Source organism: Delftia sp. PE138, from assembly GCF_018320755.1.
Lineage (GTDB): Bacteria > Pseudomonadota > Gammaproteobacteria > Burkholderiales > Burkholderiaceae_C > Comamonas > Comamonas tsuruhatensis.
Genome location: NZ_JABEPN010000004.1, coordinates 110783 through 164722, shown reverse-complemented (window position 1 = coordinate 164722; position 53940 = coordinate 110783). Strand labels below are relative to the sequence as shown.

The 53940-nt window shown below is 63.5% G+C and carries 60 protein-coding genes, 1 pseudogene and 1 riboswitch (2 of these 62 only partly in view); of the genes and pseudogenes, 16 read left to right on the top strand and 45 right to left on the bottom strand.

Annotation, left to right across the window (positions count from 1 at the left end):
- Positions 1-61, bottom strand: the 5' portion of a protein-coding gene (locus HFGMBDPB_RS15775; RefSeq protein ID WP_212645753.1) for an asparaginase. Its footprint begins 929 nt before the window's first position; only the first 61 of its 990 coding nucleotides appear in the window; its start codon is at positions 59-61; the stop codon falls past the left edge of the window.
- A gap of 98 nt (positions 62-159) precedes the next feature.
- Between HFGMBDPB_RS15775 and lexA the strand changes: the two genes are divergently transcribed.
- On the top strand, positions 160-834 hold the full coding sequence (gene lexA / locus HFGMBDPB_RS15770) for a transcriptional repressor LexA (RefSeq protein WP_016445896.1): 675 nt from the start codon (positions 160-162) through the stop codon (positions 832-834).
- A 162-nt stretch (positions 835-996) separates the two neighbouring features.
- A complete protein-coding gene (locus HFGMBDPB_RS15765) occupies positions 997-1404 on the top strand; it encodes a hypothetical protein (protein ID WP_016445895.1) in 408 nt (135 codons plus the stop codon).
- An 83-nt stretch (positions 1405-1487) separates the two neighbouring features.
- On the opposite strand, the gene HFGMBDPB_RS15760 is transcribed toward HFGMBDPB_RS15765, so the two are convergent.
- Positions 1488-2669 carry an MFS transporter gene (locus HFGMBDPB_RS15760; protein ID WP_016453522.1) on the bottom strand — a complete coding sequence of 394 codons (1182 nt, stop codon included), beginning with the start codon at positions 2667-2669 and terminating at the stop codon, positions 1488-1490.
- A gap of 141 nt (positions 2670-2810) precedes the next feature.
- On the opposite strand from HFGMBDPB_RS15760, the gene HFGMBDPB_RS15755 reads away from it, so the two are divergent.
- The 3 genes from HFGMBDPB_RS15755 (at position 2811) to HFGMBDPB_RS15745 (ending at position 5308) form a co-directional block, all read left to right on the top strand.
- A complete protein-coding gene (locus tag HFGMBDPB_RS15755) occupies positions 2811-3692 on the top strand; it encodes an AraC family transcriptional regulator (protein ID WP_203399448.1) in 882 nt (293 codons plus the stop codon).
- A gap of 157 nt (positions 3693-3849) precedes the next feature.
- The gene (locus HFGMBDPB_RS15750; RefSeq protein WP_203399449.1) at positions 3850-4326 is read left to right on the top strand and encodes a sigma-70 family RNA polymerase sigma factor; all 477 of its coding nucleotides are present in this window, start codon (positions 3850-3852) and stop codon (positions 4324-4326) included.
- A 4-nt stretch (positions 4327-4330) separates the two neighbouring features.
- Complete coding sequence (locus HFGMBDPB_RS15745; RefSeq protein ID WP_034363887.1) at positions 4331-5308, top strand: FecR domain-containing protein; 978 nt, start codon at positions 4331-4333, stop codon at positions 5306-5308.
- Between the two features lie 57 nt (positions 5309-5365).
- Here HFGMBDPB_RS15745 and HFGMBDPB_RS15740 read toward each other — a convergent pair whose 3' ends face one another.
- Positions 5366-5917, bottom strand: a complete 552-nt coding sequence (locus tag HFGMBDPB_RS15740) for a P-loop nucleotide/nucleoside kinase family protein (protein WP_203399450.1) — start codon at positions 5915-5917, stop codon at positions 5366-5368.
- A gap of 178 nt (positions 5918-6095) precedes the next feature.
- Positions 6096-6482 carry a fluoride efflux transporter CrcB gene (crcB, locus tag HFGMBDPB_RS15735; protein ID WP_016445889.1) on the bottom strand — a complete coding sequence of 129 codons (387 nt, stop codon included), beginning with the start codon at positions 6480-6482 and terminating at the stop codon, positions 6096-6098.
- An 81-nt stretch (positions 6483-6563) separates the two neighbouring features.
- Positions 6564-6627, bottom strand: a riboswitch (Fluoride riboswitch).
- A gap of 167 nt (positions 6628-6794) precedes the next feature.
- On the opposite strand from crcB, the gene HFGMBDPB_RS15730 reads away from it, so the two are divergent.
- On the top strand, positions 6795-7439 hold the full coding sequence (locus tag HFGMBDPB_RS15730; RefSeq protein WP_046985144.1) for a DUF4124 domain-containing protein: 645 nt from the start codon (positions 6795-6797) through the stop codon (positions 7437-7439).
- 547 nt (positions 7440-7986) lie between these two features.
- On the opposite strand, the gene HFGMBDPB_RS15725 is transcribed toward HFGMBDPB_RS15730, so the two are convergent.
- Together HFGMBDPB_RS15725 and HFGMBDPB_RS30045 are read right to left on the bottom strand one after the other, a co-directional pair.
- The gene (locus HFGMBDPB_RS15725; RefSeq protein ID WP_212645752.1) at positions 7987-8472 is read right to left on the bottom strand and encodes an SOS response-associated peptidase family protein; all 486 of its coding nucleotides are present in this window, start codon (positions 8470-8472) and stop codon (positions 7987-7989) included.
- A gap of 217 nt (positions 8473-8689) precedes the next feature.
- Positions 8690-8896 (bottom strand): annotated as a pseudogene (locus HFGMBDPB_RS30045) (DUF159 family protein); the annotation flags it as partial.
- 53 nt (positions 8897-8949) lie between these two features.
- Here HFGMBDPB_RS30045 and HFGMBDPB_RS15715 point away from each other — a divergent pair.
- From HFGMBDPB_RS15715 to HFGMBDPB_RS15695, 5 genes are all read left to right on the top strand, one after another.
- Entirely contained in the window at positions 8950-9228 is a 279-nt protein-coding gene (locus HFGMBDPB_RS15715; RefSeq protein ID WP_212645751.1) for a hypothetical protein, read from the top strand.
- A 20-nt stretch (positions 9229-9248) separates the two neighbouring features.
- Positions 9249-9458 (top strand): hypothetical protein, encoded by a 210-nt coding sequence (locus HFGMBDPB_RS15710; protein WP_017406858.1) that lies wholly within the window; start codon positions 9249-9251, stop codon positions 9456-9458.
- A 9-nt stretch (positions 9459-9467) separates the two neighbouring features.
- The gene (locus HFGMBDPB_RS15705) at positions 9468-9710 is read left to right on the top strand and encodes a hypothetical protein (RefSeq protein ID WP_212645750.1); all 243 of its coding nucleotides are present in this window, start codon (positions 9468-9470) and stop codon (positions 9708-9710) included.
- Positions 9711-9715: 5 nt separating this feature from the next.
- Positions 9716-9922 carry a hypothetical protein gene (locus HFGMBDPB_RS15700; protein ID WP_212645749.1) on the top strand — a complete coding sequence of 69 codons (207 nt, stop codon included), beginning with the start codon at positions 9716-9718 and terminating at the stop codon, positions 9920-9922.
- A 247-nt stretch (positions 9923-10169) separates the two neighbouring features.
- Positions 10170-10451, top strand: coding sequence for a hypothetical protein (locus tag HFGMBDPB_RS15695; RefSeq protein WP_212645748.1), 282 nt, complete (start codon positions 10170-10172; stop codon positions 10449-10451).
- On the opposite strand, the gene HFGMBDPB_RS29725 is transcribed toward HFGMBDPB_RS15695, so the two are convergent.
- From HFGMBDPB_RS29725 to HFGMBDPB_RS15610, 17 genes are all read right to left on the bottom strand, one after another.
- The gene (locus tag HFGMBDPB_RS29725) at positions 10448-10540 is read right to left on the bottom strand and encodes a Gp49 family protein (RefSeq protein ID WP_349305379.1); all 93 of its coding nucleotides are present in this window, start codon (positions 10538-10540) and stop codon (positions 10448-10450) included. The two genes, HFGMBDPB_RS15695 and HFGMBDPB_RS29725, sit on opposite strands and share 4 nt — an antisense overlap.
- 120 nt (positions 10541-10660) lie before the next feature.
- Entirely contained in the window at positions 10661-11161 is a 501-nt protein-coding gene (locus HFGMBDPB_RS29720) for a crAss001_48 related protein (RefSeq protein ID WP_249343456.1), read from the bottom strand.
- Positions 11158-11670 carry a hypothetical protein gene (locus HFGMBDPB_RS15680; protein ID WP_349305374.1) on the bottom strand — a complete coding sequence of 171 codons (513 nt, stop codon included), beginning with the start codon at positions 11668-11670 and terminating at the stop codon, positions 11158-11160. Before HFGMBDPB_RS15680 ends, HFGMBDPB_RS29720 begins: the two co-directional genes overlap by 4 nt.
- Positions 11671-11672: 2 nt before the next feature.
- Positions 11673-12254, bottom strand: a complete 582-nt coding sequence (locus HFGMBDPB_RS15675) for a glycoside hydrolase family protein (protein ID WP_212645746.1) — start codon at positions 12252-12254, stop codon at positions 11673-11675.
- Positions 12251-12562, bottom strand: a complete 312-nt coding sequence (locus HFGMBDPB_RS15670) for a phage holin family protein (protein WP_212645745.1) — start codon at positions 12560-12562, stop codon at positions 12251-12253. The genes HFGMBDPB_RS15675 and HFGMBDPB_RS15670 overlap by 4 nt, the downstream gene beginning before the upstream one ends.
- A 51-nt stretch (positions 12563-12613) precedes the next feature.
- A complete protein-coding gene (locus HFGMBDPB_RS15665) occupies positions 12614-13054 on the bottom strand; it encodes a hypothetical protein (protein ID WP_244160564.1) in 441 nt (146 codons plus the stop codon).
- A 956-nt stretch (positions 13055-14010) separates the two neighbouring features.
- A complete protein-coding gene (locus HFGMBDPB_RS15660) occupies positions 14011-14517 on the bottom strand; it encodes a hypothetical protein (RefSeq protein WP_074923685.1) in 507 nt (168 codons plus the stop codon).
- Positions 14518-14530: 13 nt separating this feature from the next.
- Positions 14531-15061 (bottom strand): hypothetical protein, encoded by a 531-nt coding sequence (locus HFGMBDPB_RS15655; RefSeq protein ID WP_212645744.1) that lies wholly within the window; start codon positions 15059-15061, stop codon positions 14531-14533.
- Positions 15058-15495, bottom strand: coding sequence for a hypothetical protein (locus tag HFGMBDPB_RS15650; RefSeq protein ID WP_212645743.1), 438 nt, complete (start codon positions 15493-15495; stop codon positions 15058-15060). The genes HFGMBDPB_RS15655 and HFGMBDPB_RS15650 overlap by 4 nt, the downstream gene beginning before the upstream one ends.
- A gap of 55 nt (positions 15496-15550) precedes the next feature.
- Positions 15551-17449, bottom strand: a complete 1899-nt coding sequence (locus HFGMBDPB_RS15645) for a hypothetical protein (RefSeq protein ID WP_212645742.1) — start codon at positions 17447-17449, stop codon at positions 15551-15553.
- A 2-nt stretch (positions 17450-17451) separates the two neighbouring features.
- A complete protein-coding gene (locus HFGMBDPB_RS15640) occupies positions 17452-19116 on the bottom strand; it encodes a hypothetical protein (protein ID WP_212645741.1) in 1665 nt (554 codons plus the stop codon).
- Between the two features lie 8 nt (positions 19117-19124).
- Positions 19125-21050, bottom strand: a complete 1926-nt coding sequence (locus HFGMBDPB_RS15635) for a hypothetical protein (protein WP_212645740.1) — start codon at positions 21048-21050, stop codon at positions 19125-19127.
- Positions 21051-21068: 18 nt separating this feature from the next.
- Entirely contained in the window at positions 21069-21530 is a 462-nt protein-coding gene (locus tag HFGMBDPB_RS15630) for a hypothetical protein (protein WP_052155296.1), read from the bottom strand.
- Entirely contained in the window at positions 21527-22708 is a 1182-nt protein-coding gene (locus tag HFGMBDPB_RS15625) for a hypothetical protein (RefSeq protein ID WP_212645739.1), read from the bottom strand. Before HFGMBDPB_RS15625 ends, HFGMBDPB_RS15630 begins: the two co-directional genes overlap by 4 nt.
- Positions 22709-22766: 58 nt before the next feature.
- Entirely contained in the window at positions 22767-24152 is a 1386-nt protein-coding gene (locus HFGMBDPB_RS15620) for a hypothetical protein (protein WP_212645738.1), read from the bottom strand.
- A 380-nt stretch (positions 24153-24532) separates the two neighbouring features.
- Positions 24533-31891, bottom strand: coding sequence for a PLxRFG domain-containing protein (locus tag HFGMBDPB_RS15615; RefSeq protein WP_212645737.1), 7359 nt, complete (start codon positions 31889-31891; stop codon positions 24533-24535).
- Positions 31892-31977: 86 nt separating this feature from the next.
- On the bottom strand, positions 31978-32265 hold the full coding sequence (locus HFGMBDPB_RS15610; protein WP_212645736.1) for an H-NS histone family protein: 288 nt from the start codon (positions 32263-32265) through the stop codon (positions 31978-31980).
- Between the two features lie 121 nt (positions 32266-32386).
- Here HFGMBDPB_RS15610 and HFGMBDPB_RS15605 point away from each other — a divergent pair, with 121 nt between their 5' ends.
- Positions 32387-32629 (top strand): putative hemolysin, encoded by a 243-nt coding sequence (locus HFGMBDPB_RS15605; protein ID WP_212645735.1) that lies wholly within the window; start codon positions 32387-32389, stop codon positions 32627-32629.
- Between the two features lie 727 nt (positions 32630-33356).
- Here the strand turns inward: HFGMBDPB_RS15605 and HFGMBDPB_RS15600 are convergent.
- Positions 33357-33629, bottom strand: coding sequence for an H-NS histone family protein (locus tag HFGMBDPB_RS15600; protein ID WP_212645734.1), 273 nt, complete (start codon positions 33627-33629; stop codon positions 33357-33359).
- 88 nt (positions 33630-33717) lie between these two features.
- Between HFGMBDPB_RS15600 and HFGMBDPB_RS30040 the strand changes: the two genes are divergently transcribed.
- Entirely contained in the window at positions 33718-34032 is a 315-nt protein-coding gene (locus HFGMBDPB_RS30040) for a KTSC domain-containing protein (RefSeq protein WP_502757469.1), read from the top strand.
- A 459-nt stretch (positions 34033-34491) separates the two neighbouring features.
- On the opposite strand, the gene HFGMBDPB_RS15590 is transcribed toward HFGMBDPB_RS30040, so the two are convergent.
- Together HFGMBDPB_RS15590 and HFGMBDPB_RS15585 are read right to left on the bottom strand one after the other, a co-directional pair.
- Complete coding sequence (locus HFGMBDPB_RS15590; RefSeq protein ID WP_212645732.1) at positions 34492-35769, bottom strand: hypothetical protein; 1278 nt, start codon at positions 35767-35769, stop codon at positions 34492-34494.
- Positions 35770-35771: 2 nt separating this feature from the next.
- Positions 35772-36902, bottom strand: a complete 1131-nt coding sequence (locus HFGMBDPB_RS15585) for a nucleoid-associated protein (RefSeq protein ID WP_212645731.1) — start codon at positions 36900-36902, stop codon at positions 35772-35774.
- 438 nt (positions 36903-37340) lie between these two features.
- Here HFGMBDPB_RS15585 and HFGMBDPB_RS15580 point away from each other — a divergent pair, with 438 nt between their 5' ends.
- Genes HFGMBDPB_RS15580 through HFGMBDPB_RS15570 form a run of 3 tightly spaced genes read left to right on the top strand, consistent with a single transcriptional unit; the run spans position 37341 to position 38414 of the window.
- Entirely contained in the window at positions 37341-37523 is a 183-nt protein-coding gene (locus HFGMBDPB_RS15580) for a hypothetical protein (RefSeq protein WP_212645730.1), read from the top strand.
- A gap of 52 nt (positions 37524-37575) precedes the next feature.
- Positions 37576-37782, top strand: a complete 207-nt coding sequence (locus HFGMBDPB_RS15575) for a hypothetical protein (protein ID WP_212645729.1) — start codon at positions 37576-37578, stop codon at positions 37780-37782.
- On the top strand, positions 37779-38414 hold the full coding sequence (locus tag HFGMBDPB_RS15570; protein ID WP_212645728.1) for a P-loop NTPase family protein: 636 nt from the start codon (positions 37779-37781) through the stop codon (positions 38412-38414). Before HFGMBDPB_RS15575 ends, HFGMBDPB_RS15570 begins: the two co-directional genes overlap by 4 nt.
- A 3-nt stretch (positions 38415-38417) precedes the next feature.
- Here the strand turns inward: HFGMBDPB_RS15570 and HFGMBDPB_RS15565 are convergent, their stop codons facing one another.
- The 19 genes from HFGMBDPB_RS15565 to HFGMBDPB_RS15475 form a co-directional block, all read right to left on the bottom strand.
- Positions 38418-39968: a hypothetical protein gene (locus tag HFGMBDPB_RS15565; RefSeq protein WP_212645727.1), complete on the bottom strand. Its 1551-nt coding sequence runs from the start codon at positions 39966-39968 to the stop codon at positions 38418-38420.
- 10 nt (positions 39969-39978) lie between these two features.
- Entirely contained in the window at positions 39979-40650 is a 672-nt protein-coding gene (locus HFGMBDPB_RS15560) for a phage adaptor protein (RefSeq protein ID WP_212645726.1), read from the bottom strand.
- A 1-nt stretch (position 40651) separates the two neighbouring features.
- Positions 40652-41110, bottom strand: a complete 459-nt coding sequence (locus tag HFGMBDPB_RS15555; RefSeq protein WP_212645725.1) for a hypothetical protein — start codon at positions 41108-41110, stop codon at positions 40652-40654.
- Positions 41111-41186: 76 nt separating this feature from the next.
- Positions 41187-41663, bottom strand: a complete 477-nt coding sequence (locus tag HFGMBDPB_RS15550) for a hypothetical protein (protein WP_212645724.1) — start codon at positions 41661-41663, stop codon at positions 41187-41189.
- 73 nt (positions 41664-41736) lie between these two features.
- A complete protein-coding gene (locus HFGMBDPB_RS15545) occupies positions 41737-43029 on the bottom strand; it encodes a phage capsid family protein (RefSeq protein WP_212645723.1) in 1293 nt (430 codons plus the stop codon).
- A 71-nt stretch (positions 43030-43100) separates the two neighbouring features.
- Entirely contained in the window at positions 43101-44201 is a 1101-nt protein-coding gene (locus HFGMBDPB_RS15540) for a hypothetical protein (protein ID WP_212645722.1), read from the bottom strand.
- Between the two features lie 220 nt (positions 44202-44421).
- On the bottom strand, positions 44422-46683 hold the full coding sequence (locus tag HFGMBDPB_RS15535; RefSeq protein WP_212645721.1) for a portal protein: 2262 nt from the start codon (positions 46681-46683) through the stop codon (positions 44422-44424).
- Positions 46684-46692: 9 nt separating this feature from the next.
- The gene (locus HFGMBDPB_RS15530) at positions 46693-48303 is read right to left on the bottom strand and encodes a terminase (RefSeq protein ID WP_212645720.1); all 1611 of its coding nucleotides are present in this window, start codon (positions 48301-48303) and stop codon (positions 46693-46695) included.
- A gap of 4 nt (positions 48304-48307) precedes the next feature.
- Complete coding sequence (locus HFGMBDPB_RS15525) at positions 48308-49279, bottom strand: terminase small subunit (RefSeq protein WP_212645719.1); 972 nt, start codon at positions 49277-49279, stop codon at positions 48308-48310.
- Between the two features lie 119 nt (positions 49280-49398).
- On the bottom strand, positions 49399-50037 hold the full coding sequence (locus tag HFGMBDPB_RS15520; RefSeq protein ID WP_212645718.1) for a C40 family peptidase: 639 nt from the start codon (positions 50035-50037) through the stop codon (positions 49399-49401).
- Positions 50038-50127: 90 nt separating this feature from the next.
- Complete coding sequence (locus tag HFGMBDPB_RS15515) at positions 50128-50676, bottom strand: hypothetical protein (protein WP_212645717.1); 549 nt, start codon at positions 50674-50676, stop codon at positions 50128-50130.
- On the bottom strand, positions 50673-51197 hold the full coding sequence (locus HFGMBDPB_RS15510; protein ID WP_212645716.1) for a hypothetical protein: 525 nt from the start codon (positions 51195-51197) through the stop codon (positions 50673-50675). The genes HFGMBDPB_RS15515 and HFGMBDPB_RS15510 overlap by 4 nt, the downstream gene beginning before the upstream one ends.
- Positions 51194-51451 carry a hypothetical protein gene (locus HFGMBDPB_RS15505; protein ID WP_212645715.1) on the bottom strand — a complete coding sequence of 86 codons (258 nt, stop codon included), beginning with the start codon at positions 51449-51451 and terminating at the stop codon, positions 51194-51196. The genes HFGMBDPB_RS15510 and HFGMBDPB_RS15505 overlap by 4 nt, the downstream gene beginning before the upstream one ends.
- Positions 51444-51764 carry a DUF4406 domain-containing protein gene (locus HFGMBDPB_RS15500; protein ID WP_212645714.1) on the bottom strand — a complete coding sequence of 107 codons (321 nt, stop codon included), beginning with the start codon at positions 51762-51764 and terminating at the stop codon, positions 51444-51446. Before HFGMBDPB_RS15500 ends, HFGMBDPB_RS15505 begins: the two co-directional genes overlap by 8 nt.
- A complete protein-coding gene (locus HFGMBDPB_RS15495) occupies positions 51761-52228 on the bottom strand; it encodes a hypothetical protein (protein ID WP_349305373.1) in 468 nt (155 codons plus the stop codon). Before HFGMBDPB_RS15495 ends, HFGMBDPB_RS15500 begins: the two co-directional genes overlap by 4 nt.
- Positions 52225-52389: a hypothetical protein gene (locus HFGMBDPB_RS15490; protein ID WP_249343454.1), complete on the bottom strand. Its 165-nt coding sequence runs from the start codon at positions 52387-52389 to the stop codon at positions 52225-52227. The genes HFGMBDPB_RS15495 and HFGMBDPB_RS15490 overlap by 4 nt, the downstream gene beginning before the upstream one ends.
- 43 nt (positions 52390-52432) lie before the next feature.
- Positions 52433-52942, bottom strand: coding sequence for a hypothetical protein (locus tag HFGMBDPB_RS15485; protein ID WP_212645712.1), 510 nt, complete (start codon positions 52940-52942; stop codon positions 52433-52435).
- Positions 52939-53721, bottom strand: coding sequence for a hypothetical protein (locus HFGMBDPB_RS15480; protein ID WP_212645711.1), 783 nt, complete (start codon positions 53719-53721; stop codon positions 52939-52941). The genes HFGMBDPB_RS15485 and HFGMBDPB_RS15480 overlap by 4 nt, the downstream gene beginning before the upstream one ends.
- Positions 53714-53940, bottom strand: partial view of a helix-turn-helix domain-containing protein gene (locus tag HFGMBDPB_RS15475; RefSeq protein WP_212645710.1) — the final stretch only. It continues 730 nt past the right edge of the window; the window shows 227 of its 957 coding nt (coding positions 731-957); its start codon lies beyond the right edge, outside the window; its stop codon occupies positions 53714-53716. The genes HFGMBDPB_RS15480 and HFGMBDPB_RS15475 overlap by 8 nt, the downstream gene beginning before the upstream one ends.

The window sequence follows — 53940 nt, the reverse complement described above, 5'->3', positions numbered from 1 at the left end:
AATCCGCCCGGCCGGCGATGGTGCCGCCCGTGCCAAGAATCACCAACTTTGACTGCCCCACTTGCACCTCTTGGAAAACTGGTTAAAAATACAGATACTGTATAAATCATCAGATGACTTCTCTGCCTGCCATCTGAATTCAAGGACCGGACGCACGCCATGCTCGACCATCCCAAGCTCACCGCCCGCCAGCAACAGATCCTGGACCTGATCCAGGCCGCCATCTCCCGCACGGGCGCTCCCCCCACCCGCGCGGAAATCGCCAACACGCTGGGCTTCAAGTCCGCCAACGCAGCAGAGGAACACCTGCAGGCCCTGGCCCGCAAAGGCGTGATCGAACTGGTCAGCGGCACCTCCCGCGGCATTCGCCTGCGTACCGACACCGTGCGCAACATCAATGCCGCACGCGGCACCAGCTTCGGGCTGCCGCTGTCGGCCCTGGCGCCGCTGATGCTGCCGCTGGTGGGCCGCGTCGCGGCGGGCTCGCCCATTCTCGCCCAGGAACATATCGACCAGACCTATTCCGTCGAACCCAGCCTGTTCCAGGTCCGCCCGGACTATCTGCTGCGCGTGCGCGGCATGTCCATGCGCGACGCGGGCATCATGGACGGCGATCTGCTGGCCGTGCAGTCCGCGCATGAAGCCCGCAACGGGCAGATCGTCGTGGCACGCCTGGGAGATGAAGTCACCGTCAAGCGCCTGCGCCGCACCACGCAGGGCGTGGAGCTCCTGCCGGAAAACCCCGATTACCCGGTGATCCGCGTCGCTCCCGAAGAGGCCTTTGCCATTGAAGGCCTGGCCGTGGGGCTGATCCGCAACAGCATGTCCATGTAAACCGGACAGGCAGCCCTGCACGGGTTGCCACCCCCTACTTCATGCACCGCCCAGGTGGTAGGCGCGAAGCCTTGCAGCTTCGCCCTGGGCGGAGCTTTGCCCGCAAACCGCAATCCTGCCTGTGTCCATGCCTCTTTGAAATACGCCAACAGGAGTCGTCACATGGGATTCGCTCTGCCAACACTGTCTTCTCTGTCCTTCCTGCGCCTGGCACAGGGCATTCGCCTGCCCGCCGCCGCCATGGAGCCCGCCATGCGCACCATCCAGCCCGAATCGCCTGTGCAATCCGAGCAGGCGACCATCCTGTCCTTCAGCAAGGCACGCCGCCGCAGCCAGCAGCGGCGCAGCAAGTCAGCACGGCTGCCAGAACACAGGGATGCGCAGCTGCTGCTGCCCCTGCAACCCGAACTGCCCTCACTTCCGGCAGATCAGGCCCTGCCTTCGGGTCTGCGCATCATCCAGCGCTCGCCGCAGGAGCAGCCCGAATGCCTGTTCATCTCGGGCCGCATGGCCGATGTCTGTGCCGCCCTGGAACGCATGGAAGCGCACGGCGCGCAGACACCGGCCTGAGGTCGCCCTGAGACCAACCCGTCCACCCGGTCTGCGAGAGCCCGGGCCTGTCTCTTGCTTTGCCCAGCGGCAGGGGCTGCGCATCAGGCCCTGACAGCCGCCGGTGCAGCACTCCCCTCGCTGCGCCGATTGCGCATGCACCACGCCTGCGCCGCGGCAACGCACAGAATGCACAGCACGACGCTCAACGAAAAACGCAGTCCGCGCGCATCGGACAGCATGCCGAACAACGGCGCCACCATGCCGCCTATCGACATGGCCAGCCCCAGGGTCAGCCCGCTGGCCGTGGCCTGGTTGCGCGGCAGATAGTCCTGGGCCAGCGTGACCTGGGCGGCAAACGGAAGAAACATGCACACGCCCAGGGCCATGGTGCAGGCCAGCGCCATCCATGGCGTGGAGGCCAGGGCCAGGGCCGCCAGAGCAGGCAATGCCAACAGGTAGCCGGCGCGGATGGCCTGCATGCGCCCCCGGCGATCTGCAAGCGTGCCCCCCAGCAAAGTGCCCACCGCCGCAGCGGCTGTGAATGAGGTCAGCGTGGCCGCTCCCATGAAGTCCGAGCCGCCCAGCTCGCGCGTCACGAACATGGGCAGGGTGGACAGCACCGTCACATAGGGAATCGACCAGCAGACGATGACCCCGCACAGCAGGAAGAAGGCGCGCCAGTGGTTGGCGGGCAATTCGCCCTGAGCCACGGCCAGGCGCCGGGTGGCGCAATGGTCCTTGGCTCCATCCCGCCAAGTACAGGCATACCAGAGCACCAGCATGGCCGCTGCAGGCAGGGCCAGCATCCAGCTGCGGTGCAAGGCGCCTGCGCCCACCACGGCCGCAGCCAGCATGGGAGCGAACGATGCCCCCGCCGTTCCGCCAACCGAAAACACGCTCATCGCCTTCTGCGAGCCGCCGCCCGCCATGCGGGCCGCCACCGTTGCGGACGGATGGTAGGCCGCGATCCCCAGGCCGCACAGCACGGCAGCCAACCAGCTGACCCAGTAGTCCGGGCTCATGCCCACCAGGGCCAGGCCCAGGGCGGCCACCACAAAGCCGGCCGGCACCATCCAGGGCCGTGGCGACCGGTCGGCATACAGGCCGAACAGCGGCTGGACCATGCTCGACAGGCCCGTGGCCGCCAGCATCAGGCCGCTGGCTTCCGTATAGCTGTAGCCGCGCTCCAGCACCATGAAGGGCAACAGCGCAGGAACCAGTCCCTGGTAGAGGTCGTTGATGGCATGCGTGCCCGTAAGCAGCCCCAGACGTGCGCGGTTCATGCCCTGCCTCCTGTCACGTCCGTCATTCTCGAAAGGGAAATCATCTCCATACCTGCCACTTTCCTGCGGATTGAAAGTGGGTCATCGTAGAAAGTGCATGATCTGCATTCCTGCTACGAAGCAACAACAATCGTCGAGAAAATGACAACCCGGCAAAGTGGCCCACTTTCCCATGCCCGCACACGCGCTTGCCTGGATGACGTGCCTGCGGCCGCTCCATTGCCCCCGCACGGCGAGCACACGGCCCGCCCGGTCGTGGCCTTTGCCACAGACATGGCGGCCGGCGCTGCCATCGCACCGCATGCCCACCGCCGCGGCCAGCTGCTGCATGCCACCGAGGGAGTGATGCTGATCCGCGCGGATTCGGGCAGTTGGGTCGTCCCCCCGGGATGCGCCGTCTGGGTTCCACCACAGTCCCTGCACGCCATCCACATGGCCGCCGGCCCCGTGGCCATGCGCACCGTGTTCGTGGAGCCGGGGCTGCGGCCCGGCCTGTGGCATGACTGCCGAGTGATGCAGGTCACGCCCCTGCTGCGCGAACTCGTGCTGGAGGCCATCGAGCTGCCCATGGACTACCCGCTGGGCGGCAGGGAGGAGCGTGTCATGCAGTTGATCCTCGACGAAATGGAGCGCGCCCGCGCCCTGTCCTTGCACGTGCCCATGCCCCGGCATGGCGCCCTGGCCGCCTGCTGCCGCAGCTTTGTGGACGACCCATCGCAGGACGCCGGCCTGGCCAGTTGGGCACAGCGGCTGCACATGCATCCCCGCACGCTGGCACGCCTGTTCCTGCGCGAGACCGGCATGAACTTCGGCGCATGGTGCCGCCAGGCCCGTCTTCTGCTCAGCCTGCCCCGGCTGGCCGCTGGCGCCTCGGTCCTGGAAGTGGCGCTCTCCCATGGATACGACAGTCCCAGCGCCTTCACCGCCGTCTTCCGGCGCAGCTTTGGCGCTCCGCCCAGCGCCTACCAGCGCAATCGCCCGGCGCAGGGCCGGCGTGGAAGTTCCGCCAGCATCTCCCTGTAGCGCACATGCAACAGAAAGATACCCAGTCCTCAGGAGTAAAGCCCGCGTGAAAGATAATTGATAAGCATTCTTATTATCTTTTGCAACCGAAACCGACACGTTGCCCATCTCGGCTTCTACGCCCGGCCTCCCCGCTTCTTTCGCACAAGCCCTCTCCGTGCACAGCCTCTACCAGAATCACCATCCCTGGCTGGAAAGCCTGCTGCGCAAGCGCCTGGGCAACCGTGACGATGCGGCCGACCTGGCCCAGGACACCTTCGTGCGCCTGCTGCGCTCGCCAGTGCCGCAGCAGGACATCCGCGAGCCCAGGCGCTACCTGGCCACCATCGCCCGCGGCCTGGTCACCGACCTGTTTCGCCGCCGCACGCTGGAGCAGTCCTATCTGGACTATCTTGCCCAGCTGCCGCAGTCGCTGGCGCCTTCGCCCGAGGAGCAGGCCATCGTCCAGCAGACCCTGCTCGACGTGGACCGCATGCTCCAGGGCCTTGCACCCAAGGTGCGCGAAGCCTTCGTCCTGTCCCATTTCGAGGAACTGAGCTACCCCGAGATCGCCGAGCGCCTGGGCGTGTCGCGGCGCACCGTCAGCAACTACCTGACCCGGGCGATGGAGCATTGCTGCCTGGTCCTGGCATAGCCACATGGGCGAGGGATCTTTGGAAAGCAACGACCGACGGGCCTTGCATGAGGCCGCTGCCTGGCATGTGAAACTGCGCGGCACCGCGGTGACGCCAAGCCTGCAGCAGGCATGGACGGACTGGCACGAGGCCGACCCCGCCCACCAGCGCGCCTGGCTGCGCGTGCAATCCGTCACCGCACAGCTGTCGCATCTGCCCGCACCCTTGGCGCGCCAGGCGCTGGGCCGCCGCTCCGACCCCAATCGCCGTTCTGCGGTGCGTGCTGTGGCCCTTGGCCTGGGCAGCGGTGCCACGGCCTGGCTCGCCTGGAAAGGCGCGCCGCTCGAGCACTGGCAGGCAGCTCATCGCACCGCCACTGGCGAGCGCCGCGACCTGACGCTGCCCGACGGCTCCCTGGTGGCCCTGGATACAGCCACCTCCGTGGACGTGGCTTTCGACGACCGCCAGCGCCTGCTGCGCCTTTACCGCGGCCGCATCCTCGTCGCCACCGGGCCAGACGCACTGGGCCGCCCCTTCAGTGTGCAAACCCCGCAAGGCCATGTACTGGCCCTGGGAACGCGCTTCACGGTCCATGTCGCGGACGACGGCCTGTGCCATGTCAACGTGCAGGAAAAGACCGTGCGCCTGCAGCCCCTGGACAGCGAAGCCACCCCCACCGAGCTGCAGGCCGGGCAACACGCCGCCTTCTCGGCCAGCGCCGCCCAGCCACCCGCGTCTGCCGATCCCTTTGCCGCCAGCTGGCACGAAGGCGGACTGATCGCGCTGGACATGCCGCTGGGCCAGCTGATCGACGCCCTCGCCCGCTACCGGCCCGGCTACCTGGGCTGCACGCCCGAGGTGGCAGGCCTGCGTGTCTCGGGCGCCTTTCCCGTGGACGACACCGATCGCGCCCTGGCCGCGCTCGTCAGCCGCTTCCCCTTGCAGTTGAGCACCCGTACACGCTATTGGGTGCAAGTGCAGGCACGGTCTGGCGGGGATTGAGTAGGCGATCGAGAAGGCGTTCCAGTGGGCGAGCCGGCGGCCGCACGGCCTTTGCAGTCAGGCCCGCACATACGGGTGATGCACCACGTCGAAGCCCTCCTGTGCGCAAGGCGCGACAAAGTAGCTGGTGATCAGGTCGAACTGCTCATCGCTGGCCTGAAAGGGATGATCCCCCGCCGCATTGCGCGCACGCAGGCGCTGCTTGCAGACCTCATCGGGCACATCCAGGAAATGCAGGCGGTGGGAGGCACCCACCCTCTCGAACACGCTGCGCGCCCAACCTCTGCCTTCCAGCGTGTTGGCAGGAAAGTCCAGCACCACTGAAACGCCGGCATCCAGCAGCGCCTGCACATGTGCCCCCATCAATTCCTTGAGCCGCGCGCTGCAGCGCACATAGTCGGCCACCGACTGCATCTCGCCAGGATACAAACCGGCCAGCCAGGAATCCTCGCTGACCAGCACCGTGCCGGGCTGCGCCGCCAGTTGCCGTGCCAGCGTCGACTTGCCCGAGCCGATCTTGCCGCAGACCATGTGCAGCGTGGCCGGCCGCGCAGCGCGGGAAACGGCCTGGGCGTCGTCCGCATGGCGGGACGGTTCGAAAACCTGCATATCCATCTCCTGAAAGGCTTGTGAAAACCCTGGAGGCGGAATGAAAAAACCCGCCTCCTCTGGGCGGGTTGCATGGCGCCGAAGGCCGCTGGCTAACCCACCATCCAATGGATGGTGCGAATAATCTGCGTTGCGTTCAGGCGGGCCATGGCGCACAGCATAGCGCAATCAGGGTGCCTCAATGGGCCACCATCCGAACCAGCCCCAGCCCCGCAAACAGCGCGGCAACGCCCAGCACCAGCGAACCCAGCGCATACAGCACGGAAGCGAGCCAGTCGCCGCGCTCGTACAGCATGCCGATCTCCAGCGCGTAGGTCGAAAACGTGGTGAAGCCGCCCAGAATGCCCGTGGTGATGAACAGCCTCGCACTCTGCGGCAGCGAAGTCTTGAGCGCAAACCACTCCACCACCACCCCCATCACGAAAGCGCCCAGCACATTGATCGCCAAGGTGCCCAGCGGATAGGCACTGCCCACCAGCCGCAGTGCAAGCAGGTTCGAACCATGCCGTAGCGCGGAGCCGAGGCCGCCGCCCACGAACACCAAAATGAAACCGTAGATACCCATGACCGTCCTTTCATCAAACAACCGGGACGGGCGCGCCGGGCAGGATCAAGACACGGCCCTGCCACCGGCAGGACACGCCCCACCAAGGCAGGAGCCATCAGCCCCTTGCAGGGCGGTTTCGGGAAGCTCCATTCCCATCGTGCAGCCAGTGCTGCGGTGGTCGAGTTTACTCCGGGCAAGCGAGCACAGGCAGCCATCCCCTGGCGGCAATACCGACCCTGCATCCCTTGCAGCGGCCTATTGGAATAACTTAATCTCAACCGATTCACCGTACCGGGATACCATCACTCCCATTCATTCACCGAGATGCATATGCGCCTATTGACTCTGACAATCGTTGCGACATTTCTGGCTTTACCTGCCGCCGCCCAGGTCTATCAATGCAAGGATGTTTCTGGAAAACTGATTTTTTCAGACAGCCCCTGCAGCAGCGACCAATCCGGCGCACTGATACAGCGCAAAAAATCGGACGATGAAATCTACCGCGAACGGGCCGAGGCCGCAGAGGCCAATGAGCGAAAGCAGCAGCGCCAGATGAACGAAATGCAGCAGCGCCAGATCGAGAGCCAGCAGCGCGTCATCGAACAGCAGGCCCGCAAAGCGAATGCTCCTGCACCGGAGCAGCTCGGCGCATCCTCCCAGTGCAAGGAGGCGCGCAAGGAGCTGGAATTCGTATCCAGCATTCGCACCCTTTCCCTGGATGAAAAACGGATACGCACCAATGCAGCAATCACCAGCGTCAATGCTGCATGCGGCTCCAATACGCCGCTGATGCAGGAACCACCGAAGCCGGTTTTCACACCGCGGGCGGCTCAGCCTGTTCCTCTATCCAGTTGCAAGGGTGCACTTTGCTACGACAGCAATGGCGGAATCTACAACCGCAACGGCCAATTCATCAGTGACAGTCAAGGGCGGAGCTGCCGAATACTGGGTGGAACCATGATTGAGTGCGACTGAGCGCGGTCCATCACACTCTCGGCCTTCACCGGCTTCGCCGGCAGGTGACAACCCCCAAGTCCCGTCCGACCAGGGGTCCGCAAGGCGTTGCAGGGTGTAATTCGCTGATACAGCTGCGCGGGCGACAGAGCGTGCCAGTGATCGGCTTCACCTGCCAGGGCTTGCTGGCATCTGCGCGGCTTGTGTAACCACGGCTGCGCGATCTGGCGCGGGCCGAAGCCTTCAGCCTCAAGCCCGGGGCTGGTTGAACGACAATGTGACCGTCGGGCCTCGGGGCCCTGGCTGCGCAAGCGTCACACAATAGTCAGGCAGGCCGGTTCAGGTAGGCGTTGATGATGCCCAGGGCAAAGCGCAAAAGCGGATCAGAACATTTGCCGACAACCTCTTGCGCGGCAACCCGGAGATAAATCAAAGGCTTATGAGAGATTCACAGGCAATGAACATCATCATTCTTGAAGAAGCCTTCTCCCTCTGATTGTCAGGATATTCTCCAAAAGCTACACCAGAACCTACACCGTATTCGGCGGGAAGCGGGTTCTGCTTCTGCTTATTCCTCAGCCTTTAAAGCGAGCAGCTGCTCGGAGGGAAGGAGGCCCTCTTCCTCAGGCTTCTCTGCCCCGCTCCGCAACGCTCCCAGCGGCGGCAGCTTGATCAGCGCGTCGGCCTGGGCGGCCGTGCCGTGCAGCCAGGCGTCCCAGTCCTGCTGCTCCAGCATTACTACGCCCCGCTTTTCCTTGCCGGGCCGGTGCATCAGCGAGAGCACTGGGTGCCCATCAGCAGGCTGCGTGATCATCGTGTAGTTCGGCACGACCTCGCCTGTCTGCGGGTCCGTCCACTCGCTGTACAGGCCCGCCAGCGCCGCCGGCTGCCCGTCCGCGCGCCGGAACGACCACCACACGTTGCGCGAGCCCAGCCCCCAATAGGGCTCTACCCAAGATTCGACCGGGATCAAACAGCGCTGGCCCGCGCGCCAGGCCGGCGCGAACGTCCAGGACTTTGCAATGGTCTCGCGCCGAGCGTTGTTGGTGGACATAGGCTTNCGTCCACTCGCTGTACAGGCCCGCCAGCGCCGCCGGCTGCCCGTCCGCGCGCCGGAACGACCACCACACGTTGCGCGAGCCCAGCCCCCAATAGGGCTCTACCCAAGATTCGACCGGGATCAAACAGCGCTGGCCCGCGCGCCAGGCCGGCGCGAACGTCCAGGACTTTGCAATGGTCTCGCGCCGAGCGTTGTTGGTGGACATAGGCTTGCCGTCGCTGGTCATCGGGCGCCGCGTCTTCGAGCTGCGAGGGATCATGCCCCACTGCCCGACCTCAATCTCGCCACCGGGCTTGATGTACGGCCCCAGGGCCAGCGGCGCGACGTGCGGCTTCCACCATGGCAGTGGCGCCTGCCGGCCGACCCGCCACATGCGCTCAACTTCGATCTCACGCGGGGTGTTATATCGATTGCACATAAGTGGATGCTAACTTTTCTCACCCAGCCAGATAACTGTATATTTATACAGTCATGAAAGTCAAAGTCACCATCCTCCGCACAGCAGGCGCACGCAGCTACCACCGTGGCCCGCTGCAGTACGTCAAGGGCGAGCTGGACCTGCTGCACGCACCCGTGCCTGGCGAGAAGCGGACCGTTCCCGTGCTGCGCATCCTCGGAGACGACGGCAAGAACCAACTGTTCGAGCCGCGGCTGATCTACGCGTGCGCGGGCAAGATGAAGTTCAGCGGGTTGGAACACTGTGACCACGCATGGCACGCGCAGGAGTGGTCCTGCGAGTTCGACTACTGATCCCACCCAGGAGGCTCACCATGTTGCTCACATACGAGGAATTCCCCACGTTGCTCACGATGCCGCGCTGGTTCGGCACGCCTGAAGTCAAAGTCATGCCGGGTAAGCCGGAGGACTATTTCATCGAACAGCTCCACCCTGATTGGTTTCTGGTTTACGACTCAGACGGTGACATGGTCTACAGCGGTGTCGGCCCCGTGTCCGTGCACCAGTCCAACGCTCCCTTCTGAGAGCCCACCATGCAAAACCCGATTGAGCGCGGCGTAATCGCCAAGGTGCGTGGTGAAGAGATGTCGGCAGCACAGCGCCTGCTGCCGCCGCCCACAAGAGACCAACCTCAGTACATCACCAGCGAGATCAACACCCTGCTTGCCGGGCGCGTGCGCATCACATTCGAGCTGCAGATTTATGGCCACGGGCGCCACCGCTTCTGGCATTGGGTCGGCAAGGGAGCGGTGCAACTGGAGCAGCCCGCTGGCTGAGCCACATGGACTCGATCATCTGGGGCGGCGTGCCGACAGTGCCGGGTTGGTACGCGGTCGTGGTGGACTATGGCTGCCTGCCCTTCCCTGCCGCTCGCCGCTGGACAGGGGTGCTCTGGGACGATGAGCGCGGCATCAGGGCATTCGACGGCCCACACCCCACTGCCGCCGAGGCGCTGGACTGGGCTATGGAGCGATGCCCGGAAGGGTGACGGCACAATGCCCGGATGAAATTAATCGCGCTATTGATCATCGCCGCAGCCCTGTTCTACGGAGCGTCTCGGATTTCCCACATACAGATCGGTGAGCGCGCTACAGGCGGCTACGACGGCGCATCAATGACGCCGCAGCAACGCGTCATCCAAGCCGAGAAAGAGGCCCGAGAGGCTGCTGAGGCCGCGCGGGCAGCGGCGATGCGGCAAGCCGAGTAAGACCAACAGTGGGGGCACAATGCCGCCCATGGCAATCGATCCCACAAACCCAAAGCACACCGTCCATCAGCGCATCGTCGCCGGCTTCATGGGCCACTGGAAAGCACACGGCAGCGACAAGTACCCGCAGCGGTTCAGGTTGCCGCCCGAGGAGCTCTACCACCTGGACTATGTGATGCATAAGGGCGAGCACCCGGGCCTGATGTGGGGCGTGCCACTCGAAGCTGACCCCGCGACGAAAGGCGAAATGGTCGCAATCGACGGAACGGTGGTCTCGATAGCGCCGGCTGACCCGGCGCCTGCGGCTTAGGAGCCTGCCGCCAGCTTGTCGCGCAGCCGGAAGCCCAGCAGCGGCCAGATCTTCTGCACTGCGTTCTCGCGCGCGATGCGGCGGCCGATGGCGGCGCACGCGCGGCGCGGTCTTTCCCTTGGCCTGGATCTCGGCTTCGATGGATTCGTCTGTCATTGGTGGCTCTCTGTGGTGATGCCGGCATCCGGCCGGCGTCGGGCCGTGACGGCTCAGAATGCGGCGATGCGCTCGCCCAGCACTTCGGAATAGGCCTGCATCGCAACGGCCTGTTTCTGCAGGCGATCCTGCTCGTCCTCCGGGAGGCCGGAGAAGATGGGGTTCGAGAAGAACGCCTGCAGCTTTGAGAGGCGGTCATCCAGTTCCGTCTGTTCCGCCAGCACACGCTGCTGGTGCGGCGGCACATCGCTGGCCGCCGGCTGGACCTGTGCAGGCGCCGGCTCGTAGGTCGCCTGGAAAATCTCCACCTTGCACGGGTAGATCTCGCCCCTCACCCCGGTGATCAACATGTCGTCGCGCCCCATCTTCATGGCGCCTTCCAGCGTCGGGATGATGTAGCAGTCGTCGTTCTCGTGCGTGACCGGGTGGCCGTTGTACTGGAACGACCAGGGCATGCCGTTGACGACGTTGCCGCCGGCGGCGATGCCGTGGGCAACGAGCTGGTCGAAGGTGATGGCGGTGATGACGACGGGCTTCTTGCGGAACTGGTTCATGGATTGCTTTCTGCGGTGGCGCCTGCGGCCGGCAGGCTCGGGGATGGGATCACGGGCCAGGCGGCGCCAAGGGTTTGGACATCAGCTGCGTGCCCTGCAGCCTTTGCTGCCATGTCCCCATACGCTGCGCGGCAGTCTTCAAATACGACCCCGAGGGCAGTGGCGTACTCAAGGACGGCAGCGGGGGGAGCGCTGGCAAGTCGGCGGGCGGCATCTGCGGATTGCTCGCGCAGGCTGTCAGAGACAGTGCGAAGCTGTTCAAGATCACGGCGCAGCAGCGCCTCGCGGTCACGTGCGGCATTGAGGGCTCCTTGGTATTTCTTGGTCATGGCTTGCTCGGCGCTGCGCACGCGGGCGTCGGCCGCGCGCTGTGCGGTGCTGACAGCCAGCTTTTCGCTCACAGCGGCAGCGCGGCCCTCGGCCAAGTCGGCACCCAGGCGAGCGCCCTGGTAGCTCCAAGCGAGGATCGCGGCCAGGCCTGCGGCGGCCAGATGGGTGATGGCACGCATGCTCATTGCTGCGCGTCCATGCATGCGGCGTGCCGCGCCTGTTGGCGAGTCCAGACGCCGCGGCAAACCTTGTTGCCGGGCGTGCTGCAGTCGTAGCGCCAGCGCTTCGGCCGGCCGGCCGCGTCCCATTGGTAGGCGCTGTAGCCCTGCAGCGGCTGAGCGCTGGTCATGTAGCGATAGGCCAAGTAGGCATTGCAGGCCCCGGCATAGTCTCCAGCTCGTGTGCGCACCAGCATCGAGGAGCCACGCCAGGCCCCGCAGCCGTACTGGCCCGCGAAGTCCACGGCCTGGGCAAACTCGACTTGGTGCACCAGCGTGTCGCCCAGCGAATCGCGCACACAGGCCCCGTACTGCTGCTCCAGCAGGTTCACGGCCAGGTCGCGGGCCCGCTCCCGGGAGATGGGCGGATCTGCCATGGTCACGCGCGTGCCGTCCTCGTAGCGCGTGGCGCCGTGGCCGATGGTGGGCACATCGCCGCGCACCGGGATGATCGGATCCGCGCTGAAGCCTTCTGCGGCAATCCAGGCCGCGAGAATGGCCGCGCCAATGCCCAGGCCTGCGGCTGGCATGCGGGCCGTGCTCATGGCGCGCCCCAGTCTGTTTCGGGCTCCGGCTTCAGGCCGGCCAACTGCGCGAGGCGCTGCCGCTGCTGGGCCCGTTGGTAGTCCTGGCGCCACTTCCAGACCAGATAGCCGGCCTGCAGCGCAATGAAGGCCAGGGACGCGACGACGAGCCAGTCGCTCAACGGCAGGCCCCAGACCTTGAACACCCCGGTCGCGGCAGCGCCCGGCGTGGCCTGCATGATGGCGCCGGCAATGTCCTGCCGCTGCTCTGCGCTCAGGTGCTGGTGGATGCCCATCAGCGCGAGCAGGGATATGAGGTATTTCTTCATAGCCCCGATGATTCCGGGGCCCTGCCGCGCTGGCGAACCCTACACGGGGGCCTACGCCCGCTGCGCGGCTGCCCAGACGAACAGCGAGTCCACCTGCTCTGCTGTCAGGCCCAGGACCTGAGCAACCGCCGCAACGGTCTCGCTGTCGCGCAGCCAGTCCTTGGCATCGTTGAGCACGGCATCCACCCGGTCCAGCAGCTCCCCGGCAGGCAGCGTCTCGCGCCACGCCAGCACACGCGCCAGCAGGTTGCCCTCGGGGCTGGCATCGTCAGGGGCCAGCACCACCAAGTCTCCCTGCTCCAGCACATGGCGTTTGAGCGCCAAGCGGCCGGCCCAGCGGGGCACCTCGTGCGTAGGGCTGGCCACATCATCAGGAGCCGGCTCAGGGGAAAGGCGCCAAGCCCCGGGATGCAGCTGCTCTGCAATCTCTGGGGTTGCAAGGATGCGGTCCACGGCTTTGCCCGCACCGTCCACGATTTCGATCACAGGCATCAGGACACTCCTAAATCTGTGATGAACTCGATGCAGGCGTAGCCATTCCCCCCGCGCGCGGACACGCTGGGCGACGTGCACGCTCCGCCGCCGCCTCCCAGCCCCCCCGGTCCACCGGCAGCACCACCCCCTCCGCCACCGCCGCCGTTGCCGCCTGAACCACCAGTACCTGATGTGCTCCCGGCGCCGCCACCACCGTTACCGCCGTTGCTTGTGCCGCCCCCACTACCCCCGTAAAAACTGATCAGCCAACCGCCATCGCTGGCGTCGACATTCGCTCCCGCATTCGTCGCAAGCAGACCCGTGGCATCTGCGCCATTGGGCATTGCACCGCCTCCTCTTGTTCCGGGAGATGGCCCTCCCGTGCCCCCTCCCCCGCTATATGCGCTGCTACCCGATGTTGTTGCATTGTTGCCAAGACGCAGGATGTCCACGCCAGCCCCGCCCGTTCGACCAGATGCAATGGCGCCGGGCTTCACGCATCCGGCCCCAATGTCCCAGCCGGCGGGTAGCGCCGCGCCGTCAGGTACGTTGGGCACTCCAGACGCAGAGTAGATGCCAGCCGGGCCACCGGGCAAGGTGTACGTAACGCCCTGCACGGTGATTGTGGTGTTGCCCCCTGCATTGCCGTTGCCAGTCGCAAGTACAGCGGCTCCACCCGCTCCGATGGTGACCGTCACAACGTCATTCTTCACAACGCGCAGCAGCTTCATTCCCCATGCGCCGGAATAGCCGCCGGTGCCAGCCGTGCCTGTGGAATTTGTGAGTGCGCCCGATCCACCTGCCGACATTGCACGCACAACAATGATGCCGTCTTGTGGCGCGGTCCAAACGCCGCTCTCGAAAAACGGCGTCTTCAGGCCAGGGCCCAAGATTCGCGCGGGTAGCACATCCCCCACTGGCAGCTCCCGCAGAGCGCCATTGATAAGGACGACAGGGCGACGTTGAGCCATGGCTTACGCGAGCACCACCGGGACGCCGGATTCGAAGTTGATGGCCGTGGCGCTGATGGCGATGCCCAGGCGCTGCACCACGTTGCCCGCCGCGCTGGGCGCGGTGGCGCCAGCCATGCCGGCCGTAGTCTGCAGGAACACGGGGCCTGCCGTCTGACCAGACACCTGGGTGTTGGTGCCCTCGAAATACACCGTAGCGTTCGCTCCGCTGGTCACTGCGGCCAGCACAAAGCCGTGGGCCTCCTTGCCGGCCACCGTGCCATCGGCCTTGCGGACCTTCGCGCCGGTGCTGTTCCAGATGTTCACGAAGTCGCCTGCTGCGAGAGCCTCGCTGGAGGCAATGACAGCTGTGTCAGCACCCATGCCAACCGGCATCATGCTCATGTCCAAGCGCCCGGAATCGTCCAGGGAGACGATATCGCCAGCATTTGCGGCGCCTGTGGATGCCTGCACGCCAAACACCTCGGTGATGGCGTTGCCGACGAAGCGGAGAAGTTTCTTTGCAGCCATGGTGGCCTCCTATTCAAGCAAGGGTGATGGGTGGGTTGATGTCGATGAGGATGCGGGTGGCGGACAGCGCCTGGCCGATGACCTGGGCGAATAGCGCGCCAGCAGGCGGGGCCTGGGCCAGTTGGCCGGCCAGCCCGACCAGCACCGGGCCTGGCGCCCAGGTCCAGCCGCTGTGTTCCAGCACAAAGCCGGTCTGCACTACAGCGTCGTCGCCGGGGCTGTATGCGTCGGCCACCACGCCGAGGACGGCGCCACGGTGCGCGGGATTGGTCGCGTCGGCCGCGATGAGCTCGCCCAGGGCGTTGCAGGCCACCACGCTGTGGCCGCTGATCGGCAGCGGGCCAACCTTGACCGTGATGGCGTCGCCGGCTGGGCCTGCTGGGCCGCGCTTGCCCTCGGGGCCGGGGATGCCTCGGGTAACCACGACCTGTGGCGGCGCCGGCTGCTGAACCACATGGGTTTTGCCGCCCTCGCGCGTCACCACGACAGAGGTCTGCCGCTCGATGACGGCGGCCGAGGGTTCAGAAGAGATGACGGTGGTCACCGGGTGCTCTCCGGGTACAGGGCGAAGCGCAACTCGTACTGCCGTTCCACGTCACCATTCGGGCGCGTGATCTCGATCTGGCCGATGCAGGAGGTCCAGCCGGGCGCAACAGGGCCGTACACAAAGACTGCGGTCTGCTCTGCCGTCATCAGCAGGCGCAGCCAGGGGCCGTCCAGCTCAATCCCGCCGTTGGCCGTGCTCAGCTCCAGCAGCACCTCCGGGTCATCGATCTCGCGCCGCAGCTGCATGCGGGCTGTGCAGCCGGTGTAGTCCTCTGGCACCTTGTCGGCATCGGGCACCGGCTCGCCGCTCCAGGCCTTCACCAAACCATCGCATTCCTCGCGCACCGGGTAGGCCACGCTGTAGCGCTCCAGGGCGGTACGGAACGTCGCGCCCTGGTAAATGGTGAAGTCGAGGCAGGCCGGGGTTGTCATGCCCCGCAGTTTCCCGGCGGGCGCGCTCGGGGGCGAACCCTAGCCGGGGGCGCGGTCAGCCGTCGCTGCTCTTGATGGCCACGGAGTTCAGCCCGGCCATGGCCTGACCCGCCACTTGGCTGTGTGTGTTGGCGTTGGCAGCGGCCAGTTGCGTGATGGCGGCCTGCATGCTCTGCATGCTCGACTGCTGCACGGTCTGGGCGCGCATGCGTGCATCGGCGTAACTCACGTTCACATCCGCCTTGGAGCGGTAGAAGGTGGCGGCCATCTGTGCATAGCTGACGGCGGCGGCCGTGCTGGCCTGGTAGGCCATGAGCTTCTGGCGATCACCTTCGAGTTGCGTGCGCGCCAACTCGCCACGTGCAGCCACGATCTGCCCGTACTCGCGCAGTGCCATCTCATGCACCCGGGCCCGGGAGTCGTTGGTGATCGCGGCGGCACGCACGACCTCAACCTTGGCGTCGATGCCGGCGCGATAGGTCTGGATGGCCTGGCCGTCTGCCCGAACCTGGGCGTCGTACACGCGCACCTGCAGTTCCTGGCCTTCCAGGGCAGCGCGGTAGCCTGTCCACTCGGTAGCCTTGGACTGGACCTCGGTGGCGCGCGTCTGCACCTGGGCCTGGAACAGTTCCAGCTTGAGCTTCTCCAGCCCGGCGCGGCTGACGATGGCATCGATGCGGGCCCGATAGACGTTCGCCAGGGACTGCAGCGACTCCATGCGGGCGCGGTAAACGTTGACCTTGGCCATGTCCACCTGGGTCAGCGCCTGCAGCGCATCGACCTCGGCCTTGTACAGGTCGATGGCCGCCATCGCGCCCTTGAGCCGCACCTCGTACAGCGCGACCTGCGCACGCCAGGCTTCCAGCTTGGCGCCGAAGGCCTTGACAGCAATGTTGTAGGTCTCGACCACCATGCCGACCACAGCCTTGGCATGCTCCAGCGCCTGCCCGTTGATTTGCACCAGGTTGCCGTGGTAGCTGAGCATTGCAGCGAGCACGGACTGGCGCAGGTTCAGCGAGGTGCTGATGGCGAACTGCAGGTTGGCCTGCTCCATCTCCGCCTGCTTCACCACCAATTCGACATTGGCGCGTGCAAGGTTGTCGGCGGCCGCCTGGCGCGCCTTTGCAGCCGCCGACATCAGCGCGCCCGGCGGCAGGGTATAGCCGCGGTCTGCGGCGTCGGCCCAGGCCGCATCACGCACGCGCCGATACTCGCCCAGGTGGCGATCCTTGGCCCGCTCGATCACCGCGCGCTCAGCATCGCCGCTGAAGCCAGAGCCGCCAGCCATCAGTTGGGAGAGACGCAGCTCCATCGTCTCCATGCTGGAGTGGTAGCGCGGGCAGTACCTGGCCAGCATGGCGTCTAGCTGGCCGTCCAGCACCGACATCATCGCGGCACTGGCACCACGCTGTGTGGTCTCCAACTGCACCGCCAGATCCGTGGGCGCCTCGGCGTCAAACACGGGCGCTGCAGCATCGAACACCGGCAGCACGATGGTGGGCTTGTCAGGTGCTGCCCGGTCCTGGATCTGCGGCTCGGGTATCAGTGGGTTGATGAGCTGGTCAGGCGGGTCCGGGAACTCATAGCTCGTGTTGATCGAGGGCGCAGAGATGGAGAAGTCTGCCAGGGCAGACGGCGCAGAGGGCATCACGATGGTCGGCACCACCGCCGTGGCGACCGGCAGCCCGCTGATATCGATGGGACCGATGTCCTGGAACTGCGGCGCGGCGCCCGGGGCCGGGGGCAGCTGGAAATCAACGCCGGCAAACTCGGGGACGGGCTGGAGCACCGGTGGCTCCAGCGGCTGGTCGATGGGGTCCAACTGCGGGTCAGGCTGCAGGTAGCCGATGCCCGTGATCATGTTGCTCACGTCCTGCAGCGCCTGGCGCGAGTCCGCCAGCACTTCGGCCGCAAAGCCCCGCTGGTCGTCGATGATTTCCTCTACCGATGCCATGGTCAGATCCTCCGTGTCTTGTTCACGACCTCGGCTTCGAGGTCATCAATGGTCAGCGCGCCGCGGCCGGACAACTCCAGTGCGTAGTACCTGGCATCCAGCCCCCTGCCGAACTTCTGGCGGTAGTTCTGGGCGCTGGCGCCGCGCGGGGTGTCGTAGGGATAGCGCTCCTGGCACCGCTCGCCAGCAACCACCACAAAGCGGCTGCAGGGCGGCATGCGGCCGCCGACGTAGCAGCTGATCCAGGCCTTGCGCTGCGCGCTGCCGAAGTCCGTTGTGCCGGTGTGCAGATGCCAGGCGATGGGCTGGCCGGCGTCCGTGTCGCCGCCGAGGAAGTACAGCCCGTCTGCGGCCATGGCCACATAGCGGCCGCGCCAGCGCACGATCCGCGTAAACGGGAAAGCCGTGTAGCGCGTGACCTCGTTGCCGCCGGTCTCCAGGCTGGTGCGCAGGTTGATCGCGTATGCCTCGTGCACCATTGGCACCTCGGCCGTGGCCATCAGCAAGGCACGCGCGACCGGCGCAACGAGCACGATGTCGGCCCAGCCGCCAGCAATCGCCGCGGGCGCCACCAGGTCAAAGCTGGCCGTGGCCTCGCCATCGGCTTCCAGTTGCACCACGGGCATGGGGCACACCAGCTGGATCTGCGCCAGCCCTTCGGTGGTGGCCTCCAGGCTCACAACGGCGGCCGGGGCCAGCAACTCGATGCGGGCGCCTCCCACGAAATCAACGCGCGCCGCCGGCGCCATGAGCGCGATCTGCGCCAAGCCCTCCACCGTCGCTTCGAGCAGGACCTGCGGCACGGGGCAAACCAGCTCAATACGCGCGAGTTCGCTGACCGTGGCCTGCAGGCTCATGACGGGAGTCGGCGCGACAAGCTGCACCTGGGCGCCGCCCTCAAGCGCTGCCACAGCGGCAGGCGCCACCAGCTCAATGCGGTTCGAGGCATCCGATCCTGTCAGCGCCACGCGCGCGGCAGGCGCCACCAGCTCGACACGCACCCCAGCATGAAACTCGGCCCGCGCCATTGGTGCGATCAGGTCGAACCGCGCGAGCCCTTCGACCGTGGCCATCATCTCCAGCACCGGGGTGGGGCAAACGAGCTCGATCTCGTTCAGGATCTCTTCTGCGTAATCCGACGCAAAAGCGGCACGGTGCCAGTCCTCAGTGACGGCCATGCCCTGCCAGAGTCCAGGGACCAGCGGCAAAAGGACGGCCACCCGTGCTGGCCGCGGAAAGTCGCCCACTTCATCAGGTGCGTCCCAATGACACCAAACCATGTATTCGGTAGAAGGGTCCGGGATCAGTCCGCCAAGATCGTACTGGTCTGGGTCCGCCTGCAACGCAGCGCCCGTTTCGTTGGTCTTGTAGTAGAAGGACCGCACGCGCTCGGGCGGCAGCATGATGTGCCGGAGCGCTACGGGATCAAGGTCGTAGTACCCCTCGTAAGCCGGATTGTTGATGTCCGGCTCTGGACGATATCCAAATCGCAGGCCCAGGTAATCCTGCTGGGATGCCTTGTAGAGCGCCACACCCAAGTAGACAGTGGAGCCGTCGGCATACACCTCATAGACATGCACCTGGGCCTGCCAGGTTTCCGGGTCACCCGGGGGCGAGTAATAGCTCTCTGCGCGACTGAGGTACGCGTATCCGGCAAGTTCGGCCATGGTTGTGCTCAGAGAAGGTGTACGGGATCGAGCCGGAAACCGGCCTCGTCGCCCAGCGTGAATTTGTCGGGACCGGGAGTGATGACCTTGCCCTTGCGCCGCATGGCAATCAGCGGTTCGCGGTCAGGCGTCCCGGTCAGGGCCAGTTCGTCATAGAACGTCGAAAGAGGCGGTTCGCGGTGCACCGCGCCTGCTGGCGAACAGCAAATCACGAACTCGCCGGGCCGGCGCACCGCGATGCTGCGGTAGTGCATCGTGTCCGTGCTCATGCTCGGTGGCGGCAGCCTCACATGCCCTGTGAAAATGTCGCGCCCAAACAGATCATCCTGGCACCGCGCCTGCACCCTCACGGAATACGGCACGAGGTCGGTTCCGTTGAAAGGCTGCGTGTATTGCGCCGTCACTGCCGCCAGTGCATTCCAGCGCCCATCGATGTCTCTCAGGCTCACCGTTTGCCGGCTGGAGCTTGATGACTCAGTCGTGCTCACCGTAGCAGGTGGGGGGTTTGGCGCGGGATACGCCTGGGAATATGTGTACGCCCATTGGCGAGTCCGAGTCACATCGTTGAAGTCGCTGGCAAGTTCAAGCGACATCAGTGCCTGCCCGTTGACCGTGATGGTCTCGGTGGTCTTGCTTGTGGAGCCGGCGCTGTAGACGTTGCTGAAAGATCCACTGCCGGTGTAATGCTCCACCGCCGGAAACACGCCGCCGTTGTAATAGTGCGTGTACTGGAATTGGCTCTTTTCCACTTCCTCGGCATAGCTCAGCGATTCGGAAAAGCGGACGCGTTCAACCAGCAGTTCCGTCCCATCAGGGGCCATATCCAGCCCCAGGATGTGAACGACACGCTCGGTGGTTCGCGTGCGCGAGTACCCCGACGAGCTGCTGTTGGACCGCGCGAAGGTGTTGAATTCGTCTATCGGGTAGTTCTCGGCATCGTGGAAGTCGTTGGCCAAGCTCCCTGGAAAGTAGGATGAATCGGCAGGGTTGTGCCATTGCTCGTTGACGCTGGTGAAGGGCTCGTCGGGTGTGGAGACCAGCAGCCCCAATTCAAACTGGGCACCCAAATCACCATTGCCGTCACGCGCCAGCGTGCCACGCAACGCATATCGAGGTTTCCCGAAACTGAACACCTCCACGCCGCCCACGACTTCGCGTGTCAGCGTCTCCAGCATCGTGATGCAGTGAGTGCCGGTCCCGTCAAAGAAGATCGGCTGTGTGATCGCCAGCTCCATGTCGGCGGGCACTTCCCAGCGTGCGAACTCTTCGGTGTGCGCCAGGCCGTCGTCGTCCTTGATCTTGGGGTCCACACGATAGAGCACCACCTGCTGATCCCCGATGGTGCCGCTGGCCCCGGCCTCGTAGGCAGCGTGAACCAAATACTTCGCCGTGCTGCCCTGGGGCAGCGAGGCCTTGAAGATGGCGCAACCGCTCAGTTCACGGGCCACCTTGATGCGTGCACCGTTGCGGAAGATCTCCGCCTTGGCGCCGCCGCCCACATGCTGGGCTCCCGTGACTGCATACCGGAAGCCGTTGCCGTGGTCATAGGTCAGCACATCCTTGTGGTCGTCGCTGATCCAGTCGTGCGGCCCCGCCTGCAGGTCCACGTTTTCCTTGCGGCGCAGCCCTTTGTCCGAGGCATTCAGGGTCATGGCGCACAAGGGCGAGATCTCCTGGCTATCCTTCTGGTGCACGCCCAGGCCATGGTCCAGGCTCGTCGGCCAGACCAGATAGTCCCAGCGCCCGCCCTGGATCTCGATCCATGCGTCATCGCCAGCGATGGTCACGCGCACCAGCATATCCAGCAGCTCGTAGCGCTGGGTGATGTGACGGAACCCCGCCGCCCGCAGCGTGCGAACGCGGCCGCGCGCGAAGGGCAGCAGCTTGGCCTCCTCGGCGCCGCCCAGCAGCAGGTGTTCGCGCTCCGTGCCCATGGCCTGGCCCCTCACGCCTTACTGCGCCGGGATCATGTACGAGAACGAATCGATGGTGATGGGCTGGCCAACCACCACAGTGAGCGTCGAGAACTTGCCTTCACCCGAACCCACTGCCGCAGCACCGTCAACGCGGGGAAGCAGCACCGATGCGGAGCCATCGTCTGCTCCGTTGCCGACGAACCGGAACCAGCCGATGGTGCCGGCGGCCAGGCCGGTGAACTTCCAGACCGCCGATGCCGGCTTGAGCACGCCGCCATTGGCCGGCGTGTCCAGGACCAGGCCATTCGTGGGCGAACCCGCAACCCAGGGGTCGCCGTTCAACGTGGCGCGGCCGAGCAGCGTACCCGTGGGCGCAGCATCAGCGGTGACGGGCTGCGGTCCGCTGTAGACCAGGATGCAGCCGCCATTGAGCGCGCCGGCAAAGCCCGTGGTGCCAGCCTGCGCATTGCGCAGGGCCGTGGAGAGTTTGAGAGTCATGGCGATACCTCACGTCGGTTGGAATTGAAGGGAGAGCCGCCCGCGTGCAGGCAGGCAAGGAAACGGGTCTGGCCGTCGACCTCGAGCACGGCAGCGCCAGCCTGCAGGCCGGGCGCCACGCTCACGCGCGAGGCGGTCAGGTTGGTGAATTCGGGGAACTGGCACAGGCCGCGCTGCGACCAGATCAAAGTGCGCTTGCCGTCCAGCGCCCAGGGCAGGCCCGGCACCGTGCCGTAGCTGGCCAGCAGGGCCATGCCCTCGGGCGTGTGGGCGTGCATGGCGCGGTCGGTGGCCACCACCAGGCCGGCATCGTTCGGAGCCAGGGCGTGCACGCGGCCGGGCACCATGAAGAAGCCTTCGGAGAGATTCCACAGGTGCGGCGCCAGCGGCTCGCTGCGCCAGACCACGGTCTTGTCGTCCTCGGGCAGGTACTGGGCGGCGAAGATGCGGCCGCGCCATTCGCCAATCACGTCCACGCCAACCGGCAGCGGGTCCAGGCCATCGGTCAGCAGCTCCTGGCCCAGCGCCTCGGGCGGCTGTGCCCAGACAGCAACAGGACCAGCAGCACCGAATGCCAGCTGGAACACGGTGCTGTCTGCCGGCGCCACGTATACGCGCGTCACGCAGCCGGGCAACTGCTCGATGCCGCTGATCTGCAGTGCAGCGCCCTGCTCCACCGTGATCTCCGCTTCGCTGCTGGCCGGAGACTCCCGGCCGTCCGGCAGGATGAACGTGGCGCAGACGCGGTACTGGCCCGCCGGCATCTGGCCGCCCTCGCCCACCAGCACGCTCGGCTCGGGCGGCACGGGCAGGCGCCAGGGCAGCGCCTCACCTTCGGCAGTGATGATCCCGGCCGCGTCGCCGGCCACGTACAGCACTTGGTCGTTGAACTCGGTCCAGTACGCATCGCGGCCGAGGCCCTGCGCAAGGGGGCGCACGGTCATGTCGCCCAGGACTTGGCGCAGCTCGCCGCCGTCGATGACATAAAGGCGAGTGAAATCGCGCGTGGAGTAGATGCCAGTGGGCGTGCAGGCCATCGCCAGCGTGCGGCCGACGCGTACCTTCACCCCACCTGACTCCGTGATGTCCACGTTGTCGGCGCGCACGAACCACGACAGGCCGAGCCGTAGCGGGTCGGTGACGTTGTTGATTCCTTTAAAGGCACGGATTGAATCCATGCCGAAGACTTTGCCTACCTCCGCCCAGACCGTCCAACCCTGGGCGGAGTCAACCAGATTAATTAGACGTGATCAACGTTGGAGCTGGCGCCTGCCTAATTGCGTGCAATGCGGCTTGGTACAAGCAAACTCCAGGCTGGTTTTTGGTCACAACTCTCTGGAGTTTCCATGGCGTAGTTTTGCAGGTCCCAGGATATTTTTCAGACTTCTCTACTTCACAAGTTCCCGAAAATGGGCACACCATCGGCTGCAATTCATCTGTCGAAGAGACGCTACCAGTTGCCTTAATATGCTTTGAAACAAAGTGGATTACAGAGCAAAGAACCATATATCCGAATAATTCGCGCTCTTGGTTAGAAACCAACAATCCGCCATCTACATCAACTATCTCAAGCTCTGCTTTCCCATTTTGCTTCTCTTGTATAACTACATGAGGTGCAAAATTCGCAGAATATCTCATGAATTTTTCAACATCAAGTCCCGCCTGGATAAATGCTTCTTCAACGTGAGGGTGCTTAGCCCTCTTCTCCGCCGCCATTTTTATGATCTTTGAATATTCAGAAAATCTATCTTTGAGATATTCGGAGTCAGCATAAAATTTCTGAACTTCATCAAGGTAGTCGCTTAAATCATTTTTTACAAATCTCTCAAAACTAGAAATTTGTTCGGCCTGATAATCCAAATACTCCTTGGCACCCACCTTCAATTTATCACATGCTTCAATCAGGGCCATACCCGGAGAGTCATGAAACAGAGCGATATTTCCGACAATTAATCGCTCTTGGCTGGTTGTCTGCCTTCCGACGAGAAAATCGACTAATGCACCATACGCAAAGTAAGGAAAACTTGGTGTAATCTCTCTCACATAATCTTCACTCACACCAGCATTCTTCCAGCAGACTCTTTCTGCCTCAAAAGCTACACCCTCCGTGATAAATGACCAGCCTACATTTAGAGTCTCGTTTAGAACTACGTTCTCGCCACGGCAGCCCTCAATCTTAATACTGTATCCTACAGTTTTATCCTTTTTCAAAGGAGAAGGAAAAGACTCAGGCTGCCCAAATTTCCAAGACAAGAATTTCTCTTTTCTAAAGAATGGTGCCCCTCCGACAAAACCTCCTTTAAGATAGCCCATATTCTGAATAAAGAACAATAGATCATCATCATCACCGCCAGCCATTGTTCCATCAACCTGCGTGAATTTATGAACGCACACTGCTATCACAGCATGCGTTAAGTAGGTTATTTTCACACCCGATCTAGTCGATATATTGTGCATAAAATGAATAAATTCATGCACCCTTACTGGAAGCGCAGCAGGAGTTGGAATACCGTCCTCTGGACTTAAATCTACATCTTTCGAAAATCTAGAGAACAAACTGTTAACACTAAAAACTCCATCTTTAGCGGAATTCAATTGATCATCAAATCCAAATCTGCTCATAATTTAATCTAAATCTATATTATTAATAGAATACACTCATAAGAATGCATTCTCATCATGGTCTGCGAAGTTCACTTTTCAGCAAACACGCAACACTATGTTACATCAACATCTCTTGTCAAAAACTTTGCACCTACTCAGCAAAAAACCACGAAAATTACTCTGTTTTTGAATGAGTCTCTTTACGGTTTTTTCTGCTTTAGACGTACGCCCCAAGAAGGCAGGGTTCATTCTTCAACCTGGAACAAGAGAGAGAGGCCCATGGCAATCCAACTGCATGGGGGCGCCCGACGGGTGAGAACCCATGATTGCGTGTTTCTAGCTGATCTCCTTGAGCTACGATTCCGCAGTCTTCATTGAGCAAATCCTGCACCGAGCACTCAACTCAGTCTTGCAGCCATCTCGCGCATCTGCTGCCTAAGAGCTTTGGGTGATGTGTCCGCAATGCGATCGGTGCGCTCCTTGTTCATCTCGCGCACGCGCTTCGCCACGTCGGGGATCTTGACCACGATGGGCTGCTCGGGGTTGTTCTTGTTCCAATCGGCCAGCCGGTCGCGCACGCGCTGCAGGCCGGCTTCATCCTTCTCGAAGACAGCCTGGGCCCATTGCGCCTTTATGTCCGAAGAGGTCTGGGTATAGAAGCTCTTGGACCGTTGCATGAAGCTGTTTGCCTCCTGGACCTCGGCCACGCTCTTGGGCTGGAAGCCGATGGCCTTGGCAGTCGCTTCCGCAAGCGTGGTGTCGATCACCTTGTAGCCCTTCTGGTCGCGGTACATGCCGGTGGCGGCCATGTCTGCACCCTTCGCCAGATTACGCACCGCCGTGGGCGACACCTCCAGGGCCGCGCCTGCAATATCCCCCGTCAGCACCTTGCGGCCGGCAGTGAAGCCGCGCGCGACCAGATCGCCGGCAGGGCCGACCACTTCCAGCAGATCGCGCTCGCGCGACTGCTTGGTCAGGAACAGTCCAGTGCCGGGGATCAGGTTGCCCATGCCCAGGCGCCCGGACACATCGATGGGCGCGCCCGGCAGGCCCGACAGGCCCTGCTCCATGAACTCGCCCAGCTCCTTGCCCACGATCCCTGCCAGCGCCTGCTTGCGCCATTGCTTGCTGCTGATGTTGTAGCCCATCAGCTGGCCCGCGCCGTCGATCAGGTCCTCCACATCCTCGGCGAAGGGAACGCCGCCGGCGCCGCCCATCAGCAGCAGCATGGCCAGGGCCCAGCCCACCGCGCGCTTGCCCTCCGGGCCGCCCTGCTTCCACATGCGCTGCATCAGCTCCAGGTAGCTGACGGAATAGGTCTTGAAGGTGAACAGCGTGCCACCCACGGCGCCGCGCGCCCACTGGGGTTTGTTGGCCTTCGAGTAGACGAACTGGGTCTCAAGCACCGCCTTGCGCGCGAAAGCGCCGGGATCGGGCATGCCCTGGGCCTTGGCGATCCGGAATGCAGCGATAAAAGTGCTGCGGCGGTTGAACTGCTCGGCCAGGGCGAAGGGCTGCCCCCATGCCACCTTGGCGCGTTCCCAGGCATTGCCCGCCGCGGCGCGCGCATCGCCGGCCCGCGTGCCGTCGCCCGAGCGCAGGCCGTCCGCGCCGCGCGCCTGGGCCATCAGCTGATGTACTTCCTGCGGCGACACCACGCCATCGTCCTCGGCCGATTTCAGAGCATGGGCCAGGTCCGTCTCGTACTTCATCCCGCGCGTGCCCATGTCCTTCAGCGCTCGAGTCATCTGGCCGCTGGCCGCGCGGATGCCGCCGAACTGGCTGAGCCAGGGCAGCGTGACGGCAAAGGGCTGTGTCATGTTCACGAAGGCCGAGGCCAGGGAGCCGCCCAGGTACTGCGCGAACAGCATGCCGCGCACTGCCTGCCCTTCTTCCTGTGGATCGCGGATGTAGCTGCGCAGGCCCATGGCCAGGTCCTTCAGCTCGCCCTGGTCCTTCGGGATGTCGTTGATGGCGCGGTCCATCGTGCCCGCGTTCAGCCCGGCAGCGCCCTGGCGCGCGTTGCTGTAGACGAAGTTGGCAACAACGCGGCCCACGTCCTGGCTGTACCCCTCGATGCCCTTGCGCTGGATCAGGCGCTTCAAGGCGCTGTGGTTGTTCTTGGTCAGCTTCAGGTATTCGTCGTAGACCTTGCGCGTGGCCGCGTCGGCTTCCTTGCCCACCACCATGTCCTTGAAGATCTCCAGAGTCTCGGGCGTGATGCCCGCGAACAGCTTGAAGGACTGCTGGCTCATGGTGCCCTGGGTGATCACGGCGCCGGGGAAGGCCTGGGCCATCTGGATCTTCGCCAGGTTGGTATCCTTCATGGTCTCGTACATGCCGAAGTACTGCCGGTTGCCATCCTGGTCAACCACGTCCAACGTGTACCGGCCGAAGCGCGACAGCGGCGCATACCCGGCGTCCTGCAGATCCTTGGCCGTGGCGGCACGGTCCACCACCAGGTTGTTCAGCTGCAGCAGCCGGTCGGCCAGCTCAGGCTTGGCCTTGGCGTCGTGCTGCAGCGTGGTGGTCAGCAGCTCCAGAGCGTCCGAAAGCTTGGGGGCATCCAGCACCAGGTCACGCATGCCAGCGTACTCGTCGCCCAGCGCGCGCATCATGTCCGCCCGTGCAGTCATGTCGATGGAGCGGTCGATGGCCGCGCGCGCCTCGCGGTACAGCGCGATCTGGTTGGGCTTCGCGCCGAACATGGTCTGCAGTTCGGCGTCCGTCCACACTGCCCCCGGCTTGAGCATCTTGCTCTCGAAGCGGGAATTCACATTGGCCTCGTACTGGGCCAGCGGCAAGCCGCGCCAGGCGCCCAGCATGCGGTCATCCAGTCGCCCGGCGCGCAGCAGCAACTGGGCCTTGTCGTCGGCAGGCAGATTGCCGTATTTCTTGGCCAACTCGTCCACCAGCACGGCCTTGCCATCCACGTCCCGGCCCCACAGGAGCGTGCCTTCAAACAGCGGCTTGGCCACGGCCTTGTTGTCGGCCGCCGATACGGGGGTCTTGCGGTTCTTTCCGACTAGGGCGCCGATGGTGTCCACGCGCGGCAGCAAGCGCGGCGCGCGGTCGGCCGCATCGTTGGCCAGCATGGACACGTCATCGATGTTCTGCTGGGCCGTCTCGTAGACGGGCTTGAACTCTGGCACGCGCTCGGCCAGGTGCCGCATGGTGCCCACGGTCTTATCCCAAACAGAGATCTTGCCCGGGTGGGACATCGTCTTCTGGAGCTGGTCCAGAGCGCTGTTTTTGATCTCCGAAAGCCGCGAGCGACTGAACATGAGGTCTTCACCACCATCCTGGCCAGCGGCCTCCCGCGTGTTGATCTGCAGGAGCCCCCGCAGTACACTGGCAACGTCTCCTGAAGTGACCTTGCCGGATCGCTCCTCGGGTGCTTCGGCACCGGCCCCGGAATCCCTGGCCTTCAGGAGATTTTCTTTTGTGATGACGCTGTGCAGGTACATCCTGCGGCTGTTCACGTCCTGGCGCACCAGCACGGTGACGATGTCATCTACCCCCTTGATCTGCACAGGCGCGCTCACGAAGTAGCTCTGCACATCATTGGCGCGGCCCTCAGCAACCACAACACCCCGCTCCAGAATCCGAGGCACTGCGGCAAATGCAGCAGCTTTGAACGGGTTCATGCCATGAGCCATGCTGTCACGGACCGCGCGCTCGTCCAGCACAACGGCGCCCAGCTCAGGATTCACGGCCTGGCCCCCGGCATCCTTGAACACCTTGGTTGCCCAGGCACGCAGCAGCGGATAGCCCTGGGGCGCTTCATCGCCGCGCAGCACGGCCACTGGCTCACCCTGCAGCACGCGGGCCTTGTCCACCAGTGACATCTCGGCCGCGCCGCGGCTGAATGACGGCTCGATACGGTCGGTCGCGGCGCGGTGCCCGCGCTCCACGAAATCGCGCGCCGGCAGGATGTAGCCCTGGATGATGTCGGCGTCCGTGAGCTTCAGGCCACTGAACCCGGGCACGTTGGCACGCAGCCAGTTCCGGATCGCCGCCACGGCACGGCGCACGATATGCAGCTGCGGCGTCTTCTCGGCCATCTCGGCCAGCACTTCCTCGGCCGCATGGCGCCGGCTCAGGTCCGTGACGCCACGCAGCCCATATTCCTTGACCTTGGCCGCCACCTCCGCATGGCGCATGGTGGCCACCTGGTTGAGGATCTTGTTCAGCTCCGGTCCGAACATGCCGCGAAGGCCGTGGTGGCCCAGCACCTCGTGGTGCAGCACGCGAGCCGCGTCGGCGGGCGTGTTCAGCTTGCTGGCCAGTAGGTAGGCGCGACCTTTCCAGTAGAAGCCCTCGGGCGCCCCGCTCGCCCCGCCGCTGCGCTGGCGCAAATCCGCGCGCCGCGCTGCCTCCGGCACGGCCGGGTCGTTCATGTCAAAGGCCACCACGACTTCCGGCCCGTTGCTCCACCCCTTGCGGATGGCATCCACCGTCTCACGCACCTGGCCCACGGCCTGGACCCGCGCCGCATCGGAGAAGGCCGCCGGCTCCGGTCGCATGATGCGCAGCAGGTTGGCCATCTGGTCATCGGTCAGGCCCTGGCCATCGGCTTCGCCGCGCCGGAATGGCAGATCCTCGGTGCGCTCCACCGGGCCGGCCTTCAATTCGCGCGCGCTGGGCGGGGTGGCATGGGTGCGCTCGCGCACGCCCGGCACATCCTCCCAGCCAGAGCCCTGCTTCTCCACCTGGCGCACCGTCACGCTCCACACGCCATCGGCATTGGCTGGCGTGTACGAGACCACGCGGACATGGCTATCCCCGTAGCCCTTCACGATGTTGCCCGGGGTAAAGTAGTCGGCGCGGGCGGCCTCCTCGGCTTTGGCCTTCTTGGCCAGGACGCCGCGCGGCTTGGGTGTGGTTGCTGGAGCAGAGGCCGGAGACGCAGCATGGGCAGCACCCTCGCTCGTCGTGGAACTGGGGAACTCTCGCGCGGCGTCCAGCAGTTCGCGGATGGGCGCATCCAGCCGGATCACCTTCACGTCCTCGCCGGCTTCGCGTGCAGCCAGCCACTGGTGGTGGCCGTCGAGCACATGTCCGTCGCGCGAGACCAGGATGGACCGATTACCGCCCTCGAAGCCCCTGGCCCGCGCCACGCGCTCGCGGCTGAATTCCGCCTGCGTGGGCTTGAGGCTGGAGGCCTGAACGCTCTCCTCCTGGTGAGCAATGCCGCGGGCATTCATGAAGTTGACCATGGCGCCGCGGTGCGCGGCCCGGATCTGCGGCATCTCCGCGCGCGGCACGCCGATGGAGCCGGAATCGCGGGAGAACTCGGCCCAGCCGTCGCCCAGGTCGCGGCCTTCCACGGAACGTGCTGGCGCGCGGCCTGCAGGTGCTGTAGCAGCATCAGGCATGGCGGCGGCCAGCTTCTCGCGCACCTTGGGCGCCAAGTCTGCCCAGGCGCGCGTGTGGGACGATGCGCGCGCCAGAGCGTTCAGCCCCTTGGCCTTGGCTGCCACCGCCTGGCGCTCGGCCGCCGGCATGCTGGTCCAGCGCTCGCTGGCGGCCAGCAGCTGAGCGCGCTGCGCGTCGTTCCCTTCCTTGGCGATGGCCTGGGCCTGCTGTTCGCCTGGACTGGGCGATGGCGCAGCAGCAGGAGCTGTGGCCTGCGGCTCCATCGCGTCTGCAAGACGGAGCTGCAGCTCCACATTCAGGCTCTCCCAGCGCGCGCCGTGGAGACTTTCTTTGATGGCAGCATTTACGCCGCCCACACGCTTGGCCAGTGCCTTGCGCTCTGCGGTGGGCATGCTGGCCCAGGCCGCGCGCCCGGCATCGATGCGCTGGGCAGGGGTTTGGACTGGCGCTTGAGCCTGCGGGCCTGGCGCTGCACCTGCTTGCGCGCCATTGTGCTGAGACGAGGTGGTGCCATCGGTCAGCTCCTGCGCAGCTGCAGAACCTGCAACCGGCGCTCCTTGCGCTCCTGCTGCCTGCGAAGATTCCGCGCGCGGCGGCTGGGCTTGATCGGCTTGTGTGCCATCGATGCTTCCTTGCTGGATGGTGGTAGGGGTGGTTGCAGGGGCTGGCGCAGCAGCCTGCTGGTCACGCTCGCCGCGGCGCCGGGCCAGCTCGCGCGCCAGCTGCATGCGTACGTTCTTGGCCTGGGCCGAGCGGAAGGCGTTCGACAGGTCCTCATCCGTCCAGGTGGCCATGGCTCCGCCCGCGATCTCGCCGGTGGCAGGGTCGGCCGTGACCCGGCGTTCCGAGGCCTTCTTCTTGGCGGGTGCGCGCGCGGCAGCCTCTGCGGCCTGGGCCAGCGCGCTGGCCTGCTGGGTCTGCGCAGCAGCACCTGAATCCACTGCCAGGGCAGCAGCTGCGGACAGCGAGCCGGCAGCAGGGTCGAGGCCCATGGCGCGCGAGGGCGGCATGGCCGCACCCGTGGATTGCAGGATCTCGTCATCGGGCGACTGCACGGCTCGGTTCGCGGCCATCTCGGCATCGCGCCGGGCCTGCTCCTGTGCACGCTGCTGGGCCAGCACGGCCGCGCCATCGGGCGGCGTGCTCTGCAGCACCTGTGGCTCGCCGCCCTCTTCCTGCTGCAGCTGCGACATGCGTGCTTCGAATTCCCTGCGCACGGTCTCCAGGCCGGCATTGGGTGGCGTGGCGGCGCCATCAGCACCCGGGCTCGCGCCAGGGCCAGCAGCACCAGACGCACCGGCCACCGCCTGCTCGGACTCGGGCTGATACGCTGCAGCAGCCTCGCCTGGCTGGCCTGCAGGCACGCGGGGCTCGCGCGCCGCCCGGTACCCCGCCGCGCCGCCGCCCATGGCCGCGCCCGACAGCGTGCCCAGCACCACAGCCGTATCCACGTCTTCGGACCAGTCCTTGCCCAGGGCCAAGTTCTGGAAGATCTGTTCGGCAACCGACTGGGGCAGTTCCTCGAGGAAACCCTCGGAAATCGCCCCCTGGATCACCTGCGTCGGAATGCTCTTGACCGCGCGCTGCTGCACCAGCGGATTGGTGGCCGCTGTGGCCGCGTCATCGGCAAACTGCTTGGCAATGCCCTTGTTGCCCTGGGCCAGCATGGTCTCGGCATCACCAATGCCCAGGCGCTGCGCCACGCGCCCGCCGGCATACCCCAGCCCGGCCGTGGCCGCGCCCGTGGCAGCCGCTGCAGCTGTCTGGCCCGGCGAGAGCAGCCCATCTTCGGATTCCTGGCGAATCTGCTCTGCCGCCGAGCCCGCGCCCACGATGCCCTCACCCAGCGCACCGGCTGCTGCAGCGCCCTTGGCTCCGGCATGGCCCAGCCGCGTCGCAGCGCCCAGCCCGCGCGCCACCACACCGCCCGCACCCATGGCAGGCAGCGATTCAACAACCGCACCGACGATGTTGGAAGGATTCTCAATGGCGGCCTGGAGCTTGCCGCCCAGGCCCTCGGCCTCCTGGAATTTGCGCTGGGCTTCCTTGGTGGCGTCCGAGTGCCATTCGTTGATGGCCTCGCGCGCCTGCTTGGGCCGGAAGCCGACAGCCCCACCCTCGTTCTCAAGGAGCTTGCCCGCGCGCCCGCCGGTGGCTATGTCAGCCAGACCGACAACAGCCTCGGGCACGGCCACGGCCCCCTTGGCTGCCCAGGCTGCTGCGTCGCGGACATAGTCGGCGGCGCTGCGGCCGACTGGCTCGGCAGGCTTAAGACCGAAGGCATCCTCGTAACTTATCGGCGCCGCTGCCGCGCCCTTGGGCGACTGGGGCGCTGATACTTTGAACGCGTCTTCATAGGAGATGGTGTCGTTTGCCATCCCCCCACTCTCTCTGCGAGGGCGAGAGAGGTCGAACCCTAGCCGGGGGTCTCAGAAAACACAAAGCCCGCGATTGCGGGCTTCAGTCAGATTTCGAAAGCTGTACGGTCCACAGCGTCCTTGATCCAGTTTGGGGGCTTGCCCCGACCAGTCCATGTTGCGCCAGTGGAGGGATCACGGTACTTGGCCACGCCTGCGCCAGCAGGAGACTTGCGCTTGCCAGTGCTGAATACGTCGTCTTCCGTCAGGTTGTAGTCGGCAATCAGCGCGCGGACCTTGGCGATCACGTCGGCCTTTTCGACTTTCAGGACTTCGGCAATGCGTGCTTCGAGCTCTGCTTTTTGTTGGAGGAGCGTCTTGTAGTCAGGTGTCATAGACTGGAATCGGTTTGTATGCTAACGAGGTTGCATTCTATGCATAAATATACCCCCTCCATAACATTGATTTGATACTTACGCAACAAACCGTCCATCCTCCAACGGTATAGAGTGGCTCATGAAGAAAGCACTTGAACTCCCAGGAATCGCGCTCTTGGCCTTGGTGCTCAGCGCATGTGCTCAACAGAAGCTGGCACCCTCTGTCGGCATGGCCAATCCCGCATCGGTCTACTGCGGCCAGATCGGCGGCCAGATCAGGATGGAGAAGACGCCCCAGGGCATTGAAGGCATCTGCGTGCTGCCGAACGGCACGGAGATGGAAGAGTGGACGCTGTACCGCAAGGACCATCCTGCCAAGTAAGGCACCTAATCCCGAGGACAGACTTGGCGTCACGCGCGGCGTTTGGCAACAGCAACCTCTACACGCTCCAGGAAGGTGCTTTCATCTGCAAGCCTGATCGTGATCAATCTACTCCCTTGCAGCGCTCTCTCCTGCCTTAAAACTTGCTCACGGAGCGCGTTTGTTCCACGAGTGATCGAGGAAAGTGCTGGGCGCGTTATCTCGAACTCACCACATGCTTCACGGAAATAGTGGCGCCTCGCACCGCCATCGAGAAGGAATGCTCTGGACCGCTCCTGGCAAAGCGGGCACTGCGACCAAATGCACAACAGCATGAAAACGACTGCGCACTGTATAGGTGCATAAGAGTCTCAGTAGAAATCTCTAGCGCTCCGTCCCCAAGGCGACATTTCATTTACGGCTGACGGTTGTACCGGCAGTGCTGACGCTGCTGGTGCGCGGGTAACCTGGAGACTCAGCGCTTGGCCTCGTCTTCCAACGTGTGTGCGTAGAACATGAGGTGCTCCAGAGCTACAGCGTGCGGGTCGCGGCCTCTCAACGGTGATTCCCTGGAAGAGTCGTCCGGAAGGAAGACCAGAAGCACGTCGCCACAGGCTTCGTAGTCTGCGCTGAACTCGACGCCGTTGTGGGTGAAGACGCATTCGTGCATGCGGGGCATTGTCTCAGGCGCGAGCTCACGGCACCAGCACTCAGAAAAAACGAAGCCAACCAGAGGCTTGGCTACCGTTCAAACTTCGAAGGGCTTCCGATCTCGGCCCTCGATCCAGCGCGGAGGTCGTCCACGCCCTGCCCATGTCTCGCCTGTCTTCGGGTTGCGATAAAGATGTTCGGGGCGCTTCGGCGGCGTCAGGTCGAACAGATCCCGCAGCGTCAGATTGTGCTGCTCCACCAACATGCGAGCTGCCTTGATGGCAGCGAATCTCTTCGCGCGATAGGCTTTTTCGACCTTGTCGTCGAGAGCCGCCTGCTCACGAAGCAGCGCTTGGTATTGGGTCGGCATGTGGGAGCTCCCATGGGCACGGCCCTAAGTCTGCCGCGTACCGCACTGTCTGCTAGCCCAGAAATGACAACGCCCGCGCGGGGCCGGCATGCCCATGGAGAAAAGCCCTCTCGGGCTACGATGGGTGCTCCTACACAACCATCCCGAGAGGGCGAAACCGATGGAGTCGCACGCATTTGTTGATTCCGATGCACTGCTGAGGGGGTCATACGATCCCTCGACACGCCTGCTGCGCCTATGGTTCAAGAGCAGCCCGGATCGGGCTTACGACTACCCGAGGGTGCCGGCACATATCTGGACCGAGTTGAAAGCGGCCCAGTCGGCAGGCAGGTACTTTCGTCAGAACATTCAGGACCAGTACGGGGAGCCGCGCGTTCCAGCAAATCCATGGCGACGTCGATAGCCGCGCGCGCCCTGGAGAAATCGACGGTCCAGCTGGTGTCGGGAGACAGCGGCAAGTCAGGCCGGTCGGTGGCCACGCAGCCGCCATGGAAGTCGAACTCGCGGCGCGCGAGCAGCAGCACGTCGCGCACATAGGCCAGGTCGGCGTTGGCCGCCCGCGCGCCGGCTCCAGCCCGCCGCGCCGCAGCCCTCGCACGATGCGCCGCGCGCAGAGCTACGCAGACCAAGACAAGCGCCAGGAGCAGCGCACCGGAGAGGATGAGGATGGGGAGAGGTGGCATGCCCCAGTGTCAGCACTGGGGCAGGATCGCGTGAACCCTGGGCGGAGCGTCTCGTCGTGCGCTACAGGCACTACCACGGAGGTCAGTTACAACATCGGCGCTGCACATTGAGAAAAATAGGACGAGCTATTTTAGCCTCCCAAGAGGTTCAGCCTTTTAACAAGGTGCGCTTAATGTTTTCAGAGTGCCAAATACTTGATTAGCCCGAAAAAACCATTTTCAAAATAGCAATATAAGTACAATGAGCGAGCATAATCCATTTCTTCCGCATATCTATAAAGAACAAGAATACACCCCAATAATACTGGAAGAATTGCCAAAGTTTCATAAACGAATAGTGTCTTAGATATCTTTCTTCTCTGCACATCTATATGATCTTCAATTTTTTCAATCTGAGATCTAATAGAAGCACCAAAAGACCTACTACTGGAAGAGGCAGCCTCCATGTTAAATTGAAACGTATTGATCAGATTATCCAATTGAAGACGGTAATGCTCAATTGTTATTCTCAATATATACGACGCAATTACAATCCCAACAAGCCCTATAAAAAAAACTAGCCATCTTTCTGAATTTTGTACTGCAACCAACGCTGCCATTGATACAGGCACCGCGAGTATTTTTGTACCCAAATCCCCCACAGCATTATTTATCTTTGTTGTACTATCAATCACACTATCGGATATTTTCTTTCTAATTGCATCGAAAGAAAACCCGTTCATGTAGGCATCCCAATTGTGATAGTATTTTTTTATCACCTTGCGCCAATTGCGAACTAAATAAGCAAACTCAGCCCCGTTATGCTCACATTCTGCAATCACCTCGGAAATTGAAGAATTCAGGATAACTATCTTTTCTTCCACATGAGGTCTACTTTTCTCTTTCGCAACCTTCACATATTCCAGCATCTTTGCATGGGGAAGCGGAACGTTCAACAGGTCAATTGATGCCTCAATTTTTAAAGTTGTTGCTTGTTGCGAAGTCTTTCCATCAGCAGCCCTTAGAAAAATCACCCTACTACTGTTGTTCTCATAGTTATCATCAAGTGCAACAGCAGAGAATGCTCTCAAGTCTTTGACAAACTTTATAAATTTGTAGAGATTAGATACTTCAACTATGGATTCATACTCCTCACCATATGCATAATCAAGATCTCGAATATAAAAAAACTCTGGTTGAGATCCGACATTTATCTGGTAAGAAATTGAGTGGAAAAAATCCGTGAAAGTTGCGTAAAAATAGCCGTCTCCTCGTTGAGGAAGCTCAATTTCAACCCTTAAATCACCAGAGTCCAGCGTCTGCCACTCGACTTGAGCAAGGGACGAGCCGTCAAAGTTGTACTCTTTTAGCGCCCGGAGTAAATCGACACTACTAGGAATAGTGACATCGATTGAATACGATTCCCCAAAGCTAGGCAACCCTATCAATCTATAAATATTTACAAGGGCGCTAAACATAATTATCCAAGCTGCTTTTCCAATTGACCAATTTGGCGTTCGTTAAGATCCTTGATTATAATTCTTTTCTTATCTCGGTCGTAAAAAACCTTCGATCTCTCATCTGTACCAACAACCGATTTACTAAACTTCAACTGCATATCTTCCGTCGTCACCACGACTCTTGTCCACTTATCCAATGCCCCCGAGTGAACAAAAAATTCAGCCGGCACTCTATTTTTATCGTTATTATAATAACCCGATAGCTCATCAATATGAAATACTAAATCGGCGGGAATTATCCTAGAGATCTCATGGACAATTTCTTCAATCTTTGCCGATTTATCATGTTGCTTCTGCTGCTTCAAATAATTAACAACAGCCTCTTTGGCAGCTTTAGCAAACGGTTTTAGGCCATCCGTCTTTTCAAAAAACTCTTTGGTTAAATTTATAACTGCAGTTGTGGATTTTTTGGGCGAAACGTGCAACATACACCCCAGTGCCTCAATGAAATATCCTGATGCATCACTGGCATTTTTTGAAGAAAGAAAAGAAAGATAATTTCTCAGATCCCCTTCCTCTGAATTATCAACGTCTTCCGCTTCAACGCCATCATCACCCTGCTCCTCTCCAACGGAGATAATATATTCGTTGCAACGAATATCTGCTGCCTGGCTTAATTTAGACATATCGACTTCGACCACTCCTATGGGCACATAGTCCTTATCCAAGGTTATGCCGCCACGCTGCTTGATCATAGCAATAAGCAACCTCAAGCAGTTGCCATCATCCTTATATAGAGCAAAAAGAATTCTAGAACCAGTAGATGCTGGTTCTTTTGCGGCATATTCGACAATTTCATCCATGGCGTTTATCGATAATTCCAAGAATTTGTCTTCCCTAACCACCTCTAAGTAATTTTGACTGTAATAATCATAAAACTTACCACCCCTTGTGGGGTTAAATCGCCCCCACGACTGCATATTCATTCTATTTCCAAGAAGCTTAGCAACACCGGAAACCAAGGCAATTACGGTCGGCAAGGTAATATCAAGGCATTTATCTTTGTAAACAATATCGTCAAGAGCCACGCCTTTCACATGCTGCTCTTTCTCGAAACCATGGATAACCGCATTAATAATTTCAATAGCCATTTATTTCCCCACATTAAAAGTAATGTGAGCAAATGTAATGCAAATTCCCAAGAACGCCAACTTGGTGAAGACCATCGCTTGCGTATACTGTACATACATACAGCACCGAGTGCAAGCAGCATGTCTAGCGCTTCAGTCACGACGGCTACCCAGTAGTCGTAGGTTCCAATGGCACGTGCGTGTCAAGCCACTCTGATACAGTCAGGCGCCCTGAAAGGGAGTGCAATGCGACGAGCAATTTCCATCATCGCCAGCGTAATTGCGGCAGCGGTGCCAACAGCCCAAGCTGCAGACTACGCCACGTGCTTACTGGACAAGCTCCCTGGCGTCAGCCTATGCACTGGCCCCGCTCCACCCTCCTGAGTTCCCCAGCACGGTGGTACACCTCGCCCCCATACAGGCAACCTACTGCTACATTGCCGCCAGGAGGTTCTACCTATGAGCGCCCCGGACATCAGAGCGATGGAAGACATGCTGGACCATCTTCGAGCGAAGAAGGCCTTTGCAGAGGCGCAGCTGCAGGCATCCGAATCCAAGGATCCTGCGCTCGAATGGGATTTGCGCCGTATCGAAGGCCGCATCGATGTGCTCAAGGAGATGCTGCGGGAAGCTCGTGAGTGAGCGCGGCGGGGCCTGACGCGAGCCCTGCTACATTTCCGCTCAGGAGGCGCCAATGAGCCAGAACATCCCCCCAGACACGTCCCCTGAATCCATCGAGCGGTATCGCCAACGGGCGCGTGAACTGCGTGAGAACGCCATTCGTATTGAGGACGAGCTTCGGGCAGTTGAAGAGAAAAAGACCGAACTCCAAACAACCCTCGCACGAATCCGTGGAGCGGTGCAGGTGCTGGAAGAAATCATCGACGAGACGAGCAGATGATCCTCCGCGTTCTCTTCCTCGCCGCAGGCCTATGTGCCGCAGGTCCAGCCCTGGCCGCTGACTACGCCACTTGCCTCCTGGATAAGCTCCCCGGGGTGAAGAACGCGCCGGCCCACGCTGCCGCGCTGAACCTGTGTGCCCAGCAGCACCCCGACAAGTTCTTCGAGGTCCGCCGCGGCTCGGGCCGTGGCCTGCTGGGCCCGAAGTCTCCAGAGCAATGCACGCTGGACAAGGCGCGCGACACTTCCTGGCAGCCGGCGGCGGGGATGATCATGCGCGCGTGCGGGTGCCTGTACAGCCCGAGCGCGGGCCCGACAGACATGTGCGAGCGGTATCCGCTGTCTGCGGAGATTCGCGCGCAGCACCCGCTGGTGAAGACCGATGCAGACCTGCTGAAGCTGGAGACGCACTACAGGAAGATCTACGCCGCGCACCCGGATGCCGATGCGCTGTTTGCCCGGAAGGACTTCTGGGCCTGGGTGACGCAGGACAAGGCCAGGGAGAACGGGATCATCAAGGGCTCGACCGACACGGTGATCCGCACGATGAGCGAGTTCAAGAGCCTCCCATCACCAAGAACTATGACTTACGAGGAGGCCTACGACCTCCCTCCGGCAGACCCTGCCAAGTAGAGGCTAACCCATCCTCTCGAAGGCTTTTCCATTCCATCGGAGCTGCCCCGCTGGCGTTGTGTAAACCTGCCCGACCACCAAGCTTTCCTTGGCCGGAGGCTGTGCGCGCGCCCCTCCACCATCCACCTGCTGCACCTCACCAGTGACGCTGTTGTGCCGGATGATGCTGCCCTGGGTTGTTGAGCCATCAGCATTTTTAATCGCGGGCGTGACTGTGACCTTCCAAGGCGACTGCTCCGTCTCTCCGTTGATCGCGCGCAGGGACTGCTGGGCCTGCTGACGCTGATGGACTGTGGCGTTGGGATCGAGGAAGGTATTGCGCAGTTGCTCCTCCTGCTGCTGAGCCCGGCTCTTAAAGCCGCGCGCCGTGATTTCCGAGTCAGCCAGGCGGCGCTCCGTGTCCAGCCGCTGCTGATCCACATTGAAGCCGCGTGCTGTGCGGAAGGTGTCGGCCGCGATGCGATCACGCTCCAGTTGCTGCTGGCCGGTGGCGAAACCCAGTCGGGTATCGTAGCGCTGGGCCTCCTGCAGGCGTGCCAGGTCGCCGCGATCTGATGCGCGGAGGTTGCTGGCACGGCGGAATCCGCGCGCATCCCCGGAGCCCATGATGGCCACGCGCTGGATGGGCGATGTGGGCGGGGGCGCCATGGCGGCCTGCACTCGGCCCATGGATTCGGCCTGCTGCTGACCTGCCAGGTTGTTGGCGGCGTTCTGGTTGCGCCAGGACGGAAGGCCGCGCGGCTGGTCGCCCAGGGCTGCAGCCTGCGCGCTGTCGGCGTAGCTGTTGCCGCGACGATAGACGCCCGGCATCACTTCGGACGGGGCCGCCGCATCCGGCGGGCCCATGCTGGCGCCAGAGCCGGCAAGCGCCGTGCCGCTGGAGGAATTGCTGCCAGGAGACGCTGCAGGGGTTGTGGAGCTGGTCGTGCGGAGGGATGGCAGGCCGCCCGCTGGCCGGTCAGCCTGATAGGCCGCGCCCAGGCCGACGGCGCCGGCTGCAGGCACACCCAAGGGAGCCGCAGTGGACGAAGCCCGGCTCGCAAAACCTGCTGCACGTCCAGCACCCAGCGCCGCATTGGCGCCGATGCCCGCGTCCACGGCACGCGCCACGGCGCCAGATGCGCCGGCCGCACCACCGCCCAGGGCGTTGAGGGTGTTGGTCACATTCCGGCCCAGCTCCGAATTCATCGGGTTGTCCTGGGAGCCGTCGGCAGCAGGCGCCGCGCGCTGGCCGTCCAGGGGGATCTGGTCTTCAGGCCGGCCGCCATTGGCGAAGAACACCTTGGGCTTGAAGCCGCGCGGCACCCAGGCCTCTTCAGCAGCGGGTGTGTGGGTGGCATCGACGGCCGCCTGCAGCGCGCCCGCGCCGCCCATGGCGTGCACAGTATCGGGTGGCAGGACGAACTCGCCCGGCTTGAACATGCCGGGGATGGAGTCGGGGGCTTGGTTCTGGGCCTGGGCCAGCGCCTCGCTCTGGCGTTGGTTGCGCGTGCGAAAACCCAGCTTGGGCTGCGGGGCCGGCGGCGCCTTCTTGTCAGGGTGAAAGCCGAACATGGCGGGCCTTTCAGAGGATGATGGATTCGGTGACGTGCGGCACGTCTTCGCGCGTCTCCCGACGCATGTCGGAATCGGGGCGGCGGCCGAAGTACTTGGTGAACTCGCGCTCGGAAAGCTCGGCGCGGGTTGGGTCGAAGGCTTCGGAATCGGGCTGGGAGTAGCCGCGATGCAGCGCCCAGAGCACCAGCTTGTCGTGGCTGAAGGCATGGATCTCGGGCACGTCGGACCCGGATCGCATCTCGCTCAAGGGCAACCGGTAGCCTTCCAGCATGATCTGGCCGTCGCGCGGCGGGGCGGGCACCAGGCGAATGGCGCCTTCGCTCTGCACGGCCCATCGCACACGGTCCATGCGCTTGTGGCGCCACCCCGGATGATTGCGGTCCAGCCATTCCGTGGAGACCAGGTCCAGCTGCTGCGGCTCGCTCGCGCCGTCGCATGCATAGGATAGGTGCGTGATCTCGTACAGCGCGGGATGCAACTGGTAGGTGCTCTGCCCTTCCTTCGCTGCAATGCGGCAGATGCCCGGAAGGCTGGATTCCAGCAGGAGCCGCCCGCGCACTGCGGCCTCGGCCACCGCGTCGTTCAGCCACATGGTGATCTTCCTGTCAGTCCACCGATAGGTCTCGACCTCATCATCGGCCGCGACCCGGAACCGCGCGATCAGGTCTTTGAGGTTCATATCAGCGGGCTCCGAACTGCTCGATCAGGGTGGCCACCTCGGCGCGCATCTTGGCCTCACCCTTGCGGGCGTCCAGCTTGACCTCGTACTTTGCGGCGTACTCGACCAGGGCGCCCTTGTCCATGCCTTCGATGGTCAGCAGCATGGCCTCGGTGGCTGCACGCTCTTGCTGCTGCAGCTGCTCTGCCTGCTGCTGGGCGGCCTGGGCCTGTTGAAGCGCAGCATCGTCCTGCGTCTGCGTGGTGTCAGGCTGTTGCGCCTGCTGATCCTGCTGATCGGCAGGCTGCAGCTGCTCTACCTGCTGCTGATCGATGGACGCGCGGCGGAATTCCACGAAGCGCAGCAGCTTGCGCGCGACGGCCTCGGGCACCAGCTTGGTATCGCCAGGCTCCCAATGGGTGGCAGCGTGACGGTCGTGATAGGGCTTTTTGCCCGTGTATTCCAGCTTGTCGAACTTCATGATTCGCTCCGTTCATGTGAAACAAGCCGGACAGGCCGGCTTGCTGCATGGTTCATCGCCGCGAGCGCGGCTTCGGTCAGGCCACGCCTTCGGGGACGCCCAGCACCACCACGTCCAGCGCGCTGGCCTTGGCGTTGTCCGCGCCGCCCACGGTCAGAATCAGGTAGGCATCCTTGGGCAGCGTGATTACCGGGTTGGCAGTGGCGTTGCGCAGGCGCGCCGTGGCGGCCAGGTTCACGGCCGCGCCGAAGTAGTCGTCGTCCTGGGGCACGGCCGGCACGTCCACGCCGTCGGCATACTCGAAGCCGATCTTGGCGGTGACGGATGCCGTCATGCCAACGGCAACGACGACCAGGCTGTCGATCAGCTTGAAGCCAGCGGGCAGCAGGCCCAGGCGGATCTTTGTGCCCTGGATGGCGGGCGTCAGGATGTCGCCGCCCAGGGCCGCGCCAGCCGCGTTGGTGGCCAGGGTGTAATGCAGGGCGCTCAGGTTGCCCCACGGCGTCGCGCCCAGGCGATTGCTGGCGGACTGCACTTTGGTGATGGTTGCCATGTTGGCCTCCGATGAAATGGTGAAGAACTCAGCGGAGGACAGGCGATCAGCTGACCGCCCGCCCTGGGGCGCGTCAGTTGCGCTCGCCGATGATGCGCACGGCCGTATCGATGGCCGTGGCGCCGTGGTCGGTGTAGTGCTTCTTGCCGTTGCCCTGGGACACCAGCCAGCGGATCTTGAACACGCCCATGATGGCGCCGATCAGCAGTTCCAGCTTGTCGCCGTGGTCGAAGTCCTTCTCGCTCCAGAAGAAGGGCATGCCGCCGTGCTTGGACTTGCCGAAGGCCTGGGCCAGGGACTGGCCGCCCAGCAGGATCGCGCGGTCCACCGCATGGGTGGTCCCGAACGATGCCGGCACGATGCAGGTGCTTTCCGTCTCGGTCTCGTAGGAGGCGCAGTAGCGCACCGTGTCGCCGGCATAGAAGCGGATGGGCTTGGGCATCTTGCAGATCAAGATGCCGTTCCACAGGCCCACTTCCCCCAGGAACAGGGGGTGGTTGTTGGCCTTGGACGCGCGTGCCAGGGCGTTCGCCTGGAACTGGCGGAAGCCGGGGTCCTGGGCGAAGGCGTGGTATTGAGCGGGCGAGACCAGAAGAACGCGCAGCGGCGAATCCTCGGCCACCTTGTCCTCGGGGATCTTGATGGCGGGCGGGGGCAGCGCGATCGATTCCATCGTCGTGCGAATGCTGTCCACCACATCCATGCCGAGCACGTCAGTGGATGCAATGTCCAGCTCACCCGCGTTGGCCGCCACGGTCTTGATGGCATCGCCATCGGCAATGTAGTGGCGGTTGCGTGTGGGCGCCTTCACCTCGTTGATGGCGAATTCTGCGAACTGCGGATGGGCCTCGGTCGGCAAGCGCCATTCGATGTTGTCGTGAAAGCCGCGCGCGCCGGCCAGGTGGGTCAGCATCAGCTGGTCCTGGTAGCCGTTCATCAGCGACAGCGCAATGGGTCGGCCGATGCGACGGAATTCCACGGGGGAATTCATATCGGTCATCGTGTCGCCGATGTCCACCGGGAAGCGGACTTGGTTCACGCGCACGCGGCCGTTGTCCAACTCAATGCCCGTGCCCTTGCCCTCGGCCATGCGGCTGCCCATGATGGGATAGGCATTCGTGGGCTGCACGAAGTGGAACTCCACCTCGGAGCCCTTTCCGCGCGTCAGGTCCACCGTGCGAACGATGGGCATGTCGGTGGAGGTCTGCTTGCTCAGAACGGCGCTGACGTGAGCCTCGCCCTGGGGGACGGTGCCCACCATGCGGTTCAGCGTCGAATTGCGCTGCATGGACTGAGCGAACAGCCCGGCAGCCTGGACGAATTGGGCATTCGGCGAACCGGTTGCCACATTGGTTTTTCCGGACATATGTCCTCCGTCTTGGGGAGAGGGCTGCCTCATCACGAGGTGGCCCGGGTTTCAAAAAATGCTTCAGTGGCTCACGCCACGCTGTTCATCAGGGCATCCAGCTTTGCCGGTGACATCCCGCTCATCACGTTGATCAGTGCCGCCGGGTTATCGGCCAGGGCCTGCACGCGCTCTGCTTCGCTGGCACCGGCCGCCGCGCCCGTCAACTCGGACAGACTCACCGGCACGGCTTGCTCGGCACCAGCCTTCGCCTTTGCCACAGCCGCGTCCACGGCGTTGGCGGGAGTTGCTGGGCTGGCGGCAGGATCTGCGACAGGCTTTGCGCCCTTGAAAGTGCTGAACACTTCCACGATTTCCGCAGCAGAACCGTTCTGCAGGACATTGGCCACGGCTGCGCGCGCGAAAGCAGGCTGGGCATCCACCCACTGCTTGAACTCGGCAGAGTCGGCAATTTCGTCCGCGTCGGCGTGCGCTGCGTAGATCGCGTTTTCATGCGCCTGCTGCGCGCTGAGCTGTTCGCGCTGCTGCAGCGGCTGCATGGCCTGGGCCAGTCGCGCGTCCACCAGTGCTGCAGCACGCTGGTCCACCAGCGCAGCCACGCCCTTGGCGATCCCCTCCTCCGAGAAGTCGCCGAACAGGGCCATCTCCACGCCTTGGGAGGCGGCGGCCTTGGCAATTGCCAGGTTGTTGTCGGCCGAGGTTGGCGCCGCGCCGGCTTGCTCGCGAGCCGAGGCATCCGCCTGGGCCTGTGCGAGGTTGCTTTGCTGGCTGCGGTTCAACTGGTCGATCTGAGCCTTCAAGGTGGCGTTCTCGCTCTCCAGCGAGTCGCCGCGCGCCTTGAACTGGTCACGCTCGGTGCGAGCTTGAGCCAGCTTCTCAAACGGGATCGTGTAGCTGCCGGACTTGCTGGCAATGGGCGCGCCGGCCGGCTCGTCATCCTGAGCGGGCGCCGCGCCTGCAGCAGGTGCAGGAGCCGGGGTTGCTGCAACAGCGGGTGCGGCAGCAGGAGCGGGAGAAGGCGCTGCAGCAGTTTGCTCAGCGCCAGTGGTGGCGGTTGCGGGTGTAGCAGTGCTCGCGGCGTTGCTGGCTTCGGCGGTCTGGGCTGCGTCCGCGTCCAGATCCAGTTGTCCTGCAAAGGCGGATTCGAGCAGTTGCTCTGGTGACATCGGCATGTAGGTGCTCCACATCCCCGGCTATCCGGCCGGGCCTGTTTGAAGGGGCACGCAGATTCGAGGATCAGGTCGGGGCCGAAGCCCCGACCATCACGCTCTCCAGCTGCGGGAGGTGCCGACCCATCACGGGCAGGCTTCTCGTCTCTGGCTTTCGCCTTTAACGTGGAACACAGTGTCAGGCGGCACGCCCGCCGCATCCAACTCTGGACGGAGTGACTCGCTACAGGTTGTCGGCAGGGGTGGCAGTCTCGATCCCCTGCATGCCGCGCGACGGCTCCCGCGGGACGGGCGGGAATGACGGGCTGGTGTTCTCGCGCACCTGGCCAATGTCGCCGGCCGCGCCCGGACCGCCAGACTGAGGCGCGGGGCCGCCTGCGACAACGCCCGGCACCGGAAAGTCCGGATCGTCCCCACCAGGGTTCGGCTTCTGATAGCCCGCGCCCTGCATGATGGCGTCCGCGATGGGCGCGATGGCAGGGTTCATGGCAACCTGAGCGCCGCCCTGCATCGCCGAGAAGGCGGCCTGCACGCCCACCTGAACGGCATCGGCCATCACCTTCTTGATCTGGGCGTCCGTCAGGCGCTCCTTCATTTCCAGCTCCCGCGCCTTCAACTCGTGGCCGGCCTTCAGCAGTGCGGCCTGGACCTCCTGCTGCACCCGCTGCTCGATTTGCTCCGGCGTCTGCTGGCCAGTCGCCGCGCGGATGGCCTCCACCACCTGCTTCTTGCGGGGCAGGTCCATCAGGTCGATCAGGAACGGCAGCGCGACCACCTGAATATGCTCGGGCAAGGATTTCACTGACTCGGACAGCGAGCTGAGCTGCTGGCTTCGGAAACTGCTGGTGCTCGGCACGTCCTCCAGAGCGACCTTCATGCGCGTGCGCAGAACGTCATTGGACCGATAGGCCAAGCCTGTGTCTGGGTCCTCTTCGGCCTTGTTCAGCACCACGGTGCGCGGCGGGTTGAGCACGTCGCCCTCGATCACGATGGTCTGCTCCTCGTCGCCCATGTCCTCGATGATCAGGGACATCAGCAACTCGCCGACCATGGTGCGCCCGTCCTTGGTGTTGTCCATCAAGTCAGCCATGCCGATCTGGGACTGCTCCACCTGAGTGGTTTCCTGCAGTCCGCTGCGCGCGGTGCCGGCCTGGCCCTGCATGGCGGGCGTCACCGGGCTGACCCGGCCCAGCGCGCGCCGACTGTCTTCCATCAACTGCAGGTGCTGGGCGTTGAGCTGGAAATCACGGTCCACCTCAAAAATCCCCCCATCCTTCATGTGCTCGGCGTCAAGCACGATGTCGGCGTCAGGGCGGGCCAACTGCTGGCGGATCTGAGCGCTTGTCATCTCCGTGGCGCCCTTGGTGCGCCGGACCCGCGTCGAGGCCATGCCCCAACGCAGCTTTGCCATGGTGCTGTTCAGGTTGTCCTGCGGGAACAGCATGTCGCGCACCAGGCCGAACGGCATGCCCGTCTGGTCCTCCCGATAACCCCAGAACGGCACATAGGGGAAATGCTGATGTGGGTATGGCGTGGGGCCATCGTGCAGGCAGATGGGGCCGATCCAGTAGGACCGACGCAGCCGCGTGACGGTCTCGCGCGACAGCTTGCCCGCGCCCGATGCCACGGCCAGGCGGTGCTGCTGGTTGGACTCATCGAACTCGACCACGCGGCCGCCGCGCAGGCGCAGCACGAGCGCCGATACCCAGCGCCGGTACCAAAGTTCGCACAGGCTGAGCTCGTCGGTCTCCGAGCGGTACCACGCGTGCTCGCGCGGCGTCCAGGCCCGAGACACATCCAGGCCCGGCACCAGGCCCGTGGAATAGCCGCCCTCGCCCAGATAGCCACCGTATCCGCCAGGGCCTGATGCAGAGTCCGCTCGCATGATCAGTTCGCGGTGCTTAGGGAATGCCGCCGCGACCCGGTCTTTGCGGATGAAGCGCTCCCGAAGCAGCCAGTGGGCGTCGGACAGGTCAGCCTCCTGCGCCCGGATGTCCCACCAGATTTCATTGCGGTGCACATACCGGCAGCGGTAGGGGTAGGCAAACGGATCGCTGGCCCGCGCGACCTCCACCCAGCCCAAGCCCACGCTCACCTGCGGCTTGAAGGCGTCGCTGATCGCGCGATCTGCCCGGCTGTGCCGTTCGGCCTGGTTCAGGCGGAAGTTGAGCGCATCGGCCACGTCCTGGCCGCCCGGGTCGCCGTCCGGCGTCACGCGCCAGTCGGTCCGCGTCTTGGCCTCATGGCCGCACACTGCCGTAATCGCCGGGCCGATGATGTTCTCCTTGGCAGGCGGGATGCCGAAGCGCTTCATGCGCGCGAGCAGTTCGCTGCCCAGCTGGTTGCCGTCGGCATAGTCGGCTTCCATGTCTGCCTGCCGGCGCCACGGCGGCTGCTCCAGGATGTCATCGATGATGCGGGCATATTCGTGCGGCGTCAGCGCCGCGCCCAGGTCTGCAGTGCTTGGGGGTTTTGCATAGTTCATGGCAGTGCTTCACGCGCGCCAGTCCGGCGCATCCTCTTCCTCTTCGGGCTCAGCGCGCGCGCCGTACCCATCGTCATTGGGGTTGAAGAGCCCGCTTTCCTTCGCCTGCGCCCACTGCCGCAGCGCGTCCGCGCCTTCCGTGCAGCCGTTGGACTTGTCGGGCTCATCGATGAATTTGTTCAGCGCCCGGCTGAATTTCTTGCTGTAGCCGCGCAGGCGCTCCAAGCCGAAGGCGCAGGAGTCCTTGTCGAACCAAGCGCCGCGCAGGTGTTTGCGCACCAGGTTGACGCCCGTCTGCAGCTCGGTGATGCGAGGCACCACCGTGAATTTCTGGCCAGGCATCAGGGCCTGCAGCTGCTGTTTGGTGGATCGGTTGGTGTCGCCCAGGCGCTTGTGATTCGCGTCGTGCGGCAGGAAGTGCACGCCGAACACGTAGCCGAGGTCCTGCAGGTGGCGCACGTAGTGCCGCAGGTCTTCCTCGTGCTCTTCGTAGTAGTTGATGAAGCGGTCCTCGCCGCGCAGGGACTGCATGAACCAGATGGCCGTCCCGTCCGCGCGCCCGATATCCCAGAAGGTGTAGACCGGCAGATCCAGCTCTGGCACCGAGGTGATGCCGCCGCGCTTCGTGAGCGCAACCATGGCCTTGGCGTAGTACCGGCCCGCGCTCGACTGCTGGAATGCCTCGGCCGGCGTGGAGGGGTACTCCTGCCACATGCGCTCAGGCGCGCCGGGGAAGTCCGCTTCCTGGGTGGCCACATACCAGGCCCGCTGCTCCAGATCGATGGTGCACTGCATCTCGACCTCGACCTGGTCGAAATAGTCGTGCTGCTCGCGCGCGACATGGACGAGGCCCGCGTCCATGCGGTAGTTGGGCTCCTGCCACCACGCGTAGAAGTGGAAGCGGTAGTCGCGCGGGCTCAGCTTCTTGTGCGTGTAGTGCAGGGCCTCGGCCCGCTGTGACAGGTGGTAGAACTCGCCGTTGGCGCCTTCAGCCGTGCTCTCGATCACCAGGATGCCCGTGGTCGGCACGGCCGGTATGGAGCCGGTCATCACCTCCTTGGCCTTGTGCGGGAAGCGCGCCGAGATCTTGCCCAGTTCGGAGACGTGGAGCCGATGGATGGTGCCAGAGCGCATGGAGGTGGCCACGCGCACGCTGCTGTTGTTGTGGGCGAAAAGCAGTTCCACCGCACTATCGCGTGCCAGGGGGAATCGGTCGCGGATCTCCTCGGGCAGGTTCTCGTAGGCGTACTTCACCTTGTCCCTGAAGATGGCCTCGGCCGCTTCGCGGTCGTGCGCGATGATGCCGCAGCGCTGATCCGCATTGAACAACGCATGGTCCAGCCACAGGATGGCGATCAGCGTGGTGAAGCCCAGCTGCCGCGCCTTCAGGATGATGTTGCGGTGCCAGAGCCGGCTGATGAACCGCTTCTGCGCGCGATTGGGCCGGAAGGGCATGGTGAAGGTGTCAGCCTCTTCCCCATCCTTGGAATCGCCCTTGACCATGATCTTGTACAGGCAGCCGGAGAACAGGCGCCATTCGGGATCGCGCAGGCACCGCTCCAGCTCCTCGGGAGTGTCGGGGAGCCGGTTCAGGGGAGCACTGTGGACGCGCGCGGCCACAGCCTCAACCCTCCTCGTCCGTCGGGTCTTGCTTCACCTCCAGCGTGGAGCCCGCGCGCGGGCCTGTGCGCTCCGGGTCATCTGCAATCGGCGCGAAGCCGTTGCCGTTCTCCTTTGAGATGCGATGCAGCAGCGCGGCCAGTGGGTCCGACTTCTGCTGGTTGTCCTTCTCGTACAGGCCCAGGTACTTCCACAGCTTCTCGGCAAATGCCTCCTTGCTGTGCATCAGGACCTGCAGCCCTTCCTTGGTGCGCTTCACGCCGGCATAGAGCTGGACTGCGGCCGGGCTCAGGGTGCGGGTGTCCTTGATGACCTCGCGCGCATATCCATCGCCAACGCATGCAGTGCACTCCGGGTGCGGCGGCCGGTGAGGATTGAAGCCGATGCCGCCCTCTTCATCGAAGTCCTCGGGCGCCTTGCCTTCAGCGCGCCATGCTTCGCGCGCATGGTTCATCTCGCTGACGGTGCGCTGGTAGCGGAAGTTCTCGCCCCAACAATGGCGGCAGCATGCGACCTTGGTCTCGATCAGTTCACGCGCATCTGCTGTGGCGATCAGCCAGGCCTGCTGGAGCATGGCGTCGGCAGTGATCTGCGTGCGCTCCTGCTGCTGCTTTCGGGCTTCGGCTATCGCGGCTTGGATGTGAGGTTTTGACAGGTTCTCCGAGGCGATCTGCCGGGCAGTCTTGGAGCTGTAGCCGGCTCGAATCGCCGCTTGGGTTCCATTCAGGTCCACCAGGAATTCATCGATGAACTTCGACTCCCTCGCGGTCAGCGCCTGAGCATCCGTGCGCTTCGTGGCGCTGGCCCTTTTGGCAGGCACCCTCTTCGACTCCGGTTTCGCCGTGGGGCTCGGCGACTTCTTGGCCGCCGGCCGCTTTGTAGGAACGGCAGAGCCTGCGGCCTTCTTCGCGGCAGCAGGCTTCTTGGGTGCAGGTTTCTTTTGAGGCTCGGACTTGCCGGCAGGACGTTGTGCCATCGCCCAAGTGTTCCGGCCTGCTCGACTAGCGTCGAACCCTAGCCAGAGAAGGCTGTCTCAAGCAAGCCGCCGAAAATAAATCGGCGATTTTTCGATGATAAGCGCGTCTTCAATTGCACTCAAAGCGAGGTTCGGAAATGATCTTCTTCCGGAACCTTATAACCATCGTCTCGTATCAAATAACCCTGAAAAAACCCAAATACTTTATCTAGACCTATTTTGCTAGGATAAATCGTTTCTGGAGACAAGACAATCTCCGCTGACTCATCAATTATTCCTACATCAACGAAAGCGCGAGCAACTAGCTCAGAACAAAAAAAGGCATTATGGCTCGGTCTATCTGGAGGAGCAGATTGCGTAAAGAATCTCTCCAATCTTCCCCTCCACTCCTTCTCTAGACTTCTTATCTTATCTGGTGCACCCTTTAAACCATCTCTATTGAATTTCTTTCCATCGTGGGCAATAGCAAATTGCTCAAGTAATTGAAGTCTTCGCGCACTCCATGTCAAAGATGCTCGAAGCACAGCCAAATGATCATACTCATCAAAGAGCGAAGACAGCTCTATAATGCGAACTCCTGATCCAGAGGCATCCAACACTCTCCCTTCGGATATTGCGATAGATGCATGTGAGTATCCAATTGGCTGGCTATATATTTCCTCAGACATTATTGAAGCATAAGCTAAAAGCACGTCCCCAGGAAGAACGTCAGTTGTCTTTAAGATAATTGCCTCATTGTCTGGAAGTGGGTAATCCATGCGTCTATTCTTGCGTTACAGTGCAGAACTGCACCACCATATATCTTCGCAAAAAAAGATCGATTGTCAAGCGACAATTCCACAGTCCACTCAGGGCGCAATTCCCAGGAGTAAATCCCCCTGTCGGGAGTCATGTCTGTTGGCATTCTTCAATGCTTTGACCTCTTTCTCCAGCGCCCGCCGCTTCGCCACCTCTTCCAACAACTGGTCCTGTAATTCCGTGACGCGTGTCAGCGCCGTGTGTTCCAGGGCCACGCCCGCCAAGCCTTGGCCAAGGCGCGCGGCCTCAGGGCGGACGAGGTGCAACACATGCTCACCGATCTCCACCATGGTCCGGCCATCGTTGAGATGAACGATGACCACATCCCGCGCCGGCCCATGCTGGTGCACCGGGCGGTAGCATTGCTTCACGGCCGCAATCATCCCCTCGCCGCGCAACACCTTGATGCGGTCATCAACCGTTGTGAGGTTCAGGCCCGTCATCTTGTGGATGCGGTCGCGCGTGGGCTCTTCGCCGGCCTCATGGAGCTGGCGGATCGCCTCGTATACCTGCGTCAGCGTGGGCACGGCCTCGACCGCGCCTGTGTCCGGATTGCCGCCGGCTGTCTTGTGGATGGTGCTGGTGGTGGCTTGGTTCATGCGGTTTCACTCCAGAATGGCAGGCGTTGTGGCCATTGGCCGGATTCAAGAATCGTGTGGCGGGTGATGCGGCCCCATTCGAGGCCGTAGTCCCGGTGGGCTTCGCGGCCGCCGTCAACAAGGCGGTATTGGTCGTAAGCGACATGGCATCCCTCGATGTCGGGGCGAGTGCAGCACAGCGGGAAGCCGGTGCGGTCATCTGTCTTCAGGCCCATGCCCTTTCCGAGGTTCAGGTGCGCGTGCTGGCTGTACCCGACCACGTTGCACCAGATGCAGGGCAGCGCGGCCACGGCGCGGCGGTAGGCTTCGCATTCGAGGATCTCGGCCTTGGGCACGACCAAGCCCGTGCTGGCCCCGCCCATCACAACGATGCTGGTGCAAGCCATGCCGGCCGTGGCGCGGGCACTGTCCATAGCTCGGGCCGCGCGCTGCGCCAGGCGCTCTTCGCGGTCCGGCGCTGGCGCGGCGGCGGGCCGGCGGCCGAAGCTGCGGCTGGGCCAAGTGCTCCGGTTCTGGGTCATCGGATGTCGCCCTCTACATCCACCTGCACCAGGAAGCCGTGGTCGTTCATCACGCACACGCGCGTGGGGCCGTACTGCTCCAGGCGGCAGCAGCGGTTTTCCGACCAGACGGAGAAGCGGTAGCGCCCCAGGACATCGGGGCCTTCGATGCGCTCGCGCATTGCGGCGCCACGCCACAGGGGCGGGTGCTGAGACGCGGCGCGCACGGGGCCGCGCTGGCCACGGCGCGGAAGATCGGGGCGGAAATCAAGCATGTGCACCGCCCTCCCCTGCGCTGGCATCGAAGTCCTGCACCTCCAGACCCAGCACGCGCGCTACAAAGCTCTCCAACCGGGCGCCGCGCGAGTGCTTCCAGCCCGGCAGCCGGTGCACGGCATCGCAGGTGCACAGCTGCGGCAGCGCCAGACGCATGTAGCCGGCCCAGCTGCCGCACGCTGGCGCGGGGTTCTCGGCAGGGTTCTCGACGTGGTGGCCCTGGGCGCGCAGCGTGGCGGCTGCACGGTTGAAGGCCGGGTAGTTGAACTCGGGCAGGCCTGTCATGGGGCCGGCGATGTAGATGCGCTTCATGGCCGTGCCCTCCGGAAGGACCACGCGATCATGGCGGCGTCACGCTGGTGCTGATTGCTGCGACCGGCCCAGCCGGTCAGGCGGCTGAAGGTGGCGGCATCGATCTTGGCGCCGTGGGCACTGCCGGCCTTGGCGCTGGGTGCCAGGCCGAAGCAGGCAATGCCAAGGCTGGCGCACAGGGTCTCGATCAGCACGCACCATGCATCGATCTCGCCCACGTTGCGTGCCATCTTGGCCCGCGCCGCAGCACTGCCCTGGCCGGTCCAGGTCCTGCGGGCCTTGCGGCTGTCCTCGAAGATCACCAGCGTGGGCGCCCTGCCCTGCAGTGTCTGCAGGATCTGAGCTGGTGCAATCTCCTCCAGCGCCTGCAGCTGACCGTCCACGATCCAGGCCAAGCCCGTGTGCTTGCCCGGGTCCACGCCCAGCACCGTGATTGGGCCCTGGTGGTCAGCCGGCACCGTCACGCGCGGGGCGGCGGGCGCCAGGAGAGCGCCTGCAGCTGCTGCACCACCTGCTGCTCGATGTCCACGAACAGCCGGGACTCGTCCCTGTCCAGCTCCCTGGCCCTGGCCTTGACGTACTCCCACCACCCGGGTTGCTGGGCCAGCTTGACGAGGTGCGCCACGGCTGCCCCGCTGAGATTGATTTGGTGTTGCTGCCATTGATGTTCAGACGACGACGATGAATTCATGGGTGTCGCTGCCGTGGCTGTTGACCAGCAGCTCGCGCAGACGGCGTTCGGTGGCGCGGTGCGCGCGGATGAAGGTACGGGCCGGGATCACCTCCAGCACCTGGCCGTAGGCCTCGCCGAACTCGACCAGGTGGCCCAGCTGCACGGCGTTCAGGCGCATCTCCTGTCCGTGGCCGTGCTTGCGGCCCAGGTCCACGACGGCCGCCACCGCATCAGCAAACAGGCTCTGAGCCCCCGGCTCTGTAAAGACGCCCATGCCGAGTAGCGTTTCGGACAGGTTCGCGGCGTCGGCCAGGTCGCGCCAGTGCTGCACGGTCGGGGATGCGTAGCCCACGGCATGCACTGCGGCCAGGACTGCAGCAGCCAGGGGCTCGCGCTTGCGCTGGTGCAGCGGCTGCCGTTCGCTGGCCGATAGCTCCTGTGCCAGCGTGTAGGTGTAGGGCAGCCGCAGGTAGTCGCGGCTCACGGCGGAATGGATGGCGCTCATGGCTGGCTCCCCTGCTGGTGCTGCGCCACGGCGACAGCAGCGCGGCGCTTGGCCTGACTCAGGCGCATGCGGCCAGCGCGGGCCTGGACCTGCACGGGCGTGAAACGCGCGGCCTTGAGTGCAAAGGCTTCGCGCAGGGTGGCCAGCTTGGACAGCACCTCACGCTTCGGACCGGTGGGCACCGAGTCCGGAGCTGGCAACGCCAGGGCGGCGCGCGGGGCCGGCAGCTGCAGCTGCTCGCGCAGGTCGTCGGTCAGGCCCTCCAGACCGCCCGGCAGCCGGCCTGCCGTGATGGCTTCCTGCACGGCGCGGGTGCGCGCTTCGGGGTCGTAGCCCAGGCTGACCTGCACCACAGGGCGGCGGCGCAGCGCACGGGCCTCGCCCGTGATCCGGCCGTAGGCCTCGATGAAGGCCTGCCGCGCGCCGAACTTGTCGCCGGCATTGAGCAGCGGCGCGGCCACGGCCCAGGCCTGGGCGATCTCGTCGGTCCACACCACGGTGGCCTGCTGGTCAGCACTGGTCAGCGCCAGGCCATAGGCTTCGGCGGGCAGCATGCGGCCCATGGCGTGGTCCACGTACTGCAGCACGGTGCCGGTGAGGATCGGGCCGCGATGCTCAGCGCGGATGCGGGCCAGGGCCAGGCGCAGCACAGGTTTCTCGATGTGGGCGAGGTCTTCAGCCAGCAGCAGCAGGGCAGCAGGTCGGACCTGCTGGCCGCTCAGCTCCATCGTGGCGCCCAGCTCCTCCAGCAGCCAGTCGGTGTCGTGGTCGTCACGCATTGCCGCCCTCCCTGTTGCCCCGGCCACCGCGCTGGCGCAGCAGTCGCTTGGCCTCCTCGATGGCGTCGAAGTTGGCGCTCGTCTTGTCGGCCGCCTGCGCTGCCGTGCCTGTCACGGCCTGGCCACGGGCCCACTGTGTGCGGAAGCTCTCGGCCTGGTTCACCAGCACGCCGACGCCGTGGGAGTTCTTCACCACGAATGCCTCGTTCACGCTGGCCA

Excerpts from the sequence above, each read along its gene's own strand:
- HFGMBDPB_RS15730 (WP_046985144.1), top strand. The coding sequence starts at position 6,795 with ATGCGCCTATTGACTCTGACAATCGTTGCGACATTTCTGGCTTTACCT.
- HFGMBDPB_RS15695 (WP_212645748.1), top strand. The coding sequence starts at position 10,170 with ATGGCAATCGATCCCACAAACCCAAAGCACACCGTCCATCAGCGCATC.
- HFGMBDPB_RS15630 (WP_052155296.1), bottom strand. The coding sequence starts at position 21,530 with ATGACTCTCAAACTCTCCACGGCCCTGCGCAATGCGCAGGCTGGCACC.
- HFGMBDPB_RS15660 (WP_074923685.1), bottom strand. The coding sequence starts at position 14,517 with ATGGCTGCAAAGAAACTTCTCCGCTTCGTCGGCAACGCCATCACCGAG.
- HFGMBDPB_RS15500 (WP_212645714.1), bottom strand. The coding sequence starts at position 51,764 with ATGAAGCGCATCTACATCGCCGGCCCCATGACAGGCCTGCCCGAGTTC.
- HFGMBDPB_RS15670 (WP_212645745.1), bottom strand. The coding sequence starts at position 12,562 with ATGAAGAAATACCTCATATCCCTGCTCGCGCTGATGGGCATCCACCAG.
- HFGMBDPB_RS15575 (WP_212645729.1), top strand. The coding sequence starts at position 37,576 with ATGAGCCAGAACATCCCCCCAGACACGTCCCCTGAATCCATCGAGCGG.
- HFGMBDPB_RS15550 (WP_212645724.1), bottom strand. The coding sequence starts at position 41,663 with ATGGCAACCATCACCAAAGTGCAGTCCGCCAGCAATCGCCTGGGCGCG.
- HFGMBDPB_RS15610 (WP_212645736.1), bottom strand. The coding sequence starts at position 32,265 with ATGACACCTGACTACAAGACGCTCCTCCAACAAAAAGCAGAGCTCGAA.
- HFGMBDPB_RS15725 (WP_212645752.1), bottom strand. The coding sequence starts at position 8,472 with ATGTCCACCAACAACGCTCGGCGCGAGACCATTGCAAAGTCCTGGACG.
- HFGMBDPB_RS15745 (WP_034363887.1), top strand. The coding sequence starts at position 4,331 with ATGGGCGAGGGATCTTTGGAAAGCAACGACCGACGGGCCTTGCATGAG.
- HFGMBDPB_RS15640 (WP_212645741.1), bottom strand. The coding sequence starts at position 19,116 with ATGGCCGAACTTGCCGGATACGCGTACCTCAGTCGCGCAGAGAGCTAT.
- HFGMBDPB_RS15570 (WP_212645728.1), top strand. The coding sequence starts at position 37,779 with ATGATCCTCCGCGTTCTCTTCCTCGCCGCAGGCCTATGTGCCGCAGGT.
- HFGMBDPB_RS15680 (WP_349305374.1), bottom strand. The coding sequence starts at position 11,670 with ATGCGTGCCATCACCCATCTGGCCGCCGCAGGCCTGGCCGCGATCCTC.
- HFGMBDPB_RS15715 (WP_212645751.1), top strand. The coding sequence starts at position 8,950 with ATGAAAGTCAAAGTCACCATCCTCCGCACAGCAGGCGCACGCAGCTAC.
- HFGMBDPB_RS15520 (WP_212645718.1), bottom strand. The coding sequence starts at position 50,037 with ATGGATTACCCACTTCCAGACAATGAGGCAATTATCTTAAAGACAACT.
- HFGMBDPB_RS15700 (WP_212645749.1), top strand. The coding sequence starts at position 9,716 with ATGGACTCGATCATCTGGGGCGGCGTGCCGACAGTGCCGGGTTGGTAC.
- HFGMBDPB_RS15620 (WP_212645738.1), bottom strand. The coding sequence starts at position 24,152 with ATGAGCAGATTTGGATTTGATGATCAATTGAATTCCGCTAAAGATGGA.
- HFGMBDPB_RS15545 (WP_212645723.1), bottom strand. The coding sequence starts at position 43,029 with ATGTCCGGAAAAACCAATGTGGCAACCGGTTCGCCGAATGCCCAATTC.
- HFGMBDPB_RS15505 (WP_212645715.1), bottom strand. The coding sequence starts at position 51,451 with ATGCTTGATTTCCGCCCCGATCTTCCGCGCCGTGGCCAGCGCGGCCCC.
- HFGMBDPB_RS30040 (WP_502757469.1), top strand. The coding sequence starts at position 33,718 with ATGCCCATGGAGAAAAGCCCTCTCGGGCTACGATGGGTGCTCCTACAC.
- HFGMBDPB_RS15755 (WP_203399448.1), top strand. The coding sequence starts at position 2,811 with ATGACAACCCGGCAAAGTGGCCCACTTTCCCATGCCCGCACACGCGCT.
- HFGMBDPB_RS15580 (WP_212645730.1), top strand. The coding sequence starts at position 37,341 with ATGAGCGCCCCGGACATCAGAGCGATGGAAGACATGCTGGACCATCTT.
- HFGMBDPB_RS15740 (WP_203399450.1), bottom strand. The coding sequence starts at position 5,917 with ATGCAGGTTTTCGAACCGTCCCGCCATGCGGACGACGCCCAGGCCGTT.
- HFGMBDPB_RS15515 (WP_212645717.1), bottom strand. The coding sequence starts at position 50,676 with ATGAACCAAGCCACCACCAGCACCATCCACAAGACAGCCGGCGGCAAT.
- HFGMBDPB_RS15485 (WP_212645712.1), bottom strand. The coding sequence starts at position 52,942 with ATGAGCGCCATCCATTCCGCCGTGAGCCGCGACTACCTGCGGCTGCCC.
- HFGMBDPB_RS15535 (WP_212645721.1), bottom strand. The coding sequence starts at position 46,683 with ATGAACTATGCAAAACCCCCAAGCACTGCAGACCTGGGCGCGGCGCTG.
- HFGMBDPB_RS15675 (WP_212645746.1), bottom strand. The coding sequence starts at position 12,254 with ATGAGCACGGCCCGCATGCCAGCCGCAGGCCTGGGCATTGGCGCGGCC.
- HFGMBDPB_RS15760 (WP_016453522.1), bottom strand. The coding sequence starts at position 2,669 with ATGAACCGCGCACGTCTGGGGCTGCTTACGGGCACGCATGCCATCAAC.
- HFGMBDPB_RS15705 (WP_212645750.1), top strand. The coding sequence starts at position 9,468 with ATGCAAAACCCGATTGAGCGCGGCGTAATCGCCAAGGTGCGTGGTGAA.
- HFGMBDPB_RS15560 (WP_212645726.1), bottom strand. The coding sequence starts at position 40,650 with ATGAACCTCAAAGACCTGATCGCGCGGTTCCGGGTCGCGGCCGATGAT.
- HFGMBDPB_RS15645 (WP_212645742.1), bottom strand. The coding sequence starts at position 17,449 with ATGGCATCGGTAGAGGAAATCATCGACGACCAGCGGGGCTTTGCGGCC.
- HFGMBDPB_RS15510 (WP_212645716.1), bottom strand. The coding sequence starts at position 51,197 with ATGACCCAGAACCGGAGCACTTGGCCCAGCCGCAGCTTCGGCCGCCGG.
- HFGMBDPB_RS29720 (WP_249343456.1), bottom strand. The coding sequence starts at position 11,161 with ATGAACCAGTTCCGCAAGAAGCCCGTCGTCATCACCGCCATCACCTTC.
- HFGMBDPB_RS15665 (WP_244160564.1), bottom strand. The coding sequence starts at position 13,054 with ATGCCTGTGATCGAAATCGTGGACGGTGCGGGCAAAGCCGTGGACCGC.
- HFGMBDPB_RS15765 (WP_016445895.1), top strand. The coding sequence starts at position 997 with ATGGGATTCGCTCTGCCAACACTGTCTTCTCTGTCCTTCCTGCGCCTG.
- HFGMBDPB_RS15540 (WP_212645722.1), bottom strand. The coding sequence starts at position 44,201 with ATGCCGATGTCACCAGAGCAACTGCTCGAATCCGCCTTTGCAGGACAA.
- HFGMBDPB_RS15525 (WP_212645719.1), bottom strand. The coding sequence starts at position 49,279 with ATGGCACAACGTCCTGCCGGCAAGTCCGAGCCTCAAAAGAAACCTGCA.
- HFGMBDPB_RS15600 (WP_212645734.1), bottom strand. The coding sequence starts at position 33,629 with ATGCCGACCCAATACCAAGCGCTGCTTCGTGAGCAGGCGGCTCTCGAC.
- crcB (WP_016445889.1), bottom strand. The coding sequence starts at position 6,482 with ATGGGTATCTACGGTTTCATTTTGGTGTTCGTGGGCGGCGGCCTCGGC.
- HFGMBDPB_RS15615 (WP_212645737.1), bottom strand. The coding sequence starts at position 31,891 with ATGGCAAACGACACCATCTCCTATGAAGACGCGTTCAAAGTATCAGCG.
- HFGMBDPB_RS15585 (WP_212645731.1), bottom strand. The coding sequence starts at position 36,902 with ATGGCTATTGAAATTATTAATGCGGTTATCCATGGTTTCGAGAAAGAG.
- lexA (WP_016445896.1), top strand. The coding sequence starts at position 160 with ATGCTCGACCATCCCAAGCTCACCGCCCGCCAGCAACAGATCCTGGAC.
- HFGMBDPB_RS15565 (WP_212645727.1), bottom strand. The coding sequence starts at position 39,968 with ATGTTCGGCTTTCACCCTGACAAGAAGGCGCCGCCGGCCCCGCAGCCC.
- HFGMBDPB_RS15605 (WP_212645735.1), top strand. The coding sequence starts at position 32,387 with ATGAAGAAAGCACTTGAACTCCCAGGAATCGCGCTCTTGGCCTTGGTG.
- HFGMBDPB_RS15555 (WP_212645725.1), bottom strand. The coding sequence starts at position 41,110 with ATGAAGTTCGACAAGCTGGAATACACGGGCAAAAAGCCCTATCACGAC.
- HFGMBDPB_RS15650 (WP_212645743.1), bottom strand. The coding sequence starts at position 15,495 with ATGACAACCCCGGCCTGCCTCGACTTCACCATTTACCAGGGCGCGACG.
- HFGMBDPB_RS15590 (WP_212645732.1), bottom strand. The coding sequence starts at position 35,769 with ATGTTTAGCGCCCTTGTAAATATTTATAGATTGATAGGGTTGCCTAGC.
- HFGMBDPB_RS15625 (WP_212645739.1), bottom strand. The coding sequence starts at position 22,708 with ATGGATTCAATCCGTGCCTTTAAAGGAATCAACAACGTCACCGACCCG.
- HFGMBDPB_RS15480 (WP_212645711.1), bottom strand. The coding sequence starts at position 53,721 with ATGCGTGACGACCACGACACCGACTGGCTGCTGGAGGAGCTGGGCGCC.
- HFGMBDPB_RS15710 (WP_017406858.1), top strand. The coding sequence starts at position 9,249 with ATGTTGCTCACATACGAGGAATTCCCCACGTTGCTCACGATGCCGCGC.
- HFGMBDPB_RS15635 (WP_212645740.1), bottom strand. The coding sequence starts at position 21,050 with ATGGGCACGGAGCGCGAACACCTGCTGCTGGGCGGCGCCGAGGAGGCC.